The sequence below is a fragment of the Sulfurihydrogenibium subterraneum DSM 15120 genome (genome assembly GCF_000619805.1).
GTDB lineage: Bacteria > Aquificota > Aquificia > Aquificales > Hydrogenothermaceae > Sulfurihydrogenibium > Sulfurihydrogenibium subterraneum.
Genome location: NZ_JHUV01000008.1, coordinates 288,358 through 345,076, shown reverse-complemented (window position 1 = coordinate 345,076; position 56,719 = coordinate 288,358). Strand labels below are relative to the sequence as shown.

At 32.3% G+C, this 56,719-nt stretch carries 65 protein-coding genes and 6 tRNA genes (2 of these 71 running past the window's edge); 13 read left to right on the top strand and 58 right to left on the bottom strand.

What is annotated here, in order from left to right; all coding sequences use genetic code 11:
- Positions 1-697, bottom strand: the 5' portion of a protein-coding gene (locus Q385_RS0102575; protein ID WP_028950164.1) for a GspE/PulE family protein. Its footprint begins 1,040 nt before the window's first position; only the first 697 of its 1,737 coding nucleotides appear in the window; it begins with the start codon at positions 695-697; the stop codon falls past the left edge of the window.
- Positions 698-760: 63 nt separating this feature from the next.
- Here Q385_RS0102575 and accC point away from each other — a divergent pair, with 63 nt between their 5' ends.
- The 4 genes from accC (at position 761) to Q385_RS0102555 (ending at position 3,642) form a co-directional block, all read left to right on the top strand.
- Positions 761-2,107 carry an acetyl-CoA carboxylase biotin carboxylase subunit gene (gene accC / locus Q385_RS0102570; protein WP_028950163.1) on the top strand — a complete coding sequence of 449 codons (1,347 nt, stop codon included), beginning with the start codon at positions 761-763 and terminating at the stop codon, positions 2,105-2,107.
- Positions 2,108-2,109: 2 nt separating this feature from the next.
- A complete protein-coding gene (locus Q385_RS0102565; protein ID WP_342666070.1) occupies positions 2,110-2,742 on the top strand; it encodes an MBL fold metallo-hydrolase in 633 nt (210 codons plus the stop codon).
- A complete protein-coding gene (locus tag Q385_RS09215) occupies positions 2,736-3,578 on the top strand; it encodes a deoxyribonuclease IV (RefSeq protein ID WP_028950161.1) in 843 nt (280 codons plus the stop codon). Before Q385_RS0102565 ends, Q385_RS09215 begins: the two co-directional genes overlap by 7 nt.
- Positions 3,569-3,642: transfer RNA gene (locus tag Q385_RS0102555), tRNA-Arg, on the top strand. The genes Q385_RS09215 and Q385_RS0102555 overlap by 10 nt, the downstream gene beginning before the upstream one ends.
- On the opposite strand, the gene Q385_RS09210 is transcribed toward Q385_RS0102555, so the two are convergent.
- From Q385_RS09210 to Q385_RS09205, 11 genes are read right to left on the bottom strand one after another with little or no spacing between them, the layout of a single operon-like run.
- Complete coding sequence (locus tag Q385_RS09210) at positions 3,624-4,073, bottom strand: TlpA family protein disulfide reductase (protein WP_084609399.1); 450 nt, start codon at positions 4,071-4,073, stop codon at positions 3,624-3,626. The two genes, Q385_RS0102555 and Q385_RS09210, sit on opposite strands and share 19 nt — an antisense overlap.
- A 2-nt stretch (positions 4,074-4,075) precedes the next feature.
- Positions 4,076-4,477 (bottom strand): hypothetical protein, encoded by a 402-nt coding sequence (locus tag Q385_RS0102545; RefSeq protein ID WP_037919435.1) that lies wholly within the window; start codon positions 4,475-4,477, stop codon positions 4,076-4,078.
- Positions 4,446-4,694 (bottom strand): hypothetical protein, encoded by a 249-nt coding sequence (locus Q385_RS0102540; RefSeq protein ID WP_028950158.1) that lies wholly within the window; start codon positions 4,692-4,694, stop codon positions 4,446-4,448. The genes Q385_RS0102545 and Q385_RS0102540 overlap by 32 nt, the downstream gene beginning before the upstream one ends.
- Positions 4,695-4,704: 10 nt before the next feature.
- Positions 4,705-5,385, bottom strand: a complete 681-nt coding sequence (purQ, locus tag Q385_RS0102535; RefSeq protein WP_028950157.1) for a phosphoribosylformylglycinamidine synthase I — start codon at positions 5,383-5,385, stop codon at positions 4,705-4,707.
- 4 nt (positions 5,386-5,389) lie between these two features.
- Positions 5,390-5,632, bottom strand: coding sequence for a phosphoribosylformylglycinamidine synthase subunit PurS (gene purS, locus Q385_RS0102530; protein ID WP_028950156.1), 243 nt, complete (start codon positions 5,630-5,632; stop codon positions 5,390-5,392).
- A 36-nt stretch (positions 5,633-5,668) separates the two neighbouring features.
- Positions 5,669-6,487 (bottom strand): TlyA family RNA methyltransferase, encoded by an 819-nt coding sequence (locus tag Q385_RS0102525; protein WP_028950155.1) that lies wholly within the window; start codon positions 6,485-6,487, stop codon positions 5,669-5,671.
- Positions 6,462-6,620, bottom strand: a complete 159-nt coding sequence (locus tag Q385_RS09370) for a hypothetical protein (RefSeq protein ID WP_169733160.1) — start codon at positions 6,618-6,620, stop codon at positions 6,462-6,464. Before Q385_RS09370 ends, Q385_RS0102525 begins: the two co-directional genes overlap by 26 nt.
- Positions 6,621-6,630: 10 nt before the next feature.
- A complete protein-coding gene (gene def / locus Q385_RS0102515) occupies positions 6,631-7,137 on the bottom strand; it encodes a peptide deformylase (RefSeq protein ID WP_028950154.1) in 507 nt (168 codons plus the stop codon).
- Positions 7,137-7,655, bottom strand: coding sequence for a glycine cleavage system transcriptional repressor (locus Q385_RS0102510; protein WP_028950153.1), 519 nt, complete (start codon positions 7,653-7,655; stop codon positions 7,137-7,139). The genes def and Q385_RS0102510 overlap by 1 nt, the downstream gene beginning before the upstream one ends.
- Complete coding sequence (gene gcvH / locus Q385_RS0102505; protein ID WP_028950152.1) at positions 7,652-8,062, bottom strand: glycine cleavage system protein GcvH; 411 nt, start codon at positions 8,060-8,062, stop codon at positions 7,652-7,654. Before gcvH ends, Q385_RS0102510 begins: the two co-directional genes overlap by 4 nt.
- A gap of 18 nt (positions 8,063-8,080) precedes the next feature.
- A complete protein-coding gene (locus Q385_RS09205) occupies positions 8,081-8,572 on the bottom strand; it encodes a CPBP family glutamic-type intramembrane protease (protein WP_028950151.1) in 492 nt (163 codons plus the stop codon).
- 56 nt (positions 8,573-8,628) lie between these two features.
- Between Q385_RS09205 and Q385_RS0102495 the strand changes: the two genes are divergently transcribed.
- Positions 8,629-9,777 carry an MFS transporter gene (locus tag Q385_RS0102495; RefSeq protein WP_028950150.1) on the top strand — a complete coding sequence of 383 codons (1,149 nt, stop codon included), beginning with the start codon at positions 8,629-8,631 and terminating at the stop codon, positions 9,775-9,777.
- A gap of 11 nt (positions 9,778-9,788) precedes the next feature.
- Here the strand turns inward: Q385_RS0102495 and Q385_RS0102490 are convergent, their stop codons facing one another.
- Entirely contained in the window at positions 9,789-10,082 is a 294-nt protein-coding gene (locus tag Q385_RS0102490; RefSeq protein ID WP_028950149.1) for a DUF4911 domain-containing protein, read from the bottom strand.
- A 223-nt stretch (positions 10,083-10,305) separates the two neighbouring features.
- On the opposite strand from Q385_RS0102490, the gene Q385_RS0102485 reads away from it, so the two are divergent.
- The 3 genes from Q385_RS0102485 (at position 10,306) to Q385_RS0102475 (ending at position 15,901) form a co-directional block, all read left to right on the top strand.
- Entirely contained in the window at positions 10,306-12,546 is a 2,241-nt protein-coding gene (locus Q385_RS0102485; protein ID WP_028950148.1) for an NADP-dependent isocitrate dehydrogenase, read from the top strand.
- Between the two features lie 178 nt (positions 12,547-12,724).
- Positions 12,725-14,032, top strand: a complete 1,308-nt coding sequence (locus tag Q385_RS0102480; protein ID WP_028950147.1) for an ATP citrate lyase citrate-binding domain-containing protein — start codon at positions 12,725-12,727, stop codon at positions 14,030-14,032.
- An 18-nt stretch (positions 14,033-14,050) separates the two neighbouring features.
- Positions 14,051-15,901, top strand: a complete 1,851-nt coding sequence (locus tag Q385_RS0102475) for a citrate/2-methylcitrate synthase (protein ID WP_028950146.1) — start codon at positions 14,051-14,053, stop codon at positions 15,899-15,901.
- 203 nt (positions 15,902-16,104) lie between these two features.
- Here Q385_RS0102475 and Q385_RS0102470 read toward each other — a convergent pair.
- The 12 genes from Q385_RS0102470 to atpB form a co-directional block, all read right to left on the bottom strand.
- Positions 16,105-16,178: transfer RNA gene (locus Q385_RS0102470), tRNA-Arg, on the bottom strand.
- A 16-nt stretch (positions 16,179-16,194) separates the two neighbouring features.
- A complete protein-coding gene (gene prfA / locus Q385_RS0102465; RefSeq protein WP_028950145.1) occupies positions 16,195-17,277 on the bottom strand; it encodes a peptide chain release factor 1 in 1,083 nt (360 codons plus the stop codon).
- A gap of 3 nt (positions 17,278-17,280) precedes the next feature.
- Positions 17,281-17,475 carry a 50S ribosomal protein L31 gene (gene rpmE, locus Q385_RS0102460; protein WP_012673679.1) on the bottom strand — a complete coding sequence of 65 codons (195 nt, stop codon included), beginning with the start codon at positions 17,473-17,475 and terminating at the stop codon, positions 17,281-17,283.
- Positions 17,476-17,524: 49 nt separating this feature from the next.
- Positions 17,525-18,793 carry a transcription termination factor Rho gene (rho, locus tag Q385_RS0102455; RefSeq protein WP_037919430.1) on the bottom strand — a complete coding sequence of 423 codons (1,269 nt, stop codon included), beginning with the start codon at positions 18,791-18,793 and terminating at the stop codon, positions 17,525-17,527.
- A 20-nt stretch (positions 18,794-18,813) separates the two neighbouring features.
- Positions 18,814-20,157: a tRNA uridine-5-carboxymethylaminomethyl(34) synthesis GTPase MnmE gene (gene mnmE / locus Q385_RS0102450; protein ID WP_028950143.1), complete on the bottom strand. Its 1,344-nt coding sequence runs from the start codon at positions 20,155-20,157 to the stop codon at positions 18,814-18,816.
- Positions 20,154-21,698, bottom strand: a complete 1,545-nt coding sequence (yidC, locus tag Q385_RS0102445) for a membrane protein insertase YidC (protein ID WP_028950142.1) — start codon at positions 21,696-21,698, stop codon at positions 20,154-20,156. The genes mnmE and yidC overlap by 4 nt, the downstream gene beginning before the upstream one ends.
- A 14-nt stretch (positions 21,699-21,712) precedes the next feature.
- Positions 21,713-21,922 carry a membrane protein insertion efficiency factor YidD gene (gene yidD / locus Q385_RS0102440; protein ID WP_028950141.1) on the bottom strand — a complete coding sequence of 70 codons (210 nt, stop codon included), beginning with the start codon at positions 21,920-21,922 and terminating at the stop codon, positions 21,713-21,715.
- Positions 21,904-22,251 (bottom strand): ribonuclease P protein component, encoded by a 348-nt coding sequence (gene rnpA / locus Q385_RS0102435; RefSeq protein ID WP_028950140.1) that lies wholly within the window; start codon positions 22,249-22,251, stop codon positions 21,904-21,906. Before rnpA ends, yidD begins: the two co-directional genes overlap by 19 nt.
- Positions 22,244-22,387 (bottom strand): 50S ribosomal protein L34, encoded by a 144-nt coding sequence (gene rpmH, locus Q385_RS0102430; protein ID WP_012673723.1) that lies wholly within the window; start codon positions 22,385-22,387, stop codon positions 22,244-22,246. The genes rnpA and rpmH overlap by 8 nt, the downstream gene beginning before the upstream one ends.
- 68 nt (positions 22,388-22,455) lie before the next feature.
- Entirely contained in the window at positions 22,456-22,800 is a 345-nt protein-coding gene (gene atpE, locus Q385_RS0102425; RefSeq protein ID WP_012674451.1) for an ATP synthase F0 subunit C, read from the bottom strand.
- Between the two features lie 26 nt (positions 22,801-22,826).
- Positions 22,827-23,225 (bottom strand): universal stress protein, encoded by a 399-nt coding sequence (locus Q385_RS0102420; protein WP_028950138.1) that lies wholly within the window; start codon positions 23,223-23,225, stop codon positions 22,827-22,829.
- Positions 23,226-23,235: 10 nt separating this feature from the next.
- Entirely contained in the window at positions 23,236-23,865 is a 630-nt protein-coding gene (atpB, locus tag Q385_RS0102415; protein WP_028950137.1) for a F0F1 ATP synthase subunit A, read from the bottom strand.
- A gap of 127 nt (positions 23,866-23,992) precedes the next feature.
- Here atpB and bioB point away from each other — a divergent pair, with 127 nt between their 5' ends.
- A complete protein-coding gene (gene bioB, locus Q385_RS0102410) occupies positions 23,993-25,006 on the top strand; it encodes a biotin synthase BioB (RefSeq protein WP_037919426.1) in 1,014 nt (337 codons plus the stop codon).
- Here bioB and Q385_RS0102405 read toward each other — a convergent pair.
- Positions 25,003-25,767 carry a carbonic anhydrase gene (locus tag Q385_RS0102405; RefSeq protein ID WP_028950135.1) on the bottom strand — a complete coding sequence of 255 codons (765 nt, stop codon included), beginning with the start codon at positions 25,765-25,767 and terminating at the stop codon, positions 25,003-25,005. The genes bioB and Q385_RS0102405 overlap by 4 nt on opposite strands.
- Positions 25,768-25,862: 95 nt before the next feature.
- Between Q385_RS0102405 and Q385_RS0102400 the strand changes: the two genes are divergently transcribed.
- Complete coding sequence (locus Q385_RS0102400; RefSeq protein ID WP_028950134.1) at positions 25,863-27,092, top strand: epoxyqueuosine reductase QueH; 1,230 nt, start codon at positions 25,863-25,865, stop codon at positions 27,090-27,092.
- Here Q385_RS0102400 and Q385_RS0102395 read toward each other — a convergent pair.
- The 7 genes from Q385_RS0102395 to Q385_RS0102365 are packed head-to-tail and all read right to left on the bottom strand — an operon-like array spanning position 27,058 to position 34,223.
- Entirely contained in the window at positions 27,058-29,001 is a 1,944-nt protein-coding gene (locus Q385_RS0102395; protein WP_028950133.1) for a glycoside hydrolase family 15 protein, read from the bottom strand. The two genes, Q385_RS0102400 and Q385_RS0102395, sit on opposite strands and share 35 nt — an antisense overlap.
- A complete protein-coding gene (locus Q385_RS0102390; RefSeq protein ID WP_028950132.1) occupies positions 28,970-29,710 on the bottom strand; it encodes a pseudouridine synthase in 741 nt (246 codons plus the stop codon). The genes Q385_RS0102395 and Q385_RS0102390 overlap by 32 nt, the downstream gene beginning before the upstream one ends.
- Positions 29,694-30,311, bottom strand: coding sequence for a 16S rRNA (guanine(527)-N(7))-methyltransferase RsmG (rsmG, locus tag Q385_RS0102385; protein WP_028950131.1), 618 nt, complete (start codon positions 30,309-30,311; stop codon positions 29,694-29,696). Before rsmG ends, Q385_RS0102390 begins: the two co-directional genes overlap by 17 nt.
- Positions 30,308-30,976: an N-glycosylase/DNA lyase gene (locus Q385_RS0102380; RefSeq protein ID WP_028950130.1), complete on the bottom strand. Its 669-nt coding sequence runs from the start codon at positions 30,974-30,976 to the stop codon at positions 30,308-30,310. Before Q385_RS0102380 ends, rsmG begins: the two co-directional genes overlap by 4 nt.
- A complete protein-coding gene (locus tag Q385_RS0102375) occupies positions 30,973-31,668 on the bottom strand; it encodes a helix-turn-helix domain-containing protein (RefSeq protein WP_028950129.1) in 696 nt (231 codons plus the stop codon). The genes Q385_RS0102380 and Q385_RS0102375 overlap by 4 nt, the downstream gene beginning before the upstream one ends.
- A gap of 40 nt (positions 31,669-31,708) precedes the next feature.
- Positions 31,709-32,635: a hydroxymethylbilane synthase gene (gene hemC, locus Q385_RS0102370; protein ID WP_028950128.1), complete on the bottom strand. Its 927-nt coding sequence runs from the start codon at positions 32,633-32,635 to the stop codon at positions 31,709-31,711.
- 49 nt (positions 32,636-32,684) lie between these two features.
- On the bottom strand, positions 32,685-34,223 hold the full coding sequence (locus tag Q385_RS0102365; protein WP_028950127.1) for an ArnT family glycosyltransferase: 1,539 nt from the start codon (positions 34,221-34,223) through the stop codon (positions 32,685-32,687).
- A gap of 18 nt (positions 34,224-34,241) precedes the next feature.
- On the opposite strand from Q385_RS0102365, the gene uvrC reads away from it, so the two are divergent.
- Complete coding sequence (gene uvrC, locus Q385_RS0102360; RefSeq protein WP_028950126.1) at positions 34,242-35,960, top strand: excinuclease ABC subunit UvrC; 1,719 nt, start codon at positions 34,242-34,244, stop codon at positions 35,958-35,960.
- Here the strand turns inward: uvrC and Q385_RS0102355 are convergent.
- From Q385_RS0102355 to Q385_RS0102330, 6 genes are read right to left on the bottom strand one after another with little or no spacing between them, the layout of a single operon-like run.
- Entirely contained in the window at positions 35,917-37,641 is a 1,725-nt protein-coding gene (locus Q385_RS0102355; RefSeq protein WP_028950125.1) for a peptidoglycan D,D-transpeptidase FtsI family protein, read from the bottom strand. The genes uvrC and Q385_RS0102355 overlap by 44 nt on opposite strands.
- Complete coding sequence (gene ftsL, locus Q385_RS0102350) at positions 37,634-37,954, bottom strand: cell division protein FtsL (protein WP_028950124.1); 321 nt, start codon at positions 37,952-37,954, stop codon at positions 37,634-37,636. The genes Q385_RS0102355 and ftsL overlap by 8 nt, the downstream gene beginning before the upstream one ends.
- Positions 37,954-38,835 (bottom strand): 16S rRNA (cytosine(1402)-N(4))-methyltransferase RsmH, encoded by an 882-nt coding sequence (gene rsmH / locus Q385_RS0102345; RefSeq protein ID WP_028950123.1) that lies wholly within the window; start codon positions 38,833-38,835, stop codon positions 37,954-37,956. The genes ftsL and rsmH overlap by 1 nt, the downstream gene beginning before the upstream one ends.
- Complete coding sequence (locus Q385_RS0102340; RefSeq protein WP_037919423.1) at positions 38,836-39,600, bottom strand: oxygen-binding di-iron domain-containing protein; 765 nt, start codon at positions 39,598-39,600, stop codon at positions 38,836-38,838. It lies immediately after the preceding gene.
- The gene (locus Q385_RS0102335) at positions 39,584-40,057 is read right to left on the bottom strand and encodes a hypothetical protein (RefSeq protein WP_028950121.1); all 474 of its coding nucleotides are present in this window, start codon (positions 40,055-40,057) and stop codon (positions 39,584-39,586) included. Before Q385_RS0102335 ends, Q385_RS0102340 begins: the two co-directional genes overlap by 17 nt.
- Positions 40,050-41,420, bottom strand: a complete 1,371-nt coding sequence (locus Q385_RS0102330) for a peptidylprolyl isomerase (protein ID WP_028950120.1) — start codon at positions 41,418-41,420, stop codon at positions 40,050-40,052. The genes Q385_RS0102335 and Q385_RS0102330 overlap by 8 nt, the downstream gene beginning before the upstream one ends.
- Before the next feature lie 44 nt (positions 41,421-41,464).
- Here Q385_RS0102330 and Q385_RS0102325 point away from each other — a divergent pair, with 44 nt between their 5' ends.
- Complete coding sequence (locus Q385_RS0102325) at positions 41,465-42,331, top strand: polyprenyl synthetase family protein (protein ID WP_028950119.1); 867 nt, start codon at positions 41,465-41,467, stop codon at positions 42,329-42,331.
- 12 nt (positions 42,332-42,343) lie between these two features.
- The gene (queF, locus tag Q385_RS0102320) at positions 42,344-42,715 is read left to right on the top strand and encodes a preQ(1) synthase (RefSeq protein WP_028950118.1); all 372 of its coding nucleotides are present in this window, start codon (positions 42,344-42,346) and stop codon (positions 42,713-42,715) included.
- Here the strand turns inward: queF and Q385_RS0102315 are convergent.
- The 19 genes from Q385_RS0102315 to Q385_RS0102220 form a co-directional block, all read right to left on the bottom strand.
- Positions 42,712-43,152: a tetratricopeptide repeat protein gene (locus tag Q385_RS0102315; protein WP_037919420.1), complete on the bottom strand. Its 441-nt coding sequence runs from the start codon at positions 43,150-43,152 to the stop codon at positions 42,712-42,714. The genes queF and Q385_RS0102315 overlap by 4 nt on opposite strands.
- On the bottom strand, positions 43,149-43,637 hold the full coding sequence (locus Q385_RS0102310; protein ID WP_028950117.1) for a C39 family peptidase: 489 nt from the start codon (positions 43,635-43,637) through the stop codon (positions 43,149-43,151). The genes Q385_RS0102315 and Q385_RS0102310 overlap by 4 nt, the downstream gene beginning before the upstream one ends.
- Positions 43,638-43,669: 32 nt before the next feature.
- Positions 43,670-44,068 (bottom strand): PA2779 family protein, encoded by a 399-nt coding sequence (locus tag Q385_RS0102305; protein ID WP_028950116.1) that lies wholly within the window; start codon positions 44,066-44,068, stop codon positions 43,670-43,672.
- Between the two features lie 18 nt (positions 44,069-44,086).
- The gene (locus Q385_RS0102300; protein ID WP_028950115.1) at positions 44,087-46,210 is read right to left on the bottom strand and encodes a polyribonucleotide nucleotidyltransferase; all 2,124 of its coding nucleotides are present in this window, start codon (positions 46,208-46,210) and stop codon (positions 44,087-44,089) included.
- A gap of 19 nt (positions 46,211-46,229) precedes the next feature.
- Entirely contained in the window at positions 46,230-46,517 is a 288-nt protein-coding gene (gene rpsO, locus Q385_RS0102295) for a 30S ribosomal protein S15 (protein WP_028950114.1), read from the bottom strand.
- Positions 46,518-46,584: 67 nt separating this feature from the next.
- Entirely contained in the window at positions 46,585-48,324 is a 1,740-nt protein-coding gene (locus tag Q385_RS0102290) for an ABC transporter substrate-binding protein (protein WP_028950113.1), read from the bottom strand.
- A complete protein-coding gene (locus Q385_RS0102285) occupies positions 48,308-48,496 on the bottom strand; it encodes a Trm112 family protein (RefSeq protein WP_028950112.1) in 189 nt (62 codons plus the stop codon). Before Q385_RS0102285 ends, Q385_RS0102290 begins: the two co-directional genes overlap by 17 nt.
- Complete coding sequence (locus Q385_RS0102280) at positions 48,493-49,176, bottom strand: YggS family pyridoxal phosphate-dependent enzyme (RefSeq protein WP_028950111.1); 684 nt, start codon at positions 49,174-49,176, stop codon at positions 48,493-48,495. Before Q385_RS0102280 ends, Q385_RS0102285 begins: the two co-directional genes overlap by 4 nt.
- A gap of 1 nt (position 49,177) precedes the next feature.
- Positions 49,178-49,657 (bottom strand): DsrE/DsrF/DrsH-like family protein, encoded by a 480-nt coding sequence (locus Q385_RS0102275; RefSeq protein ID WP_028950110.1) that lies wholly within the window; start codon positions 49,655-49,657, stop codon positions 49,178-49,180.
- A gap of 35 nt (positions 49,658-49,692) precedes the next feature.
- Complete coding sequence (gene rseP, locus Q385_RS0102270) at positions 49,693-51,012, bottom strand: RIP metalloprotease RseP (protein ID WP_028950109.1); 1,320 nt, start codon at positions 51,010-51,012, stop codon at positions 49,693-49,695.
- A gap of 33 nt (positions 51,013-51,045) precedes the next feature.
- Positions 51,046-52,416, bottom strand: a complete 1,371-nt coding sequence (gene dacB / locus Q385_RS0102265) for a D-alanyl-D-alanine carboxypeptidase/D-alanyl-D-alanine endopeptidase (protein ID WP_028950108.1) — start codon at positions 52,414-52,416, stop codon at positions 51,046-51,048.
- The gene (locus Q385_RS0102260; protein WP_028950107.1) at positions 52,413-53,162 is read right to left on the bottom strand and encodes an aminotransferase class IV; all 750 of its coding nucleotides are present in this window, start codon (positions 53,160-53,162) and stop codon (positions 52,413-52,415) included. The genes dacB and Q385_RS0102260 overlap by 4 nt, the downstream gene beginning before the upstream one ends.
- Before the next feature lie 146 nt (positions 53,163-53,308).
- Entirely contained in the window at positions 53,309-53,539 is a 231-nt protein-coding gene (locus Q385_RS0102250) for a ribbon-helix-helix domain-containing protein (RefSeq protein WP_028950106.1), read from the bottom strand.
- Positions 53,540-53,722: 183 nt separating this feature from the next.
- A tRNA-Met gene (locus Q385_RS0102245) sits at positions 53,723-53,799 on the bottom strand.
- Between the two features lie 6 nt (positions 53,800-53,805).
- A tRNA-Arg gene (locus Q385_RS0102240) sits at positions 53,806-53,879 on the bottom strand.
- A 20-nt stretch (positions 53,880-53,899) separates the two neighbouring features.
- Positions 53,900-53,972: transfer RNA gene (locus Q385_RS0102235), tRNA-Pro, on the bottom strand.
- A 43-nt stretch (positions 53,973-54,015) separates the two neighbouring features.
- Positions 54,016-54,543, bottom strand: a complete 528-nt coding sequence (gene ppa, locus Q385_RS0102230; RefSeq protein WP_028950105.1) for an inorganic diphosphatase — start codon at positions 54,541-54,543, stop codon at positions 54,016-54,018.
- 39 nt (positions 54,544-54,582) lie between these two features.
- Positions 54,583-54,655, bottom strand: a tRNA-Asn gene (locus Q385_RS0102225).
- 66 nt (positions 54,656-54,721) lie between these two features.
- On the bottom strand, positions 54,722-56,719 hold the 3' portion of the coding sequence (locus Q385_RS0102220) for a valine--tRNA ligase (RefSeq protein WP_028950104.1). 924 nt of this gene lie beyond the right edge of the window; 1,998 of the gene's 2,922 nt are visible here — the last part of the coding sequence; its start codon lies beyond the right edge, outside the window; it ends in the stop codon at positions 54,722-54,724.

Here is a 56,719-nt window from a genome sequence, read left to right as displayed (position 1 = left end):
CAGTTCTTAAAATACCGTCAACTCTATATCTGACCCTAAGTAGCTTTTCCATCGGTTCTATGTGAATATCAGAAGCTCCAGAATTAATTGCATCAACTATAATAGCTCTTGAAAGTTTAACTATAGGACTTTCTTCTGCTTCAGAAAGGATATTTTCTAAATTTTGCTCATTTTTCTCTTGTTCTTCACTAACTTCAACATCAAGAGATATATCTTCTATCATTTTTTTAGCAGGAAGTAATGGGATTATACTTTTATATAGATTTTCAATTTCGCTTAGAGTTGCTACGTATGCGTCTATGAATTTGGCACCCGTAAAAAATTTTATTTGGTTTATAGCTTCTTTATCTGTTGGATTTAAAACAGCTACTTTTAAGATGTTATTTTCCATACTAAACGGTACAACTTTATTTTTTTCCATAAAAGAAGGAGATACCTTTTCTAAAACATCCCTGCTTATATTAATTTGGTGAACTTTAAGATCAAAAGGTTTATAGCCAAGAAATTTTATAAAAAATTCTTTTATTTTGTTCTCATCTGCTATATTATTTTTAATTATATATTCAAGAACCTCAGTAAATGTTTTCTTGGGATTAATGTTTGGATTCCCTCGGACTTTTTCTAAAGGGATAATTCCTTCATCAACCATTTTTCTAAGAACGAGAAAAACTCTTTTTTGCTGTGGATTATCCTGCATTTTTGTACCTTTTGCTTAAAGTTTATAATATAATATACAACAAAAATTTTCCGGAGAGAAAGCTTGCTGAAAAACATAAAAAGAATCCTTATTGCAAACAGAGGTGAGATAGCTGTTAGGGCAATTAGGTCTATAAGGGAACTTGGTGGTGAGAGTATTGCGGTTTACTCAGAAGGAGATAAAAACTCTATACATAAAGACCTTGCTGATATTTCTATATGTATAGGAGGCCCTCAACCTTCACAAAGTTACCTTAATATTCCTGCTATTTTATCTGCTGTTGATTTGGTTCATGCAGATGCAATTTATCCCGGATACGGCTTTTTAGCTGAAAATCCAAATTTTGCTGCTATTTGTGAAAAAAGTAATATAAAATTTATTGGACCTTCTTCAAAAACCTTAAAACTTACAGGAGATAAAGCAGCTGCAAGGGAAGCTGCAAAAAAAGCAAACGTTCCAATTATTCCCGGAAGCCCCCCTGTAGATGATCTTAAAGATGCATTAGAGATAGCATCAAAGATAGGCTATCCAGTTTTAATAAAAGCTGCTGCTGGTGGTGGTGGTAGAGGTATGAGGATAGCCCATAACGAGCAGGATCTAACAAGATTACTACCTTTAGCCCAGAGAGAAGCTGAAAGTGCTTTTGGAGATAAAACAGTCTATATAGAAAAATTTATAGAAAATCCTAAACATATAGAGATTCAAATACTTGCAGATGAGTATGGAAACATTATACACCTTGGAGAAAGGGAGTGTTCTATTCAAAGAAGACATCAAAAACTTATTGAGGAATCTCCTTCATCTTTTATTGATGAAAAAATAAGAAAAGAGATGGGAGAGGCAGCTGTAAGATTTGCAAAAGCTGTTGAGTTTACAGGTGCAGGTACAGTTGAATTTATAGTTGATAAGAACAAAAACTTCTACTTTATTGAGATGAACGGAAGGATTCAAGTAGAACATCCTGTTACTGAAATGGTTACAGGTATAGACATTGTCTCTTGGCAGCTGAAAATTGCAGATGGACAAAAACTAACATTATTACAAGATGATATAAAGATAAATGGTCATGCAATAGAGTTTAGAATAAATGCAGAAGACCCTGAAACCTTTATACCATCTCCAGGAAAAATAGAAAAACTATATATTCCGGGTGGCTATGGAGTTAGAGTCGATACTCACATATATCAAGGATATCAAATACCACCTTACTACGATTCATTAATGGCAAAACTTATAGTTTGGGGTAAAACAAGAGAAGAAGCTATAAGAAGGGCTAAAAGAGCATTAAACGAGTTTAAGATAGAAGGCTTAAAAACCACTATCCCTTTCCACCTAAAAATGCTGGAACATAAAGAGTTTTTAAAAGGAACTTATACAACTTCTTTAGTTGATAGAGAATTTTTAAAGTGATTGTGAAAGTCCTTACGGTTGGTCATCTGGCGGAGAATTGTATTGTAGTATACGATGAGAAAACAAAGGACTGTGTAATTGTAGACCCGGGAGCTGACGGTGAAGATATATTAGAAGAAGTGAAAGATTTTAATGTAAAATCTATTTTAGCTACCCACGGACACTTAGACCACGTAGGACAGGTTGGTTTTTTAAAGCAGGTTTTAGACATTCCTTTTTATATGAATGTAAAAGATAATTTTTTGATAAATAACGATATATTTCCAGGATTTTCTATGATAGTTAAAGCTACAAAATGTCCTGAACCTGATTTTGATTTAAAAGAAGGAGATATTTTAACCTTCGGTAGTATTAGCTTGTCTGTTATAGAAACACCTGGACATACGCCCGGTAGTGTCTGTTTTTATGGCGAAGAAAATAAAATCCTTATAAGTGGAGATACTCTTTTTGCTGGAAGTGTAGGAAGGGTAGACCTTCCCGGTGGAAATGGAGCTGAGCTGGAAAAATCTTTAAAAAAACTTATGAATCTTCCAGAAGATACTGTTGTTTATCCAGGACACGGAAATAGGACAACGATAGGTAGAGAAAAAATAGTAAATCCTTTTATAACAGGAGTTTTTAAACTAAAATGGTAAACATAGGAACTCATGTATCATCTTCAAAATCGTTAGACCTTGTTTTTGACAGAGGAAAAGAAATGAGTGCTAAAAGTATTCAGTTCTTCTTAAGGTCTCCAAGGGCTTGGAGCTGGATTGAAAGAAAAGACTCAGAAAAACAACTTTTTTTAGAAAAGAAAAATACTTATGGAATAAATCCAGTTGTAGTCCATGCTTCTTACTTGTTTAATTTAGCATCTTCTGATGATGAACTTTTTAAAAAGTCTATCAATTCTGTAATTGAAGAGTTAAAGCTTTGTGAGGAGTTAAATGTAGATTACTACGTTATTCACGCTGGAAAAACTAAAGGTAAATCAAAAGAGTATGGGATAAACAGAATTTTAAAAGGTTTTGAAAGTATATTTAGTCAGGTAAAGCTGAAAAATACAACCTTTTTAGTAGAAACTCTAGCCGGTCAATCTGGAGAGGTAGGTTCTACTTTGGAAGAAGTAAAACAGCTTATAGAGCCTTTTTTTACTGAAAAGATTGGAGTATGTTTAGATACTTGCCACATTTTTGCAGCTGGATACCCTGTCCACACAGAAGGAGGTTTTATAGATTATAAATCTAAATTAAAAGATTTAATCGGGTTAGAAAGAGTAAAAGTTATTCACTGTAATGACTCAAAAGCACCTTATAACTCCCATAAAGACAGACACCAGCATATAGGAAAAGGTTTTTTAGGACTTAAAGCATTTGAATACTTTCTTAACGATAATTATTTTAAAACACTTCCTTTTATACTTGAGACACCAAAAGAAGGAGATATGGATATAATAAATATGAGAGTTTTATACTCTCTTGTGCGTCCGTAGCTCAGCTGGATAGAGCATCGGTTTCCGGGGCCGAAGGTCGCAGGTTCAAATCCTGCCGGACGCACTTTTTGATAGAGCCTCTCTTAAGTACTTTCTAATATTTTCTTCTGTTAAAGCGCCGTATATTACTGCTAATTTTTTTCCTGAAGGAGTAATTATGTAGGTGGTAGGAGTCCCAAATATTGGGAATATAACCTGATTTTTAGGATTATTTGCATAAATGGGAAAATCTCTGTCTTTAAAATTATTTTCTTTACCATCTAAAGCAAAAGCAATTACTACAAATCTGCCTTCAAACTCTTTTTCTTTTAAAACTTTTTTTATAGTGGGTATCTCTGCCATACAGTGTCCACAAGAGTATGCCATAAAGTTTAAAATTATCAGCTTATCAGAAGGCAAAGGAACAGGATTTGAGAATTTGTCTAAAAGAAGAGTTTTTTCCTTTCCAGAAGCTGTAAGAAAAAGTATTAAAACTAAAAAAATTACTTTTCTCATTATTAAACTCTGTCCTGTATTCTTAAAACTTTTCCTAATATGTTTATAGATGTAAAATTTTCTTCTTTAACCTTTGTCTTTTTTTCTCCTTTAACGTCAGAAAGGATAACTGCATCTGTCTTTTTTTCAATAAATCTAAACATTCCCCATTTACCTTTTTCTTTAAACAGGATAATATCACTGGCTTGTATAGATAAAGGGGGAATTTTACCTACTAAAATCCATAGGTTTTTAATCTTTAACCAGAATGTGTTTTCTTTAAAGTTATCTACACTCTCTATAAGAGTTAGGTTTGTAGGGGTTTCTTCTACAGGTTTTAACTGTCCGTTTTCTAAAACTTCGTAAGTTTTAAGGTAAACTTTTAGGTCTTCATTATGCAAGTTTTTTTGTTGGGATTGTTGCATTTCTTGTTTGCTCTTTTAAGATGTTTATAGACTGGGCTACCATAAAAAATGCATGCTCTAAATTTATGAGAGCTGCTTCTAAATCTCTGTCTTTTGTTTCAAATCTTAACTTTCTTACTTCTTTAAAAAGTTCATCTACGTTTGTTCCAAGCTCATAAGCTAAAGTGAACACTCTTGCCACTAAACCATCTAACTTTTTTCTTTCTAAATCTGTCATTTTTCTCTCCTTAATTAATGATTGACAAGAGTATCTTTAATCCATCTGAAGAGCCAAGTATTGGCTCACAGGCTCTCTCTGGGTGAGGCATAAGTCCAAATACGTTAAACTTTTCGTTGCAAACACCGGCTATGTTAGATATAGACCCGTTAGGATTTGAATCTGGACTTACGTTGCCATCTTTATCACAGTATCTTAATATTATCTGACCTTTTTCTTCCATCTTTTTAAGAGTTTCCTCATCAATAAAGTAATTTCCGTCGTGGTGTGCTATAGGAAGCTTTATAACTTCTCCTTTGTTTAATTTATTTGTAAAAGGTGTGCTGTTGTTTTCAACTCTTAAGTATTGATGTTTACAGATAAATTTACCATGGTTATTAGAAAGTAGAGCTCCCGGAAGAAGGTGAGCTTCTGTTAGTATCTGAAAACCGTTGCAGATACCAATGATAAATTTTCCTTTTTCTGCAAAATCTTTTAAAGCGTTTGTCAGTGGTGTATGAGATGCTATAACACCCGGTCTTAAGTAATCTCCAAAAGAAAACCCTCCAGGAACTATTATACAGTCATACTTATTAATGTTTGTCTCTCTGTAATCTATAAAATCTACATCTTTCTTTATTACGTCTCTTATTACGTAGTAAGTGTCATAATCACAGTTCGAACCAGGATAGACAGCTACACCAAATTTCATCTTACTACTCCACTATCTCAAATTCATAATCTTCTATAAGGTCGTTTACCAAGGCTTTTTTTGCCATTTCTTTTGCTTCTTCTACTGCTTTTCCTTTGTCTTTGTTTTCAATGTATACTTCTATGTACTTTCCTACTCTTACATCTTTGACATCAGAAAAACCAAGAGATTTTAAACTCTCTGAAACAGCTCTACCCTGTGGGTCTAAAACACCTTTTCTTGGTTTAATGTAAAATTTTATAAGCATTAGCAACCTCTTAAATTACGGTTTTAAAAAATTATATCATAGAGTGTTGTGAGCTTGTGAAACTACCTGTTTTATTTTTTCATCGTTTACAGGTTTACAGTCTTGATTTTTTCTTTCAATGTAAATTAAAAACTCAATGTTTCCTTCGGGTCCTTTAATAGGTGAGAAGTCTAAATCTTTAACACAATAACAACTTTCATACAAGGAGTCTATTACAGACTTTATAGCTTTTTCGTGTAGGACAGGGTCTTTAACAACCCCATCTTTTACCTCTTTTTTAGATAGCTCAAATTGAGGTTTTAAAAGAACAACTCCTTTAAAATCTTCTTTCAAGATATTACAAATATTTGGAAGTATTTTTGCCAGAGAGATAAAAGATACGTCTGCAACAAGTATGTCTACTTCTTCTGGAATTTCTTTTTTTGTTAAATATCTTGCGTTAAACCCTTCTATTGATACAACCCTTGGGTCTGACTTTAACTTTTCGTGGAGCTGATTTTTACCTACATCTACTGCATAAACTTTTTTTGCACCATTTTGAAGGAGACAGTCTGTAAATCCTCCAGTAGAAGATCCTATATCAAGACATACTTTATCTTTTACATCAAGGTTAAATACTTTTATTCCTTTCTCAAGTTTAAAGCCTCCCCTTGATACGTAAGGCATCTTTTCTTTTATGTATATGTTTGCATCAGTTGGTATCTTTGTTCCGGGTTTGTCTACTTTTTGATTGTTTACAAAAACTACACCAGCCATAATGAGAGCTTGTGCCTTTTCCCTACTCTCTACAAGGCCTTTATCTACAAGTAGTTTATCTATTCGTTCTTTTTTAGGCGTAGATTGAGATTTTTCCATCTAAATTTGGTGGTGGTTGTTTTTGCTGGTTGTTTGGTACTGTTTGAAGCATCTGTTGGTTTAACTGTTTTGACAGCTCTAACATCTGTTTAAAAAGTTCTACTGCTAAAACGTCTACTAGATTTACTTGCATATCACTTACCTCATTTATAAACTTTTCTTTTAAATATATCTTTTGGTGAAACTACCTTTTCTATGAAAACTTTTCCGTCTAAGTGGTCAATCTCGTGCTGTATAACTACAGCTTCAAACCCTTCTGTATCAAATGTAATTAATTTTCCGTTTTCGTCAAGAGCCTCTACTTTTATGTAATAAAATCTTTTTACGTTTCCCGTGTAGTCTGGAACAGACATACATCCTTCTCTAAATATTATTTCTCCTTCACCGTAAACAATTTTTGGGTTAGACAGTACCATTAAACCGTGGGATACTTTATTTGTTTTATGTGTAGATTTAGACGTATCTACTATTATCGTTCTTATGTGGTTGTTTACTTGAGGAGCTGCTATACCTACTCCTCCAGGTGAGTTATACATGGTGTATTTTAGCTTTTCTACAAACTCTTTAAACTCTTTTCCAAAATCTACAACTTCTATAGATTTTTTCTTTAATCTTTCATCAGGATACTGCAAGATAGGAAGTTTTTCCATTATAGATTTGCCGTGTCTATATTTTCTACTACTATATCAACATTTAAAACATTTTTTAGATTTTCTATCTCATTTTCAAACTCTTTTATATCTAATTCTTGTGGAATTTCAGCTTGAATAAACATAACGTAAAGGTCGTTTGTTTTTTCTGTCCTTAAATCTGCTATGTTTATAGATTTTTCTGCAAGTAATTTTGAAACATTATAAACAATACCCGGTTTGTCTGAGCCATAGACTATTATGTTGTAAGTCTGTGTACTACCTGTATTTTTTTTAGCTAACTCTGAAATTTCTTTGAGTGTAACGTTAAGATTATCTTTTTCCAGTGTATATAAATCTTGTTTGAGAGTGTTGTAGTTTATATTACCTTTTACGATGAGCATTATAACAAACTCGTTATTTAGTCTTGTCATTGCAGAGTCTTCTATGTTTAATCCATTTTTGTAAAGCAGTTGACTTACCTTAGCAACTATTCCCGGTCTATCTTCTCCAAAAGCCGTTATTAAAAAGGTTTTCAAAGCTCTTCCTCTTTTTCAAGTTCCTCTAAGTATGCTTTGTAATCTTCTGCTGTCATTAAGTCTTCTATCTCTGTTGGGTCTTTCATCTGAATATCTGCTATCCAACCATCTCCGTAAGGGTCTGAGTTTATAACAGACGGGTCGTTTGCAAGGTCTTCGTTTACAGCTATTATTTTTCCTGTAATTGGTGAGTATATTTCAGAAACAGCTTTTACAGACTCAACAGAAGCTATAACTTCTCCTGCTTCCACTTCTCTTTCTAACTCTGGTAAGTCAACAAACACAACATCACCAAGCTGATGCTGACCATAATCCGTTATACCTACTGTTGCAACGTCATTATCTATTTTTACCCATATGTGCTCTTTTGTATAATAAAGACCTTCTGGAATTCTATACTCTTCCATAACTCCTCCTGTCATTTTTTATAATCCACGATTTATTATATCAGAGTTTGATATAAATATACTGTAAATTATGTTAGATAAAAAATGTAAGACAGCTACTAAAATAAACGATTTACTCTTTTGATACACAAGCCCATAAATTAAAGAAGGAAAAAATACAAGAAATGAATGTAAATCGCCGTATAACAATATATGGGGAATTGTAAATAAAATTGAAGTGATAAAGTTAGAGAAGAAGCTCATTAAGTAAACTCTAAAAAAAAGCTCTTCTGAAAGTGCAATAGAGAGCTGATTTAAAGTGGAATGTAAATCTTGAAAAAATAGAACAGGAATTATAAGGATTAAACTAAAACTCCATTTAGATGTTAGATTTAAACTTTTTAAATCAATGAAAATTAAAGGTGATAAAAGAACTAAAGGTGTTAAAAAAGAAAAGTTATAGTATTTGTTTATCAAAATAGAAAAAATAAGAACTAAATATAAAAATGTCGGCGCAATATATCTTTTCAAACGACACCTTTCAAAATTGAAAGTATATTTATTATAAACATAGGAGAAGATTTTCTATGGAACAGAAAAAAATTTATACATTTATACTCTTAATGGGAGTAGTTAGTTTACTTGGCGATATTATATACGAAGGGACAAGGGGAATAACAGGATCTTATCTACACAGTCTGGGATCATCTTTGGTTATTGTTAGTATTACTTCAGGCTTAGGAGAATTTTTGGGATATTCTTTAAGATTATTTTCTGGATTTTTTATTGATAGGTTAAAAGCATACTGGTTGTTTACCTTTTTAGGGTATGGACTTTTAATCTCTATTCCACTTCTTTTTTTTGTTAATAGGTTAGATTTAGCTATTTTTTTTCTTCTTTTGGAAAGGATTGGAAAAGGTTTAAGGTCTCCTGCAAGAGATTCAATAGTATCTTTTGTATCTCAAAAAATAGGAAGAGGAGTTGGTTTCGGTATTACAGAAGCTTTAGACCAAGTCGGTGCAATACTTGGACCTTTGATATTTTTAGTATCTTATAGCATTTACCATAATTATAAAGCAGGATTTGCAGTTATGTTTATTCCTTACTTTTTATTAATGTTAACTTTATTTATAGCTAGAAGTTTTATTCCAAATCCTGATAAGACAGAGAAAGAGTACGATGTAAACCATCCTAAAAAAGTATTCTATATCTATGTCTTATTTTCTTTCTTCTCTATTATCTCTGTCCCAAGTTATCAAGTTATTTCTTATTTTTTTAAAGCTTCTGGAGTTTTGAATGATACGCAAGTCATGTTTTTTTATATTATTGCCATGTTTGTTGATTTAGTTTTTGCATTGATTATAGGCAAGCTTTACGATATCTATAAATTCAAAGTTTTAACTGTTTTACCTATCTTTTCTTTTTTATTAATTGTTTTTTCTTTTAAAGAGTATTTTTATTTTTCTGTTATGTCTGTCATACTTTACGGTTCTGTTTTAGCAATTCATGAAAGTGTAATGAGATCATCAATTGCAGATATTACTCATATATCTAAAAGAGGTTTTTCTTATGGTGTTTTTAATTTTGTTTTTGGATTTGGCTATTTTTTAGGTAATGTTATTATTGGATTTTTAACTAAGTTTGGATACCTTTATTTGTTATTTTTTGCTGGATTGTCTCAGTTAATTGCAATAACCTTTTTAATTTATCTATTTGTATTGCTTAAGAAGGATTAACTAAATCTCTATTACATAACAGCTACTAACCAATCGTCTCCTAAATCTCCTATGATTTCTAACGTAGGGTCGTGGTTTTTCTTTAAATCATCTAAGATAAGGTATAAATCTTTTATAAAATCAGGTGATGTTATTAAATCCAGAATTCCTTCTTTTCCGTATCTTGTTCTGGGTAGTGCTATTCTATCGTAGCCGTTTATTACCATTGAAATAAAGTTCATTTTTTCAGGATTACATTTAATCACTAAATTAACACTTTTTTTTGGAACCTGAGATAGTTTATCTAAAAGCTCATTAGAAATCATTTAACTTAAACCTACATAATTTGTTTATTAAACTATTATATCATAATGTTTTTATCCAATTTTGAACGGATAGAAATATTAAGTTTGCAATAACTTCAAAAAGTTGTTTTATTTCATAAGTATTTGAGAAAAAATAATTTTTTGTTAGAAGTTATTATGTACTTGACTTTTAAAATCAAACAGTGTTATATTTTTATTCAAATTTTTTGCAGGAGGTTTAAGTATGTCAAAAGCAACAATAGTTTGGACAAAAATCGATGAAGCTCCGGCTTTAGCAACTTATTCATTGCTCCCTATTATGAGAGCATTTACAAAAGGGGCTGACATTGAGATTGAGTTAAGAGATATTTCATTAGCTGGTAGAGTATTAGCACTATTCCCTGAATATTTAAAAGAAGATCAAAGAGTACCTGATGAACTTTCTTACTTAGGAGAACTTGTATGGAAACCTGAAGCAAATATAATGAAATTACCAAACATCTCAGCTTCTATACCTCAGCTTATCGCAACAATAAAAGAGTTGCAATCTCAAGGCTACAACTTACCTGATTTTCCTGAAGAGCCAAAAAACGAAGAAGAAAAAGTTATAAGAGAAAGATATATGAAAGCTGTCGGTTCTGTTGTTAACCCGGTTTTAAGACAAGGAAACTCTGATAGAAGACTTTCTAAATCCGTTAAAGAGTTTGCTAAAAAGTATCCTCATAAAATGAAAGCTGTAAATCCTGATTCTAAATCTCATGTTGCTCATATGGTTAGCGGAGATTTCTATGAAAATGAAAAGTCTGTAACTATTAAAAAAGATACAACCATAAGATATGAGTTTGTGAATAAAAACGGAGAAGTAAAGGTTTTAAAAGAAGGTGTAAAAGTTGGAATAGGTGATGTTGTTGATGGAACTTATATGAGTAGAAAAAAACTCAGAGACTTCTATGAAAAAGTTCTTCAAGTTACAAAAGAAGATGATATTTTGTTCTCACTACACTTAAAAGCAACTATGATGAAAGTTTCTGACCCAGTGATGTTCGGAGATGCTATAAGAGTTTACTTTAAAGAGTTATTTGAAAAGTTTGGAAAAGAACTTGAAGAAATTGGATTTAATCCAAATAACGGTTTATCTGACTTAGAAGCAAAACTATCAAAATTACCAGAAGATAAACAAGAAGCTATCAAGATAGAGATTCAAGAAATATATAAAAAAAGACCAAGAATGTATATGGTTGACTCTGATAAAGGAATAACAAACCTTCACAGACCTAACGATGTAATTGTAGATGCATCTATACCAGCTATTATCAAAAATGGTTTACAAGGATGGGGTCCAAGTGGTGAAGAAGATGACTGTGTAATAACTGTTCCAGATAGAAACTATGCAACTATGTATAAAGAAATAGTTGAGGATATAAAAACAAATGGTCAGTTTAACCCTGCTACAGTTGGTAGTGTTGCAAACGTTGGTTTAATGGCTATGGGAGCAGAAGAGTACGGTTCACACGATAAAACATTCTTCCCTCCGGAAGATGGAAAAATTAGAATCGTTGACGAGGAAGGAAATGTATTAATTGAGCACGAGTTAGAAGCAGGAGATATATACAGAAGTTGTATTGCAAAAGATATTGCTATAAGAGATTGGATAAAGTTAGCTGTAAACAGAGCAAAAGAAAGTGGAGAACCAATAGTATTCTGGCTTGACAAATACAGAGCTCACGATAGAGAACTTATAGAAAAAGTAAAAGAAGAATTACCTAAATATGACCTTTCTGATGTTGAATGGTATATTAAAGCACCTGCTGATGCAATGAAATTTACTTTAAAAAGATTTAGAGCTGGATTAAACACAATTTCAGTTACTGGAAACGTTTTAAGAGACTACTTAACAGACTTATTCCCTATAATTGAAGTTGGTACATCTGCAAGATCTCTATCTATTGTTCCATTAATAAATGGCGGTGGTGTATTTGAAACAGGAGCAGGTGGATCAGCTCCTAAACACGTAGAGCAGTTTCTAAAGGAAGGACACTTAAGATGGGATAGCCTTGGAGAATTTCTTGCATTTGTTGAATCTTTAAAACTTGCTTATAAGCAACTAAAAACTTTACACGGAAAAGACAATCCAAGGATACTTGTTCTTGCTGAAACATTAGATAAAGCAATTCAAAAGTATCTCGAAAATAACAAAACTCCCGGTAGAAAAGTAGGTCAGTTAGATAATAGAGGTTCACATTTCTACCTTGCTCTTTACTGGGCTGAAGAGCTTGCTGCACAAACAGAAGACAAAGAACTTGCATCTAAGTTTGAAAAAGTAGCTGCGGAATTAAAGGCTAATGAAGAAAAAATATTGAAAGAAATAGCTGATTCTGAAGGAAAACCTCAAGATATAGGTGGATACTATCACCCAGATGATGCTAAAGCAGAAAAAGCTATGAGACCAAGTCAAACATTTAACAGAATTATAGATTCAATATAATCAACAAAGCCCCCTTATGGGGCTTTTCGTTTTTTTAAATTTAAAATAAAACAGTGTTTGATTTTATTTTTTTTATTTGTTATAATATTTTTATACAATACCGCCTGCCGGAATTATTGGCGGAATAAAAATATTCCGGCCTGCAAACTTTTTAGGTTTGCAAGAAGGGAAGGGTAGTATGGCTCAAAGAGGAATAAGAGAGTATGATGGAAAGAGAATTATCTATCAAAATTGGAAAGATTACTTTGGCGATGCCTTTGAGTATGATTTTAAATCTGTGTTAGTGACTCCTGAAACAGATTTTGACAAGCTCCCTGAGGAACATCCTTGGTTAAAAACTACTCCTTTAGTTGCAAAACCAGATATGCTTTTTGGAAAAAGAGGGAAATTAGGTTTAGTTTTATTTAAAGTTAACAAACCGGGAGACGTTACTTACGAAGATGCGGTTAAGTGGATAAAACAAAAGATGCAGGAAGAAGTTGAGATTAACGGCGTAAAAGGACATTTAACTCACTTTTTAATAGAACCTTTTGTTCCTCATAAACCAGAAGAAGAGTACTACGTAGCATTCTCTATGGGTGATGATTACGATACCGTTTACATGTCCGCTTTTGGTGGAATAGACGTTGAGGAAAACTGGGATAAAGTTTCAGAAGTAAAAATACCTCCTACAGCGTCGGATGAAGAGATAGAAAAACTTATAAAACAAAATGTTCCAAAAGAGATAAAAGATAAAGAAAAATATGCAGATTTTGTAATAAGAGCTTATAAAATGTTTAGAGACTTGCATTTTGTTTACTTTGAAATTAACCCGCTGGTTTTAGTAGGTAATAAAGCTTACTTGTTAGACTTTGTCGGTAAAGTTGACGATACTGCAGGATTTGTAGCTGGTAAAAAATGGGGAGACTTTGAGTTCCCATCTGGATTTGGAAGAGATTTAACACCGGAAGAAAAATACATAAAAGAGTTAGATGAAAAATCTGGTTCTTCTTTAAAGTTAACAATACTTAACCCTGAAGGAAGAATCTGGACTTTGGTTGCAGGTGGTGGAGCTTCGGTTGTTTATGCTGACACAGTAGCAGATATGGGATACGTTAATGAGCTTGCAAACTACGGTGAATATTCAGGAAACCCAACAAGAACTGAAACAAGAGAGTATGTAAAAACAGTTTTAGACCTTATGACAAGAAATAAACACCCATCTGGAAAACCTAAAATACTTTTAATAGGTGGAGCAATAGCTAACTTTACAGATGTTGCTAAAACTTTTGATGGAATAATAGATGCATTTAAAGAATATGCTGAAAAAATGAGACAAGTAGGAGTAAGAATATACGTAAGAAGAGGCGGACCTAACTACGAATTGGGTTTAAAAAGAATAAAACAGGCAGCTGAAGAACTTGGATTACCAATAGAGGTTTATGGTCCTGAACTTCATATGACAGATATAGTAAGAAAAGCTTTAGAAGAAGAAAAAGCAGCATAAATTAAGGAGGATTAGAATATGAGCAAACCAGATTACTTACTATTTGACAGAAACACAAAAGCTATTTTTTGGAACCTTAACACAAACGCTATTCAAAGAATGTTAGACTATGACTACGTAGTTGGAAGAAGCCCAAGTATAGTAGCAATAGTAGCTCCAACTTCAGAAAGGTCGTTTGAGAAGTTTTTTTATGGAACAAAAGAGATAATAATACCTATCTATAAATCTACAACAGAAGCTGCGAAATTACATCCTGAAGCGGATGTTTTATTAAACTTTGCATCTTTTAGAACAGCATATCCAGTTACACTAGAAGCTTTTGAGATTCCTACAATAAGAACAATCATAATAACTGCAGAAGGTATCCCAGAAAGATATGCAAGAGATATGAGAATAAAAGCTAAACAACTTGGTAAGTGGATTATTGGTCCTGCTACTGTTGGTGGTATTGCACCTGGAGCTTTCAGAATAGCAAACACAGGTGGAACAATAGAAAACATAATAGCATCTAAACTCCACAGACCGGGTTCTGTTGGATTAGTAACAAGGTCTGGAGGTTTATTTAATGAACTTTCTAACATAATTGCAAGAAATGCTGACGGTGTATCGGAAGGTATTGCAATAGGTGGAGACAGATTCCCAGGTTCAGACTTTTTAGACCACATGCTAAGATTTGAGAAAAACCCTCAAATTAAGTTTATGATACTTCTTGGAGAAGTTGGTGGAGAAGCTGAGTACAAAGTAGTAGAAGCAGTTAAAAACGGACTTATTACAAAGCCTGTAATAGGTTGGTGTATTGGAACAATATCTAAATTCTTTGGAGGAGAAGTTCAGTTTGGACACGCTGGAGCTAAAGCAGGAGCTGACAGGGAAACAGCCGATGCTAAAAATAAAGCAATGAAAGAAGCTGGAATCCACGTTCCGAATAACTTTAACGAGCTTCCTCACGTAATAAAAGGAATCTATGAAATGTTAAGGGGAGAAGGAAAAATCCAGCCTATCGTAGAGTCAGAAGTTCCACCTATACCGGAAGACCTTTCAAAAGCTATAAGAGAAGGAAAAGTAAGAAAACCTACAAACTTTATATGTACAATATCTGATGATAGAGGAGAAGAAGCTACCTACTGTGGAGTTCCTATAAGTGAAGTTATAGAGAAAGGTTTAACAATAGCAGATGTCATAGGATTACTATGGTTTAAACGTAAATTCCCCAATTGGGCGTCTGGTTTTATAGATATGGTTATTAGGGTAGTTGCAGACCACGGACCAGCTGTTGCAGGAGCTCATAACGTAAAAGTAACAGCAAGAGCAGGAAAAGACCTTATGTCTTCATTGGCAACAGGTATACTTGCAATAGGTCCAAGATTTGGAGGGGCTATTGACGGAGCTGCAAAATACTTTAAAATGGCTTACGAGAAAAATATGTCTCCAAACGAGTTTGTAGAGTATATGAAGAATGTTGAAAAAATACCTATACCGGGAATAGGACACAGGGTAAAATCTACTAAAAACCCTGATAAAAGGGTAGAGTTATTAAAAGATTATGCAAGAAGAAACTTCCCTAAAATAGAACTTTTAGATTATGCGTTAGAAGTTGAAAAAGTAACAACTTCTAAAAAAGAAAACCTTATATTAAACGTTGACGGAACTATCGGTGTTTTATTAGTTGACTTGTTTAAGGCTATAGGCTACTCTAACGAAGAGATTGATAAAATGATAGACGCAGGTGCGTTTAACGCTTTCTTTGTTCTTGGAAGGTCTATAGGATTTATAGGTCACTACTTAGACGAAAAACGTTTAGATATGCCACTTTACAGACATCCAACTGACGACATTCTCTACGACGTAAAAAGACCAGAAGGAATATAAAATAAATCCCTCCCCAGAAAGGGGAGGGACATTTTCTAATAACCAAAAGTTTATGATATTTAATTTGTCTTTCTTCAATTATTCAACAAGGATTGTTAATTCTTCAAATTTTTCTTCTTTAAAAAAGCATTTTTTTTATTTCTCAGTGAATTTTTAAAAATGAATTTTTATTAAAGTTTTTGGTGTATTAATGTAAAATCCAGCGCGCCCAGAGGGACTCGAACCCCCAACCTTGTGATCCGTAGTCACATGCTCTATCCAATTGAGCTATGGGCGCTTAATTATATTTTATTTTATATTTCTAATTTTGCCAGCTTCTCTTCGTTTTCTTTTGCTATTAGGACTTCTATTATTTCGTCTAAATCCCCATCAAGAATATCATTTATTCTATAAGATGTGTAGTTTACTCTATGGTCTGTTACCCTGTTTTGAGGGAAGTTGTAAGTTCTTATTTTTTCACTTCTCTCTCCAGTTCCAACCTGCTCTTTTCTTTCCTTAGCTATTTTTTCTCTTTCTAATCTGTCGTAGTAATCTTTTAATTTTGCTCTTAAAATCTGCATCGCTTTTAGTTTATTTTGAAGTTGAGATCTTTCATCTTGACATTGAACAACCATTCCCGTTGGTAAATGGGTTATTCTTACGGCTGAATCTGTGGTGTTAACGTGCTGTCCTCCAGCTCCTCCGGCTCTCATAGTTTCTATTTTTAAATCTTCGGGTTTTATCTCTATGTCAACTTCTTCTGCTTCAGGTAAAACCGCTACCGTTGCCGTTGATGTATGTATTCTTCCAGAAGATTCTGTCTCTGGAACTCTTTGAACTCTGTGAACACCGCTTTCATACTTTAACCTTGAATAAGCTCCTTTACCTTTTATTAGAGCTATAACTTCTTTAATACCACCTCTATCAGTAGGGTGAATACTTAGTATTTCAGTTTTCCAGCCGTGTCTTTCTGCATATCTTTGATACATTCTAAAAAGTTCAGCTGCAAAAAGTGCAGCCTCTTCCCCACCGGTTCCTTGTCTTATTTCTAAGATAACGTTTTTTTCATCGTTAGGATCTTTTGGTAAGAAAGATAGTTCTATTTTCTTTTCTAATTCTATTAATTCTTGTTTTAATTGTTCTAACTCTAACTCTGCAAGTTCTCTCAGGTCATCTTCTGTAGTGGAGTTTATAAGTTGTTTTAATTCTTCTATTTGAAAATTTACCTTTTCATACTGATTATAAAGAGATAGTATCTCGGATAAGTCTTTATGTTCTTTTGCTATAGATTGTATTTTGGACGGATCCTTTAAAACTTCAGGATCCGTTAATAACTGTTCTAACTTTTTAACTTTTTCTTCAATATTTTTTATCTGGTCTAATATCTTCTTTTTCATTAATTACTTTTCTGCTACTTGTCCTTGTAATTCTAAAAATTTAGGCTTAATTCTTAATTTTCCAGTGTAAAATGGGTGACAGTTGTTACATACTTCAAGGTGAACCACTCCACCTTTAACGGTATAGATTTCAAACTCATTCCCACAACCACAAGAAAACTTTGTTAATTTTAACTCTGGATGTATTCCTTTCTTCAATTTAAATCCTCCTATTCTAAAAAATTTGAAATTAATATTATACCAAAATTTATGCGTTCATAGATTTTAAAAACTCTTCATTAGTTTTAAACTTAGATAGTTTGCTGAGTAAAAATTCCATAGCTTCTACTTCGTCCATAGTAGATAAGAATTTTCTAAGTATCCAAAGTCTCTGTAATTCCCAATCTTTAACCAATAGTTCTTCTTTTCTTGTCCCAGATTTTGCAATATTTATAGCAGGGAAGATTCTTTTCTCCATAAGTCTTCTGTCAAGGTAAAGTTCCATATTACCTGTACCTTTAAACTCTTCAAATATAACATCGTCCATTCTTGAACCTGTTTCAACTAAAGCTGTTGCCAGTATTGTAAGACTTCCTCCATCTTCTATGTTTCTTGCTGCTCCAAAAAACTTTTTAGGTCTTTGTAATGCGGTTGCTTCAATACCTCCAGATAAAACCCTTCCAGATGGTGGTGTAACCGAGTTAGAAGCTCTTGCAAGTCTTGTCATAGAATCAAGAAGTATTACAACGTCTCTACCTTCTTCAACTAACCTTTTAGCTTTTTCAATTACAAGTTCAGATATTTGAATGTGTCTTTCTGGTGGTTCATCAAAAGTAGACGCAACTACCTCAGCTCCGGATCCAACAATCCTTCTCATCTCTGTAACTTCTTCCGGTCTTTCGTCTATAAGAAGTATTATTAATACTACTTCTGGATGATTCCTTATTATAGCTTTTGCAAGTCTTTGAATTAAAACTGTTTTACCTGCCTTCGGTGGTGCAACTATTAAACCTCTTTGACCTTTACCTATCGGTGCAACTAAACTTACGACCCTTGTTGAAAGGTCAGAAGGATCATACTCAAGGTTAAATCTTTCAGTAGGATGATAAGGTATTAGTTTATCAAAAGATACTCTTTTCTTTAAATCATCCGGATGAAGACCTCCGACTTTATCTATCCTAACTAACGCTCTGTATTTTTCCCCTTCTTTTGGATTCCTTGCTACACCTATTATTGTGTCTCCTGTTTTTAAACCTGTTTTCTTTATCTGGTATGGAGATACATAAACGTCAGAAGGACTTGGAGCGTAATTATTTTCTAAAAATCTTATAAATCCAAAACCTTCCGGAAGAACCTCTAAAACACCGTTTATTTTCATTAAACCTTCTTTTTCTTCCTTCTTCTCTAAAATTTTTTGTATAAGTTCTTCTTTTTTTAGTCCTGTTACTCTTTCTAATTCTAATTCTTCTCCGATTTTCCTAAGTTCTGCTAAAGTCATTTCCTTTAATTTTTCTGGTGTTAATGTAGCTAAATCCATGATGCCTCCTTGGGTTAGTTTTATTTACCTATGCAGAATTTACTGAAAATATTACCTAAAACATCTTCTGTAGTTATCTGTCCTACTATCTCTTCTAAATAGTTAAGTACTTCTTGTAAATCTAACATAAGTATTTCTTTGTTTTCTATTAAGAATTGTATATTTACCAATATTTTTTCTATTTTTTCTATTGCTTGTTTTAAAAGTGTATAATGTCTGAGATTAATAAAAATTTCGTCTTCAGTTTCTGTAATTCCTAGAATTTCTACGATTTTTTCTTCTAAATCTTTTATTCCTTGAAGTGTGATAGTGCTAGTATATATTATAATATCAGATTTTTCAAAAATATCAAGTGGTTTTGTTATCAAATCTGCTTTGTTTATTACAACGATATGAGTTTTATTTTTAATTTCATCGTATATTTTTTTATCTTCATCTGTAAAACCCTCAGACCCATCTATAACAAAAAGAATAATATCTGCCTCTTCTATTTTTTGTTTGGACCTTTCTATTCCTAATTTTTCTATATACTCTGCCGTTTCTCTTATACCAGCTGTATCAAGTAAAATTACAGGAATATCTTTTATCTTTAAGGTTTCTTCTATAAAATCTCTGGTTGTCCCTTGATATTCTGATACTATTGACCTTTCATATCCGACTAATGCGTTAAAAAGTGAAGACTTTCCAACGTTTGGTCTTCCAACTATTGCTAGTTTTATTCCTTCTTTTATTAAATTACCTTTTTTGTAAGATCCAAGTAATTTATCTATCGATTTTTCTAAATTTAATAAACTTTCTACAATCAACTGAGAATCTATTTCTTCGACATCTTCTGGAAAGTTTATCTCTGCCTCTATTAATGATATTAAATTTAATAAAGTCTCTTTTAAAGCATTAATCTGTTTTGAAAGTTTACCTTCAAGTATCTTTACAGCTGCTTTTGATGCTTTTTCTGTTTTTGCAGATATAAGGTCTGCTATTGCTTCTGCTTGGGTTAAGTCTATTTTACCATTCAAAAAGGCACGGTAAGTAAACTCTCCGGGATTGGCTAACCTTCCTCCCAAAGCTATAACATTTTCTATAATTTTTTTAATAACAGGAACGCTTCCGTGGGGATAAATTTCTACAACATCTTCCCCTGTAAAACTTTTAGGAGCTTTAAAGTATATAAATAATCCTTCATCTAAAACAGATCCATCTAAGTCTATTATTTTTCCAAAGTAAGCTTTTCTTTCTTGTATTTCTTTGGGTAGTGTAAAAATTTGATTTCCTATTTTTAGAGCGTTTTCCCCACTTATCCGAACTATTCCTACAGCTGATGGGATAAGTGGGGTTGCGTTTGCTACGATAGTATCTTTTTTCATTTCTTCATATTTTTATTAATGATGAAGCTCTGTATTAATCCTAATATATTATTCGTAAACCAATATAAAACAAGTCCTGCAGGAAAGTTCATAAACATAAACGTAAACACACCTGCCATTATATACATAATCATCTTTTGATTTTTATCTGAGGAAGGTGTTATCCACTGTTGAGCTACCATAGATAGACCCATTAAAATAGGTAGTATGTAGTAAGGGTCTTTATCGGATAAGTCTTTTATCCAGAGAATAAATGGTGCATTTTTTAGCTCTACCGTAACCATAAGCACATTGTATAAAGCTATAAATACAGGAATTTGAACAAGAATAGGTAAGCAACCACTCATTGGATTTGCTCCAGCTTCTGCATAAAGTTTCATTATCTCTTCTTGGAGTTTTTGAGGGTCTTTTGCGTACTTTTTCTTTAATTTTTCTATTTCTGGAGCTAAATCCGCCATCTTTTTCATAGCTTTTAGAGATTTGTGGTTCAGTGGGAAGAATAGTATCCTTATTAAAATAGTAAGAATGATTATAGCCACGCCCCAGTTAGGGATGTAAGTGTAGAAAAAGTGTAGAAGTAAAAATAAAGGTTTTCCAAGTATTCCAAAAAATCCAAAATCTATACTGCTTCTTAAGTCTAAATCTACTTTCCAAAGGTTCTTGTAGTAATCCGTTATCTGTCCTAAGGTTGAGTAAAGTTTAGCACCGCTGTAAATAAAACCTTCAAAATCTGGGCTTATGTTAACTAATACAGCTGTAGTATCTTTAGCTACAGGAATTATATTAACTGTATTAGTTCCATTTTTAGAAGCAAATATTTGTAAAAAGTATTTATTTTCTTCCCCTGCCCACAAGATGTTGTCTCTTATAACTTTAGATTGTTGTAAATCCTTATCTACTTTAATTAATTCTTTATCAGTTTTTATGATTGCACCTTCGTGTCCAAAAGAACCCTCAGAATTTAAAGAGATTCCTGATAGTAATGCTACAGCAGTGTTCTCTATACCTTTAGTTTTTACAGATAAATTTATAACACCATCATCTGTAATAGTATAAATCTTTTCTATACTTACATTTTCTTTTTCTAATTTAAATGTAATTGTTTTATCGCTTTGTGATACTGTATACTCTGAAAAGTTTAGTATTTTTGTTAAATCTGGATTAGAGGTTATCAGCTCTCCTATAAATACTTTATTTTTCTTTGAAAAATCACTAATCATATCGTGATTATACTTCTCAACGTAAACAGAAGTTATCCTTCCTCCAAATGGAGTAAATTCAACATAACCAAACTTTGTATTTACCTTAATATTTTTGGAATTGCCTAAATTAAACCTTTCATTAGTTAGGATTAAATCAAAATTACCCGATGTATGTATTGGAGTATTTTGATTGGTAGCTTCTTGTTTTTGTACTGACTGTACGTTTTCTTTTTTCTTTTCTGGAAAAAGATATTGACTTACTAAAGAAAAACTTATAAATAAAAATGATATAACTGCAAAGAATATTAACATTCGTTTTTGCATATCTTCCTGCTGCATTTTCTCACCTCACTTTAAGGATAATCAACTCCACCTTTTGAAAAAGGATTACACCGTAAAACTCTCCATATAGCCTTTAAACTACCTTTAAAAAAACCATACTTTTCTATCGCAAGGATAGCGTAGTTAGAACAAGAAGGGTAAAATCTACACGATGGCTTTTTTAACGGAGATATATACTTTTGATAAAGTTTTATTAAATTTATTAAGAGTTTGCTAAACATTCTTTTTCCAGTTTTTCTAAAATACCTTTCAAATTCTCTTTTAGTTGATAAGATTTTAAATTAAGTATTTCAACTTTTCCAACGAATATAATATCACAACTTAAAAGATTTAGTTTAGGTAAGAGAAGCCTTACAGCTTCCCTTAAAAGTCTTTTTACCCTATTTCTTTGAGTAGATTTCTTAAAAACTTTTTTAGATGCAACAAAAGCAAACCTTGAATAACCGATTTGATTTTTTTTAAACACTACATAAAAGTATTGATTGCTGATTTTACTTCCAGCTTTAAACACATCTTGGATATCTTTTTTTTTAACGTTTCCATCAAGCAGCTAAACGCTTTCTTCCTTTTGCCCTTCTTCTTGCTATTATTTTTCTTCCAGATTTAGTTCTCATTCTTGCTAAAAATCCAGATACTCTCTTTCTTTTTTTGTTAGAAAGATGAGATTTTGCTTTCATATTTGCCATATTGACAACCTCCTTAAAATAAAATAAGGCAGCTATAAGCTGCCTTGTTAGATGAATAAGATATTATATTAGAACCCTGCTTTAGAGTCAAATATTCCTGTAAAGATGAAGATAATAGCAATTAATAATGCGTAAAGAACGAATGTTTCAATTAATGCCATACCAATAAACATAGTTGTTAAGAGCTTTGGACCCATGTTTGGGTTTCTTGCCATTCCTTCTAGAACACCTCTTATCGCATTACCTAAACCTGCAGCACCTCCACCAGCAGCTGCACCGATAGCTACACCTGCACCGATAGCCAACGCACCGTAGAATACAGCTCTTGCCATTGGGTCTCCTTCAGCTGCAAAAGCTGCTGAGACTGTTCCTGCAAGTACCATCAGCATTAACACTCTTGAAAACTTAACCATTATTTATACAACCTCCTATAAGTGATTTATTTTACAATTAATGTATTTACGTTGACTTTTTTATTTATGTATTCGTAATCATCTGTTATGATGAGTAAATCTGGCTTTTCTTCGCTTACAAACTTAGGTAAAGCATCTTTCACTCTTCCTGATATATCAACTATGACCTTTTTATCTCCATTAAAATCTGCTAATAAATCTTCTATTTTTTCTAAAGCACTTTTTTTACTTTTTTCGTCTGTATCTGGAGGAACTGGCATTCCGAAACTCGTAGCTACTTTTTTCATCATATAAACGTCAACTATTTCGTGGAATACTACAAGCTGACTATTATACTTCTTAGCTAAATCTTTTGCCAATTCTAAAGCTTTTAGAGACGCACCATCAAACTGTATATTAACCAATATCTTTTTAATTTCTACCATAGTCCCTCCATTAATGTTCAACGTGAGTAATAGCTCCAGCTATATAAACAGTTGTTAAAACAACGAAAACGTAAGTTTGTAAAAATACAGCAATAAGGTGTATTAACATTACAGGCATTGGAACTAAGAATGGAACAAGCATTATTAAAACAACGCTAACAAGCTCTCCACCTGTCATGTTTGCAAAAAGACGCAAAGCAAGGGTAACAGGTCTGCTTAAATGGCTTAACAGCTCTATTATAACAAATACAGGAGCCATAGCAGGAACAGGACCTAAAAAGTGTTTGAAGTAGTTTAAACCTTGTTCTCTTATACCTTCAAAGTTGTATATGAAAAACACCATTAAAGCCAAAGCCATAGTTGTATTTAAGTTAGCAGTCGGAGATTCAAAGCCAGGAATCATACCAAGAAGGTTTCCGAAAAATACAAACAAACCAATTGCAGCTATAAGCGTAAAGTACTTTCTACCTTTTTCTCCCATATTTTCTTTTATTAAATTATCTATAAACTGAATATAGATTTCAAATATGTTTTGAATTGGTGTTGGAATTAAAGAAGGTTTTTTAGCTAAAATTGAAAAAAGTATCGGTACTGCTATTACAACAATAACCGCCATAATTACATGGGTTTGAAGTTCCAACTTTTTCCTCCATCTGATAATTTACTCACTATCTTTGAAATATTATACAGGAATTTTTTAATGTTGTAAATCTTCTTTTTAGGTGGTAAACTATTTTAAAATAAATGGTTAACACAAAGAGGAGAAGATGGAATTGAATTTTATAAAAGGTCTTGCGGAAAGGGTTTTAAATGGTGAAAAGTTAACAAAGGAAGATGGTTTAAAGATATTATCCATAGATGACCAGTATGTGATGGACTTGGTTGAAGAAGCGGCTAAAGTTAGAGAGGCTGTTTTTAAGAATCAGATGGAGTTTTGTAGTCTTATAAATGCAAAAAATGGAGCTTGTAGTGAAGACTGTTCTTTCTGTGCCCAGTCTTCTCACTTTAAAACTCCTATAAATGCTTACTCTCTTGTAAGTAAAGACCAGATGCTTGAAGGTGCAGAAAAGGCAGTTATGATAAATGCAAATAGATACTGTATAGTGGTAAGTGGTAGAAGGGCAACAAAAGAAGAAGTAGCAAAAATAGCAGAAGCTGTTAAAGAGATAAACAAAACTTATCCTGTTAAAGTATGTTGTTCTTTAGGTACTGTTGATGAGGAAGATTTAAAACTTTTAAAAGAAGCTGGTGTTGACAGAATAAACCACAACCTTGAAACGTCGGAAAAATTCTTTAAAAATATTGTAACAACTCACACTTGGAAAGAAAGGTACGAAACAATAAAAAAAGTGCAAAAGGTTGGACTTTCAACCTGTAGCGGTGGAATATTTGGAATGGGAGAATCTGATGAGGATATTGTAGACTTGGCAATGACTTACAGAGATTTAAACGTTGATTCTATACCTCTAAACTTTTTAATGCCTATCCCAGGGACACCACTTGGATATACTCATAATCTAACTCCTTTAAGGTGTTTGAAAATAGTTGCCCTGTTTAGGCTATTTAATCCAAATGCAGAAATAAGATTGTGTGGAGGAAGGGAAGCAAACCTTAAAGAGTATCACGATATGGCTTTTGAAGTGGCAAACTGTTTAATGGCAGGTGGATACCTAACCAGAGCAGGAAGAGAACCAGGAAAAGACGAAGAAATGGCAAGAAGACTCGGCAGGCATCTTGTAAAGAATAGAGGGAACTTTAACAAAAATACTTTAAATACTTAATTATTCTCTAAAATATACCTGCTGTTTATAGGTTGAGTAGGTCTATTATTATGATGTTTCATAATAGATTTAAATAAATCTATCTGTTGGTTAGAGGCGGTAATAGTTTGTTTTAAAACAATCCATAAAACTCCTTCTGTACAAGGAGGAGTTGTTAAAGACCCTGAGTATGTATAGTAATTTTTAACAACTGGTAGTAAGGCATTTAGATTTATACTTCCATCAAAAACTTTACTACCTTCCTCTTTTGAAGCATTTTTGAACACTTTATCTAACTCTGGATTTGGTTTTCCTTCTTTAAAGAAAACCCCAATAACTGCTATATTTCCATCTTTATCTTTATGAACTAAATGCATTTCTAATGGATAATACTTACCATTTACAGTATGTTCACTTGGAGTATGAAAGTGAAACTGTTTTAAATGATACTCTTTACCTCTAATGTTTAGTTTAAAATCCTCTAAAACATTTACTTGAATGGTATGACCGTTATTTACTATTTCTGGATTAACTGCCTTATCGTATTTTATATTTAGTTTTTCTATTTTTGCGTGAACTTTATATTTATCCGAAATATCCACAGGGGATTGATTTTTTAAACTACACCAAAAGTATTCTGGATTTAATTTTGCCCAGTTTTCTGGTCCATTTTCTCCTTCATAACTCCAGTGATGTACTTCTGTATTTTTTTGTAAAGTCGCTTGTTCACCAGCAATAGAAACTATACTAAAAGATAAGATAGAAAGTATAAACCTTTTCATCTAAGACCTCCATATTTTTTAAAAAATTCTATCATAAAAATTTGGGGTAATTTATCCTAAAATATAATTAATAAAAATTTTAAAAGGTGATAAATATGGAAAAAATTCTTGTACATATATGTTGTGGTGTTGATAGTGTTTATGCTTTAAGAAAGCTAAAAGAAGATTATCCAAATAGCCAGCTTATAGGCTACTTTTATGACCCTAACATTCATCCTCAGGAAGAGTTTGAACTTAGATGGATTGAAACTAAAAGAGTCTGCGACCAACTAGGTATAGAATGTATAAAAGGTGATTATGAGTTAGATAAATGGATGGAAGCTGTAAAAGGTTATGAAAATGAGCCAGAAAGAGGAGAAAGATGTACAATATGCCACGATTTGAGACTTGAAAAATCTGCACAGATAGCAAAAGACCTTGGTTGTAGTAAAATTACAACTGTCCTAATGATGAGCCCAAAAAAAGATTTTGATGTTTTAAAAGAAGTTGGAGAAAAGGTTGCTAATAAGTATGGTTTAGAGTTTTTAGCTGTTGATTTTAGGAAAAATGGCGGAACCCAAATAATGAACAAACTTTCTAAAGAGGCTCAGCTGTATCATCAAAATTACTGTGGATGTATCTACGGTTTGTTTAGCCAAAGGAAAGATTTAGATTTTTATCCTGAGCTTGTGTCTTTTGGTAAAGGAAGGCTTGCAGGAAGCAGAGAGGAGCTTTTATTTGTAAAACAGATAAGACTTTTTGCAGAAAGTTTAGGTTTAAACTGTTTTGAAGAAGAGTTTAATTTTATAGGATGGAGATTGTTATCTTCCTCTGTAAAACTAAATAACGATTATATCCCACATAGAGTTTTACCATACTCTACAAGTATAAATGGAATTTTAAGAGCTTCTGTTTTAGATGTTAAAGAAAATAGTTTGATTTTAAATAAGAACAACGCAGAAATTTACCTTACAACAGATTTAAACGAACCTGTTTTAAAAGAACCAAGGTATATAACAAAACCTGTATTCTTAATAAAAGAGGAAGTAAAGGTAGGAGATAAGCTTGAATTACAGCTTAAAACTGAGTTTAACCCATCTATGAAATCTCAAAACCTTTATGTAGGAAATAGAAATACATTTGTAGATATTGCTGTGTTTTACAGTGATACAGACAGTGAAGGAAATCAGGGATATACTTTACAAGACATCTGCTACTTTATAAAGAACAATAAAGAAAAAATCGAAAAAGGAGAGCTATTAGTAGTAGTTTACGGATCTCATCTTATAGGTGAGATAGGAAAGAGATTTTCTACTCTACATACTCAGGTGTTTTCTGAAGCATGAGTTTTTTATTTAATTTTTGAACACTGTAGCAGAAAGAAGAGTGAGACCAAGTCAGTGGGCATACCGATAAAGGCTCTTCTGTAAAAGGATTATACTGTTCTGCTAAAAGCCCAGCCTGAGTTTTTCTCTTTAAAACCCAGTTTAAAAGTGAAAATGTTTTATCAAATAGACCAACTTCCGTGTACCAGTTTGCAAGCCACAGGGTTGTAATTATCCAAGGGTTTCCAGGGACGTTGTCGCTAACTCTATGGTAGTAATCATTTTCGTACCTTGCAAGTCCTCCTATCCCATCTTTTATCCAAAGTCCTTCTTCTATAGCTTTTACAGTGTTTATCATTCTATAATCTTCTGGCTCAACAATTCCAAACTCGTGTACTAAAAGTAGACTACTTTCTAACGTTTTATCCTTTATAAGATTGCCGTTTTTATCTCTGTATATACCTCTTAAAAATCTACCTGTTTCTTCGTCATAAAGATACTTTAAAATACCTTCTCTTATTTTTTCTGCTTCTTCTTTGTATATTAGACTCTCCTCTTTATTTCCAACTAAAGACGCTATTTTAGATGCAGCTACTAAACCAGCGTAAACTGTAGAAGCTGTATAGGTAAAAATTCCTCTTCTTTCTTCCCATAAATCATAACTTTCAAGTGGTAGATTAGTATCTGGGTCTGTGTAATTTGCCATAAAGTTTGCAGCTTTTCTGACAAAGCCGTTGTACATCATATCAATAAACTCAATATCTTTGCTGTTTAGATAATGGTTATATAAAGCCAATACAACTAAAGCTGTTTCATCTTCTTGAATAGGAAGCTGATAGTTTTCATCTTCATCACACCACGGATGCCAAGAAGACCCTGCTGTTCCATCAGGTGAGTATTTATGAAGTAGAAAACCTTCTTCTGTTATATGCTTTTTACAAAACTTATAAAACTTTTGAGTTAGACTTGTATAACCTGCATTGTCCAAAGTCATACATATAAAAGCTCCATCTCTAGGCCAGAGATAACTGTAATGGTCTTTATTAAATTTGTATATTGAGGTATCGTTTGCTGCAACAACAGCTCCTTCGTTATCAAAATGTGCCCTTATTATTAAAAGGCTTCTGTAGTACTGATTTTTTAAATCTTTAGATAGAGATGGAAGAAGCCTATCTTTTGTTTTTATCCATCCTTTCCAGTATTCATCAGTTTCTTCAAGAAGATGTTTTAATCCTTCCCTCTCTACTTTCTTTTTTATGTTTACTATATCTTCGTATTTTTTCCCTACTAAAATGTAGTAGAAAAATTCTTTAGACTCTAAAGGCTGAATCTGTCCTTTTACTCCCCAAGCACTGTCTATCTCTCCCTGCATTATTTTTGTTTTTGACAGATTTCCAGATTCTATTTCTTTCCATGCACCTATTTCGTGGTTCTTTTTTGATACTGTATATTCGTAATCTAAACCTTCTGAAGAGATGTATATGTATGTAGCTCCTTTATAATGGATTAATCCTTTTAACCTTGGGTCATAGTAAGCGGTATTACCAATTTCTGATTCGTTTAACCTAAAACAGTGATAAAAGAAAACTTTAAAATCTTGTTTTTCTGTAGATAAATTAGTAATTTTTACTTGGTGAATCAGAATATCACTGTATTTATGAATAGCAGTCGTAAAGTCTAACCTAACTTGTAATTCTTCTGATACTGCTTGCAGTTTAGCAACTAATGAATTCTCGTTATAATCAAACTTTTTTTGCCAAGATTTGTCAATCCATTTAAACTTTCCATTTACCCACACACCTATACTGTTTGCCTGAGAGTTTAAATGGTTGTACATTCCAACATAAGGAAAGTAAAAATCTCTTATAGCTAAATCTTTGTCTATATTTATGAAAAATTTACCGTTGCTTAACACTATCTCCTTTTTCATCTATGCTCCTTATCTCCTTTTCAGACAGGTATCTATACTCAAAAGGTTTGAGATTTTCAATGTCTATATTTCCTATTTTAACTCTAATTAACCTTTTTACTCTATGACCAAAACTATCCATAAACCTTCTTATTATTCTCTTTTTTCCACTATGTATCTCTACTAAAAGCCAAGTTCCATCTTTTTCTTTTTTTATCACTTTTATTTTATCAGGTTTGAAAAATCCATCTTCTAAAACAGTTCCTTCTTCCATCTTTTTTAAAGTCTCTAAAGAAACTTCTCCTTCTACTTTTACTTTATAGACTTTTTTAATCTCATTTTTAGGGTGGGCTACTTTGTTTGCAAATTCTCCATCGTTTGTAAGGATAAGTAATCCTTCACTGTTGTAATCAAGTCTTCCAACAGGAAATAGTTTGTAAGGTATTTTAAGCTCATTTAAAAGGTCTGTTAATGTTTTTCTTCCAAATTTATCTTTACCTACAGCTGACAGATACCCAACTGGTTTGTAAATTGCCAAGTATACTTTTTTTTCGGCAGGTTTTATTACTTTTCCTTCAACTTCTACAACATCTTTTTCAGGGTCTATTTTAATGCCTAAATCTTTTACGACTTTGCCGTTTACCTTTACTTTTCCTTCAAGGATAAGCTGGTCTGCCTTTCTTCTTGAACATATTCCAGACTTTGCTATGTATTTATTGAGCCTTTCCATCTTTTTGAATTACGATAAATTTTCTTTCTGGAAGTCCTTTGAAAAACATAGAGGTTGTGAAAGGTTTTAGCTCTTCTTCTACCTCTTTACCTTTCATTATAACAATAATCCCACCATCGACAAGCAAATTTTTACCAATTTTTAAAACTTCAAATGTTCCACCTGTTGCTCTACTTACAACTATGTCAAATTTTTCTTGGATTTCTTCAGCTCTTTTACACAAAACAGTGTATTTTAACTTTAATTCTTTTGATAACATTTCTAAGAATATACATTTTTTAGTGATAGATTCTATCAGGTAAAGGTCTATTAAATCTTGATAGTATATTTTAAGTGGTACTCCAGGAAATCCAGCTCCACTTCCAAAATCTGCCACTTTTTTTCCTGATACATCTATACCTTTTGCCTCAAAAAGTTTGACTAAGGTAAGACTGTCTAAAAAGTGTTTGATAACTATATCTTCTTTTTTTCGTATTGAAGTTAGGTTGTAAGCTTTATTCCACTTTAAAAGCATGTTTAAATAAATCTCAAATTTTTCAAGTTGCTGTTTAGATAACTCTATTGAGTTTTCTTTTGCCAGTTTTTCAAGTAAATCTATCATTTTAACACTTTACCTGTTTTAATGTAGAAAATGTATAAGTCTAATTCTGACTGAGTTAAATTTAAATCTTGACAGATTTTTTCAAGAGCTTCTTCACATTCTAAATATACTTTTTTTGTTATGGTTTTTCTTGGCTGGACTAATCCAGACTCAAATAAAAATCTTGATATGTGCCTGTCTATGATAGCTACATCGTCAAAGCCTACATTCCTTAAAAAGTGGGAAGCTTCTTTGTAGCCATAGCCATTGACTTTTTCTACAAGCTTTTCCCTTGCCTTTTTTCCACTGTTTTCTTTTACAATATCTTCTAAAAATTCTTTTAAATCTCTTAACGCTACTATTCTTTCTGATCTTTGCATTGCAAACCTATGTCCGTTAGACTGTATTATCTGATAAAGTTTCTCAATTGGATAGTTTTTAAATCCCTCTATTCCTACTTGTGCTTGAATTTTTATTCCTGCAGATGCTTTAAAGTTTGCTGTTAGTATACAAAAGCAAGCCTCTGAGAATACATCAGCTTGGTAGGGTTGTACATCTAAAAAAGGTTTAAAATCAAAAGTTGTAATACATTTATGTTTTAGGTTTTTAAACTGCTGGATTCTCTCTTTTACTTTGTCTGATACTTCTGATATCGCCTTTTCTATAGCTTCTTTAGGTGGAATCAAATCTTAGGAACACCTCTTAAAACATTATATCCATTGTAAAAAATACCTTCTGAGTCAACAAAAACATTGTGAACAATCTCTCTTCCTGATATTTTAACTTCTTTTCCATCGTATATTATCTTTAACTTATCTGCACTTCCTATAGTTTCAAATACTATTTTGTTGTTAAAGTGAATTGTTTTACTTTCTCCTTCTTTTAGATTGATTATACTTTTTTCTCCGTCAACAGAGATAGTAATCCACACGTCTCCTTCTGATACAAGGGTAATACTGTCTATAATTTTTTGGTCTTGGTCGACAGGATTAGATGAACTTTCGAGCTTTTCTGACTTTTGATTTACTGTAATATCTGCACTTTTTGAAAAGAAGTTTGCGTTTGCATAGATAAAGAGGGTTAATATTATTAATGTAAAAGTATGAGGCAAAATTTTAACTATTGGGTTTAATATTTTTAAGTTTATTTTAGGACTCTCTTCTAAAACTATCTGTTTTTCTTCTTGAGGAATGTCTATATTAAAGAATTTTAGTACCTTTTTTGCGTATAATTTTCCGTAAGGGTCTTTTGTTGCGTAGTTTTCATCATTTTCTAACTTTTCTAATATATATACTGGAATCTCAACTTCTTCTGATAACTGGTCTATACTTAGTTTTCTTTTTTCCCTCTCTGACTTTAGAATTTTATAAATTTCCACTTTTCGACATCCGTAATTTTTTTCTTAAATATTTATTCTATCACAAGTTATAAATTTTAGTTAATATTTCTTTACCACCTTTTTCAAGTAGTATGTTTGCAAGTTTTTGACCTAAATCTTTTGCTTGATTTGTATCTATTATCTTTTCAGATAAGCTTTCTTTTACAAAAGTTTTTCCTTCTAAATCTGCAATAAAGCCTGTTATGTAGATGTAGCCTTCTTTAATCTCACAGTAAGCTCCAAGTGGAACTTGACATCCTCCTTCTAATGTTTTTAAGAAACTTCTTTCTGCAGTTGCTCTTACAAAGCTTTCTTGATTGTTTATTGGCTCTAATATTTTCTTTATCCTTTCGTCGTCAACTCTTGCCTCAATACCTAAAAATCCTTGACAGACTGCAGGAACCATCTCTTGAGGGGAAAAGATGTAGGAAACTTTACTGTCAAGTCCTAACCTTTTTAATCCAGCGTAAGCAAGGATTATGGCATCATACCTACCTTCTTCAAGTTTTCTTATTCTTGTGTCAACGTTTCCTCTTAAATCTTTTATTGTCAAATCATTTCTCATTTTCATAATTTGAGATTTTCTTCTTAAACTGCTTGTACCTACCACTGCACCTGTAGGCAGGTCTTGTAAAGATTTATATTTAACAGATAAAAAGGCATCCCTTGGGTCTTCCCTTTCTGTAATTGCAACTATATCAAGTCCATCTGGAAGCTGTGTAGGAACATCTTTTAGAGAGTGGACTGCTATATCTATCTCTCCTTTTAACAATGCATCTTCTATCTCTTTTACAAATAGACCTTTTCCTCCTATTTTTGCAAGTGGAACGTCTAATATCTTATCTCCAGAGGTTGTAATTTTTACAAGCTCTACTTCTACGCCTTGAATTTGATTAATCAAGTTTGCTATGTAGTTTGCCTGCCAAAGTGCAAGTTGGCTTTTCCTTGTACCAATTCTTACTTTCAATATACTCTCCTTTTAAATTTTTTTAAATTATTATAACAACCAAGTTAGCTTAAAAGTTTTTTAGCAATACAGAAGTAGGATTTTCAAAAAGGTCTTTCTTTTTAACTATAACTTTTAAATTTTTTATATCTTTTAGCTCTTCTAAAAACTCTTCCCTTGTAAGTATGTTAACTTTACCTTGCTTTATAAACTCTTCTACATCTTTTGGACTCTCTAACTTAACTATTTTCTTTTTAAGATAAAAAGAAAAGGCAGGATTGTATCTTTTGTAGTAGCCGATTGGCAGGTTTTTGTCTATGTATGGTAGTATTATTTTTACAGAAGATTCTTTATCTACTCTTGGCATTAAAACAAAGAAGAAAACCAAAGTCATCAAAATAGAGGACAATGATAGAGAGATGATAACCTTTTTGACGTCTTTATAAAAGATTAATGATAATACAGCTCCAATTGTTAAAATAAAGAAGAAAAATGAGTATCGAGCTACTAAGTAAAGATTACTATCATTTTTTAAGGAAAAGTAAAGAGCAATAGGAAGAATCAACGTCAAGATAAAATAAAAAATTAAACTGTAAAAATATCTGTAATTTCTTAGCTTAACTAAAGTAAAACCTATCAAAACTGCCAACGAAGGATAGACAACAACTGTGTAGTTAGGGAGCTTCGTTTTAGATATACTGAAAAATAGCGTGTATATGAATACAAATAAAGACAGAAATAAAACCGTAGAGTTTGTTCTATTTTTTATAATTTCTTTTACAGTTTGTGGTAAAAATACACTAAAAGGAAGCATTCCAACAAAAACAAACAGAAAAGTTATTAAGAATATACCTCCATGTCCTTCCATAGAGTCAGAAAATCTTGATATGTTATGTTTTAGTAAAAATTCCTTAACCCAAACCCAGTCTGTCTTTAAACCTACAGCTATGTACCACGGAAGAGATATTAAAGTTATGATAAATAATCCTTTTAAAACATTCATACTTTTTAAAAATACTAAATCTTTTCTTAGAACCAAGAAAACTAAAATTGTAAAAGAAGGTAGAACAAGAGCAACTAAACCTTTTGAAAGTATTCCAAAACCTATACAAATATAAAAAAGCCATAAAAACAAATTTTTACCTTCGTTGTAAAAAGTATAAAAACTAAAAATAGCTGCAGTTAAAAAGAAAATTAAAAAAGGATCTGGGACAGCCATGTGAAACTGAAACACAAAGTGTAGAGAAGATAGAAGAATTAGATAACCTAAAAATGCTACTTTCTCATCAAAAACTCTTTTAGCAAAAAAGAAAGTGATTAAAACGGTAAAACTTCCAAACAACGAAGAAAAAAATCTTGCAGAAAATTCATTTATTCCAAAGATTTTATAGGCTATCATCATAAAGTAGTAATGCAGGGGAGGTTTGTCCGTCCGAAGCTCGTAGTTAAAGGTTGGAACTATTAAATCCCCTCTTTCTAACATCTCCCTTGCACAAGAGGCATTTTTTGCTTCGTCAAGGCTGAATATTGAAATACCCCAGATGTTAGAAACTATCAAAATAAAAGCAAAAAACCATAAAGTAAAATAAATTGAAAATCTCTTTTCCATGCTATAATTTATTCTATCATGAGTTATGAGTGGGCTTTAGATTTTATAGAAAACGCTCCCCAAGAGTCAGGGGTCTATCTTTTTAAAAATAAAAAGAAACAGTATATTTATATAGGTAAAGCTGTTAATATAAAAAACCGTTTAAAAAACCATTATCAACAGATAAAAACAGACCCAAAAGAGAGAAAGATATTTGCAGAAAGCAGTCAGATAGAGTGGATAATAACAAAATCTGACTATGAAGCTTTCGTCCTTGAAAATGAACTTATAAAACAGTACAAACCAAAGTATAACGTAAGGCTAAAATCAGGAAGTAGCTATCCTATGATAGTTATTACTGATGAACAATACCCAACAGTTAAAATAAGTAGAAAATATGGAGAGATTAAAGGAAGCTACTTTGGACCTTTTTTACCTGCAAAAACAGCAAGATACATGAAAGACCTTATCCATAAACTTTTCAAACTCAGAACCTGTGACCCCATGCCCGTTAGAAACATGGTGTGTTTTGACTATCATTTAGGTTTATGCTCAGGACCTTGTGCAAATAAAATATCAAAAAAAGAATATAACGAAGATGCAAAGGTAGCAAAAACATTTTTATCAGGAAACGTTAAAGATGTGCTTTACGACCTTTACGATAAAATAAACATTTACACTCAAAAACTTATGTTTGAAAAAGCTGGTATAGTAAGAGACCAGATAAAAGCCATAGAAGCTGTTGTTAAAAAACAAGAAGTATTAGGCATACCTATTCAAGAAGCTGACGTTTTTTACTTTATTGATAGAAGAGTTTTTCTTATAGTTGTAAGAGGTCATACTATAATAGGTAAAGAAGAACTGAAGATATCCAATCAAGATTTTGAAGAAGGTAGTGAAGTTTTTGTTTTAACTTCTTACTATGAAAACAACTACATTCCAGAGAAGATAATTCTAAACAAAGAGATTAAAGAAATTGAAAACTTTAAACAGTGGCTTTATCAAAGTAAAAATAAAAAAGTCCAAATAGATTACACAATTCCACAACAGATTAAAAACTTTATAGATAGAAATATAAACGTAGCAGACTTAGAGACTCTAAAAACTGCTTTTAAAGAAACATTTAACTTTCCACTTCCAAAAAGGATAGAATGCTTTGATATATCCCACTTACAAGGAGAGTTTACTGTTGGGTCTTGTGTAGTATGGGAAGAAGGTTATATGAATAAGAGAGAATATAGAAGGTTTAGAGTGAAAACAGTTGACAAAGTTGATGATTATGCTTCATTACGAGAAGTCCTTACAAGAAGATTTAAAAGATATTTAGAGATGGAAAATCCTCCCCAGTTAGTTTTAATAGACGGTGGAAAAGGTCAGCTCTCTCAAGGAATAGAAGTAAGAGAAAAGTTAGGCTTAAATATAAGAGTGTTTTCTATAGCAAAAAAGGAAGAGATACTTTACACTGATGACGGAAGGGAGATAAAGCTTTTTGACAATTTACCGCTTTTAAAACTTTTTACTCAACTTCGGGACGAAGCTCACAGGTTTTCCATCAGCTACAACAGGAAATTAAGAGAGAAAGAAGGACTAAAAAGCGTTTTAGACAACATAGAAGGAATAGGAGAAAAAAGAAAAGAAATGCTTTACAGAACTTATAAAACCCTTGATAACATCTTAAAAGCTCCTGATGAAGAGTTGAAAAAATTAGGTATCCCTACCTCTGTTGCTCAGAAGATAAAGCAGTATTTGAATTCTTGACCTTATCAGGTTTTTGTTTGTAGTAAAACATAATTCTGTCAACTAAATTTTTTAAAACTGTTGCAGAAACTCCACCTCCACCTATGTGCTCTCCGGCAAACTTAGGTTTTGGTTCGTTTGCAAATACCACAACAGTAAACATTGGTTTTTCTACAGGGAAAAACCCTGCAAACCAGGTGTACCACTTTGTGTTAGATAAAGCTTTTATTGCAGGGTCGTACTTTTGAGCTGTACCAGTTTTCCCTGCAATTGTGAAGAAATCTGATTTTCCAGATTTTGCTGTTCCATCCTCTACTACAAGTTTTAGTATTGGTTTTAATTTTTCAATACTTTCATCACTTAAAACTTTTTTTACAACCTGTGGTTGAAAGACTTTTACGTAATTGCCAGAATCTTCAGTTAAACCTTTTAGAAGCATAGGTTTTACTAAATATCCACCATTTGCAAAAGCTGAGTAGGCAACCCCAACCTGTAAGACAGTTGTAGTCCAGTTTTGACCTATAGATGCGTAAGCTATATTAACTGGTCTGTAGTCTTCTTTTAAAGAACCGCTTGCCTCTCCCGAGAATATTCCTGTTTTCTGACCAAACCCTAAATCCCTTAGTCTTTTATAGACAGCTTTTGAGTCTAACCTTAATGCAATCTTTATTGCTCCTACGTTAGAAGAGTGCTGAATTATCTGAACAGGAGTAAAAAATCCAAATTTTTTATGGTCTCTAATCCTTACCCCATCTACATATATTGCACCATTTTGACAGTCTATTATCTCATTTAGATTAACCTTTTTTTCATCTATAGCTTCTGCTAAAAATATTGGTTTTGCAACAGAACCAACTTCATAAGCGTGTTGAAAGACGATGTTTTTCCTGTATTTATAAGCTTGATAGTTATTAGGGTCGTAGTTAGGGTAAGACGCAGCTGCCAGTATTTCACCAGTGTAGGGATTCATTATTAAAACAGCAGCTTCTAAAGGATTCCTTTCTTGAACTAGCTCCATTAAAGACTCTTCCGCTATGTGTTGAACGTTCATATCTATAGTTAATACTGCGTTGTAGGTTTTTTTCTGGATATCAGCTTTTTCAATTGCTATAAGATTTCCTCTTGCATCTTTTAAAAATCTAAGTTTAGCTTTTCCTCCACCTAAGTAATCGTTAAGTTGATATTCCATTCCTTCAAGTCCAAGTCCAGTCTTTTTACTAACAAAACCTATAACGTTTCCTGCTGTAAATCCAAAAGGATAAAATCTCATACTGTTATCTAAAATTCCAATGTTCCATTCTTTTAGGTCAAACCTAACTTTTTCCAGTTGTGGTCTTAAAGACTTATCTACGTTAGTTGCGATTATAGTGTAGTTTTTTCTTTCATAAAGAGTTTTTCTTAATTCTTCATATGGTATTTTTAAAAGTAATGAGAGCTGTTTTGCTGTATTTTCTTTGTCTTTAATGTATTTTGGAATAACGTAAACAGACAATGTAGGAATACTTATAGCAATAAATTTTCCATTTCTATCAAATATAGTACCTCTTGGTAAAATTATCTCTTCTTCTTGATAGTACTGTCTTTCTATTCTTTTTTGAAACTCTTCTCTCTCAAAAACCTGTATCTGTAAAATCTTACCTAATACAATTAAAAATGAAAAAGAAAGTACCGCGAGAATAAAGTAAGTTTTTTTTTCACTCATTTACATCTATAAACTTAACCTGATTATAATCTACCTTTTTCATTCCACCTTCTTCTTTTGCAATTTTACTTATTCTTTCAGGGGAAGAAAGGACTGTTATCTGATTTTTTAGTTTAAAGTTTTCTGCGATAAGATAATTTTTTTCAGCATTTAGTTTGACTATTTCCCTATCTATTTTATAATTTAGCTGGCTGTATAATACTAATGCCAAAAGAGTAATCATTATAACTATAAGGCTAAGTTTATGTCTTGAAAGTCCTAATTTTACATCATTTAAAACTTCATTTTTATTTAAAATTAACTCTCTTATCATTATATCCTCCTTGCCACTCTCATTTTTGCACTTCTTGAAGCCGGATTTTCTTTAATCTCGTCTTCTTTTGGTGTTATTGGTTTTTTCGTCAAAATTTCCAAAAACTTTAACTCTTTGTATTTTTTAAATGTATTTTTTACTATTCTGTCTTCTAAAGAGTGGAAGGAGATTGCAATTATGATTCCTCCTTTTGATATTATGTGAATAGCCTTTTCTAAAGCTTCCTCTATCTCTACTAATTCATTGTTTACCTCTATTCTTATAGCTTGGAATGTTTTTGTTGCAGGGTGTATTCTTGAATGTCTTAAATTAGGAGGGTAGGATTTGTATACAATGTCTGCAAGCTCTTTTGTCGTCTCTATTTTCTTTTTTTTTCTATACTCTACTATATTTTTAGCTATTCTTTTTGCAAACTTTTCTTCACCGTATTTGGATATTATGTTAAAAAGCTGAGATTCTGAGTAGTAATTAACAACATAGTACGCTGTTAACTCAGAAGATGTATCCATCCTCATATCTAATGGTTCTTCTCTTTGAAATGAAAAACCTCTTGGAAGTTTAAGCTGAAAGTGAGATACTCCAAAGTCAAACAAAACACCTACAATAGGATTTACATTTAAATCATTTACAACTTTATCTATATCTTTAAAAGAAGACTTTATTAAAGTAAATCTTCCTTCAAAATCTTTGAGCTTTTCTTTTGCAACTTTTAGAGCATACTCATCTTTATCTATACCTATCAGCTTCAGATTTGGATTTTGCTGCAAGATAAGGTAGGAGTGTCCACCTCCTCCAACCGTTGCATCTATAAAATAACCTCCTTTTAAATCCTTCGTAAATTCTAATACTTCCCTATGTAATACAGAATAATGCTCTATCAACTATACCGTTAGCCTTTTTGTAGGTATTTTGTAAACTTCGTCCATTATATCAATACCAGTCTCTAAGTTTTCAACCCAGTTTATAAATTTGTTAACCATATCTTTACCTTTAAAAATTGCTCCGTGTTGAGGAGCTATTGTCTCTATGTCTAACTGTCTAACCATTTTAGCCCAGTTTTTCAATGCCCTTCCGCTGTTTATGTACCTTCTGTGGAAACCTTCCATATATTTTATATGTTCTTCAAAGTTTTGAACATACATATAATCCTGCCCTAAAGAAGCTCCCAAGTCTCCAGAGTATAGTATTTTTGAGACTGGGTCGTAAACCTGAAAATTTCCAGGTGAGTGAAGCCAATGAGCAGGAAGTATGTAAATGTCAGTATTACCAAGTTTTATTATTGCCCCTTCATCGTCAAGTCCTATTATTCTATCTGCAACTAACCTGTCTACTCCAAAATGAGGTATAAATCTAAGCCAAAGTTTAGATGCAAGAGCGTTAGCCTTTGTTGTCATAAGCCATCCGTTTGCAGCTGCAACTATATCTGGGTCTTGATGTGAAAAAAATATCCATTGAAGGTTATCAACACCTATTATAACTCCTATCTCTTGAAGAAGATGTTTAAATACTTTATGTCCTCCTGGGTCAAGTATCATACCTTTTCCACTATCAACTATAAGATGGACGTTAGCCTGAACCATCTCACCGTGTCCAAAGTCTTCTAATAAAAAGTTTTTATGTGTACCGTTGTCAAATAAAGTTTCCATCCACATCCTCCTTTTTTTTCATAAAGTTAATAACTTTTTCGTCAATTTTAAAAAGTTCATCAAATAAAAAATGCTCTAATTTTGGTTTTTTTCTATTTTTTTTGTATAGTAATTCTGCTATTTCTGGATATTCTTTTACATATTTATAAAAAAAAGGTCTTCCTAAACTGTCTCTAAATCCTGATAGTATTATTCCTATAAGTAAAAGGTCTATATCTATCGTTGGGTAGTTATCGTACATACATAAAGCTAAAGACCCAACAGATGCTGTCCTTTCTAATATACCGTGTTGGTAATTTCTTGTTTTTTTATCTTTTGCTTTTTCGAAAAGTTCTACCATATCTTTATTTTCAAATATTTGATTTAAAAGTTCTCTATATTTTGGTTTTTTGATATTGCTTTTTATTACTTCTATCTGATGCCGTAAAAAGTCTAAAGCGTACGGGCTTTTATTCACCTTCTAACAACCTCTTATTTATCTTAATTTTTGCTTTCTTTTTAAGATTGTCTAAATACATTTTGTATATATCGTTGAATTTTTGTGCCTTAATCATAGGCTCTATAGTTTTTTTCATCTCTTCCATTTTATCTTTATCTGGCTCTGTAATTTGAGAGAGTTTAAATATTAAAATGCCATTTTCTGTGTTTATAGGTTTAGAGCTTTCTCCTACTTTTAGTCTGGTGATGTTATTTAAACTGTCTGGTTTTATTCCATATTTTACAACAAACTCTTGTATGGTTGTATCAGAAATTTGATTTTTTTCTGCTGGATTGTTTGAAAGTAAAGCTGTGATGTCTGTTGTTTTATGTAGTTGTTCTACTGCTTTTTGATATTCTTGTCTTTTTAACTTTTCTGTAATCTCTGATTTTATCTCTTCAAATGGTTTAGATTGTGAAACGTCTCCTTTATATATACCGATGTAGTATGCATCGTTTGTTTTAGAGAAAGAGACTTTTTTATCTTTTGAAAGGTCTAAAACGTCTTGAGGTATGTTTTCTGGTTTTTTATCTTCGTATACTTCACCATCAAAGACTTTTTCTACTTCTGTAGGAATGTTTGATAAATTTCCATTTTTGGCTTTCATAAATAAATCTTTTGCTATACTTTCTGCCTTTTCCTGTCCTGCCTTGTTTATATCTATTTTATAAACTTCTACTTTTTTCCCTTCTTTTAATGTGTAATCACTTTTATGCTTTTCATAGTAATCTTTTATCATCTGGTCTGTAATTACAGGTTCCTTTGGTTTTATTAATGTTACTTCCCCTGATATTTTTGTAAGTTGTTTTTTTGTAAATGTTTCTACTTCTTCATTAGATACGTATAACGTTGATAGTAGTATAGACCTTAAGTTATTTACTGTAATTTGTTTTTGAAGTATCGCTTCAAAACCTTCTGGTGTTAGACCCAGAGAGTTTATAATTTGGATGTAAGTGTTTTTATCAAACTTTCCATTTACTTGAAAAGCTGGGATGTTAAGAAGCTCCTCCTTAACTTGCTCTTTAGTTGCCACTATACCTTCTTTTTCAGCTTCTTGATAAATCAGCTCGTTTTCTATAAGGGTTTCTATAGCTTGTTTTGCTATCTCTTTTTTAAAAGGAGTGATATCTATATTTTGATTTTGTAGGTTTCTTCCAATCATTTCATAGGTATAATTAAACTCGTAAATAGGTATCTCTCTACCGTTTACCTCTGCAGCTCCATTTATCTCTCCGCTTAGTTTGTATATTATAACTGCAACTACAGAAGTAGCGACAAACGCAAATGCTGTTATGTATAAAACAATATTTTTCCACTTTGAGCCTGCGATTTTGGTAAACAAGCTTTACTCCTTTAAATTTTTGAAGAATATTATATAATATTTCCATGGTTGATATTAAACTCTACTTAAAAAAACAAGCTGAGCTTATAAACAAGCATTTAACAAACTTTATTCCAAAAGGAATACCCAAAGAGCTTTTTGATGCTATGGAGTATTCTCTAACAGTTGGTGGTAAAAGGATTAGGCCTATTTTGATTATAGAGTCGGCAAAATCTGTAAATCCTGATGTTTATATTGAAGATTTTATAGATGTGGCTCTAAGTGTTGAGTTTATTCATACTTATTCTCTTATTCACGATGACCTACCTGCTATGGACGATGATGACCTAAGAAGAGGAAAACCTACCTGCCATAAAGTTTTTGGAGAAGCTATAGCAATTTTAGCTGGTGATGGGCTTCTTACTTATGCTTTTGAGTTGATAAGTAGTAATAGAAAGATTAGTCCTGATAAATTATTAAAAGCTATAAACGTAATATCTAACAGTGTTGGTGTTTACGGAATGGTAGGTGGTCAAGCAGGAGATATTTTAGAAAATTTTAAAGATATAGACTTTATCCACACTCATAAAACAGCAAAGTTTATATCTGGATGCTGTCAGGTAGGTGGCATTTTGGCTGGAGCTTCACAGAAAGAAGTGGAAAATCTCAAAAATTATGGGCTTTACGTAGGAATTGCTTTTCAGATATGGGATGACATACTTGACGAAATAGGTGATGAAGAAAAAGTAGGAAAAAAACTTCATAAAGACAAAGAAAAGAATAAAATAACCTATCCTTCTGTTTACGGACTTGATGAATCGATAAAAATAGCCAAAGATTATGTTGAAAAGGCAAAACAAGAAGTTAAATACTTAAAAAATCCTGATATACTAATATCTATAGCTGATTACATTGTAAGTAGAGAACTTTAAAGAGGTGGTCTTATGAAGTATGGAGAAAAGGAGATATTAGAATCTCAGTTAGAACCTTGGCCTAATCCATACCCTGAGAGAAACTATACGATAGATATAACTTTTCCTGAATTCTCCTGCCTCTGTCCAAGATCTGGATATCCAGATTATGCTACTATAAGAATAACCTATATACCAGACAAGTATATAGTGGAGCTAAAATCATTAAAGCTTTATTTAAACAAGTATAGAAATCAATACATATCTCACGAAGAAGCTACAAATAAAATATACGAAGACTTATATAACCTATTAAAACCAAGAAAGTTAGAAGTAATAGGAGACTGGAATCCAAGAGGCAACGTCAAAACCATTATAAAAGTAAGTAGTGAAGATAACCCTTAATGATTAAGCTTTTCTAATATTTTTTTGTAGGTATCTTCATAATTAGGGTCTTTTTTTAGGGAAAGTGCTTCTTCTATATATTTTTTAGCTTCTTCATACCTTCCAAATTCATATAAAACATATGCTAAATTGTTTAATGTGTCTGGATTTCTCTCTTTTTCTAAGGATTTTAAGTAATATTCAATCGCTTTTTCTTTTTTCCCCATCTTGTAATATAAATTTCCAAGATTAAAGTAAGGCAAGTACCAGTTTTTATCTTTGTTTATAGCTTTTTTGTACTCTTTTTCTGCTAAATCAAACTCTCCTTTCTTTTCGTAGATAACTCCTAAATCATTATGCTGGGAAGCTGATAGTGGGTCGTCATAAACAATAATTTTAGGAAAAGAGCAAGATGATATAAAAAATCCAAGTAAAATTAGAACAATACTTTTTCTCATCTGTAAACCACTAATATTGTTTTTCCCATCTTTCCCCATTTTTCTTCAAACTCTTGGTAAGGGATAAAAACTTTTTCTTCGTATCCAGAATGTACAAAAAATCCTTTTTCGTTGTATCCAATGATTACAACATAATGAGGTTTAGAAACAACCCAAAAACCTAAGTCTATCAATGCAATGACAGGCTTTTTCTCATCTATAAATGTTTTAATTTCATTAATATCTGATTTTTTCAAAATGGTTTTAAAACCGTTTGACTTAGCAAAATTTTCTAAATCTGTTATTAAAGCACCTTTTAATTTAGGATTGTAAACTTCTTTTCCAATTTCTTCTTGAGATATTTCTAATCCGTAGAAATTGAATACCGAAGATAAAGAGGCAGGTCCACAAAACTCATCTTTTTGTTTTACAAAAGGAACGTTTAAAAGGACTTGACTAAAAGATACATTAAATAAAAATAAAATAACAAAAAAAATTTTTTTCATAATAGTAAAGGGAGGCAAACCTCCCTACTATATTATCTGATTATTATTTCTTTATTTAAAAGTTTAAGAATAACTATGATAAGTAAAACAATTATAAGAACGCCTATAACTGCACCTATTGCATCACCACCTGCTAAAACTTTATCGGAAGCCTGCGCTAACATATGTATCTGTTGGTCGCTCATTTTATCTAACTTTTGTTTAACTTCTTCATCTGTTAAACCATAAGCTTTTAACTTCTCTCTAACAAGCTGGTTTTCTAATGCTCTTTGAATTTTATTAATTTCAGCTTCTCTTTGGTTTTCAATTACAGATTGATTTTGAGACATAACTGAATCTACCATTGCGGCAGGAGCAGGAGCTGTTGATAATAAAGTCATATAACCCGCCATAGCAAAAGCAATACTTGCTTTTTTAAATTTGTTAATCATTTTACCTACCCCCTTAAATTATTCTTCCTTGAAAAGGAATTTATTTTTAGGTTCGACATTTTCAGGGACATCCTTTAATGAAACTTTTACTCTTCCTTGATCATCAATCTCAGACACTTTAACCTTTAGAATATCACCAACTTTTATTTTTTCTTTTGCAGATTTTAATCTTTCTCCTGTTATTTGAGATACGTGTAGTAAAGATAATCTTCCGGGTAATAGCTCAACAAATGCTCCGTAATCTTCTACCCTTGTAACTTTCCCCATGTAAACTTCGCCTAACTCTATATCTAAAATAAGCTCATTTATCATACTTACAGCTTTTTCTGCTGCCTCTCTAGAAGTTGCATATATTTTGACTAATCCTTCCGGGTCTAAATCTATCTTAACTTTTGTTTCCTCTATAATCTTTTTAATATTTTTACCAGCTGGACCTATTATGATAGGTATTTTATCAGGTAAAACTCTTAGAGTTGTAACTGTTGGAGCGTAAGGGGATACTTCTTTTCTTGGTTCTGGTATAGCTTGATACATAAGGTCTAGAATGTAATTTTTGCCTTCCCTTGCTTGCTGTAAAGCTTTTTCAAGGATTTCTTTTGTTAGACCTTTAACTTTTATGTCCATCTGAATAGATGTAACACCGTCTCTCGTTCCTGCAACCTTAAAGTCCATATCTCCAAGGTGGTCCTCATCTCCTAATATGTCAGAAAGTATTACAAACTTATCTTCTGCTTTAATTAATCCCATTGCTATACCGGCAACGTGTTTCTTCATCGGCACTCCAGCATCAAATAAAGCCAAAGAACCTCCACATACAGTTGCCATAGAGGTAGAACCGTTAGACTCTAATATATCTGATACAACTCTTATAACATATGGAAATTCTTCTTCCGGTGGGATGAGTGGCTCTAATGCTCTTTCTGCTAAGTTTCCGTGTCCTATCTCCCTTCTTGAAGTTGCTCTTGGAGGTTTAGCTTCACCTGTAGAGAAAGGAGGGAAGTTGTAGTGAAGCATAAACCTTTTCATTACCTCGCCAGCCTCTATACTCTCTTCTATCTGACCTTCTGAAAGGGAACCTAAAGTTACAGTAACAAAAGCTTGAGTTTGTCCTCTTGTAAATATTGCAGACCCGTGGTTCCTTGGGAATACTCCAACTTTAATCCATATAGGTCTTATCTCTTCTGGTTTCCTGCCGTCTATTCTTATGCCTTCGTTTAATATATTATCTCTCATTACGTTGCTCACTATATCTTTGTAAATAAAAGAAGCTTTTTTTATTTTTTCTTCTGGTATCTCAAGGGTAGCTACAGCTTCCTCAAATATAGAGTTAATTGTTTTGTTTCTCTGTTTTTTATCTGTAATTTTAAATGCTTCTTTTATTTTTTCGTAAGCAAATTCTGTCAGTTTGTCTTTTAAAATTATCTCTTCTTCATCTATAGGAACTTGTAGTTTTTCTTTACCACATTTTGCCCTTAACTCTTCTTGAAGCTCTATCAGTTTTTTTATCTCTTGATGACCAAACATCATAGCTTCAAGAATATCTTCTTCTGGAACTTCTTTTGAACCACCTTCTACCATAACAATCGCATCTTTTGAACCAGCAACAACTATTTCAATATCCGCTTGAGCTTTTTGCTGGTAAGTTGGATTTGCTATAAATTCTCCGTTAACTCTACAGACTCTAACACCTGCAATGGGACCTTCAAAAGGTATATCTGATATATGTAGAGCTGCAGAAGCTCCTACTATTCCTAAAACATCTGGGTCATATTTATCATCTGCTGATAATGTGTAAGCAGTAATAACTATATCATTATAAAAACCCTTTGGAAATAATGGTCTAATAGGTCTGTCAATGTTTCTTGCTACCAATACTTCTCTATCTGTAGGTTTTCCTTCTCTTTTTACAAAACCACCAGGAATTTTACCATAAGCGTAATACTTTTCTCTATATTCAACGGTTAAAGGAAGAAAATCTATATCAGTTTGTGGTTCTTCAGACATTACTGCCGTTACTAAGACAGCAGTATCTCCTTGTCTTACTATTACCGCACCGTTTGCCTGTTTTGCAAAATATCCTGTTTCAATTATAAAAGGAGCTCCATTAACTTCTGTCTCAACCTTAATTTCTTCTATCTCCATTACAGCTCCCTACATTACATTATTGATTTGTTCCAGCTGATTCTCTTATACCTAATTCCTCTATAACTTTTCTGTATCTTTGTTCATCTACTCTTTTTAAATAGCTTAAAAGTTTTTTTCTTTTATTAACCATTCCAATAAGACCTCTTCTTGAGTGAAGGTCTTTTTTGTTTGCTTTAATGTGCTCTGTAAGGTTTCTTATTCTTTCTGTAAGAATTGCAATTTGAACTTCTGGTGAACCTGTATCGTTTTCATGTAAAGCAAACTTTTTAATAAGTTCTTGCTTCTTCTCAGCTGTGATTGACATCTATACCTCCTAATAAAAAGTGTTTAAAATTATTCAAAAAAATATTATACCATAGACTAATTATACCTTACCTGTCAATAAACACGTAATCTCCTTTATACCATCCCCATACTGTAGGAAAAACGTTTTTTAGTTTGTTTTTTACTGCTACCATCTCTTCGGGAGCTGCTATGAATATCATAGGCTGTTTTTCTCCGATTATTTTAAATGCTTGTTTATAAAGGTTATCCCTTTTTATAGGGTCAAGTTCTGTTGATGCTTTTTTAAATAGCTCATCTATTTTAGCTTCCCATTCCGTTGCAGGAGTTTTTTGTTTTGGGTTCCACATATGCATATGTCCTGAAGATAGCCAGACGCTTTGCCCAAAGTATGGGTCTATACTTCCTGTTAGACCTATTATTACAGCTTCAAAATCGTAGTTTGCCATTAATTTTGATACCAAGTTATTAAAGTCAAGTCCTTGAAAGTTTACTTCTACTCCTATCTTTTTTAAATCTTCTTTTACAATGTTCCCTATAGATTCTCTCTCTTTGTTTCCTGCGTTTGTTATAAGTGTAAAGCTAAGTTTGTGTCCTTCTTTATCGTATAAAAATCCATCTTTCCCTTTTGTAAATCCTATTGATAAAAGAATCTCTTTTGCTTTTTTTAAATCATAAGGATACTTTGGATAGTAATTTTCATCAAACAATCTTTTTTGGGCTGGTGTTACAGCTGTATATATAGGGTGTGCCAGTCCGTTGTAAACCATATTTACAATACCTACCCTGTCTACAGCATAAGAAATAGCTTGACGGAATTTTTCGTTTTGAAACCATTTAAGTTTATACTTAGGTATAGGTGCCTTTGGATTTTGGTTAAAAACTATAAATGTTATAGCTGGTGTTGAACCTAAGTTATAAATGGTAAAATCTCCTTTTTTGTAATTTTCAGCCAACTTTGGTAAATCAGAAGGTCTAACACTGTATATATCACTTTCTCCTGATAAAAATTTAACTAAAGAAACGTCAGGGTCTTTTATTATCTGAGACTGTATTGAGACTATATAAGGTAATTGCTGTCCTATTTTATCTTTTTCCCAGTAGTAAGGATTTCTTTCATAGATTACGTACTGACCTTGAACGTACTTTACAAGTTTATAAGGACCAGTTCCTATTATCTCTTTAGGGTCTGTGTTTACAGTCCAAGTTGAAGGAAATTTTCCTTCTTTTACTGATTTTTCAAGGATGTGTTTTGGAAGTATAGGTTGACCAACTGCGTTTAAAAAGACTGCAAAAAGTTTAGGTAAAGTAAACTCTACTGTTTTATCATCTATTTTTCTTACCTTAAAAGGTTTTCCTTCTACCGTTAAAACATCTCTTGAAGATGTAGGGATTGAGTCGTTGTAGTATATCTCGTTATAGGTAAATACAACATCATCAGCTGTAACTGGTTTTCCATCAAACCATTTTGCATCTCTTAGATAAAATCTCCAAACAGTTCCAGTGCTGTCAACTTCCCATTTTTCTGCTAAATCTCCCTCAGGAAGTAATGTTTTTTCATTTATTTTTGTAAGTCCATTAAATAAAGAACCAATAACTGCTGTAGAGCTTGTCTCCTGAGCCATTACAGGATTTAAGGTTTTAGGGTCAGATGATAATGTTCTCTTTAAAATGCCTCCTTCTTTTCCGATAACAGGCTCTAAATTTGTTATGTCTAACTTTTTTATCTCAATTTGGTTTGAAGGTTTTGAGGATATTAAGTAAAACGGTAAAAATCCTAAGATGATGATAAACAAAGCTAAAAGAACGTACTTAATCTCTTTTAACATCTTCTTCCTTTAATGCTTCATCTTCAAGTAAAATTGGAATATCTTCTTTTATCGGATAGTAGAGATTACATTTTAAACATTTAAGAAATTCATTTTCTTTAATTTTTATGTACTCTAAGTCTGATTTACAAACAGGACAGGCAAGTATTGTTAAAAGGTCTTTATTTATCATTTTCTTTCTCCAAAAAGTGCAGTTCCTATCCTTACTATAGTAGATCCTTCTTCTATTGCAACTTCAAAGTCGTGGGACATTCCCATAGAAAGATGTGGAAGCTGTAAGTTAAACTCTTTTTCTAACTCTTCTTTTAACTGTCTTAACTTTCTAAAAAATGGTCTTACATCTTCTAAGTTTTCAAAGTAAGGTGGTATTGCCATAAGTCCTAAAATTTTTATATGTTTCTTTGTCAGAATATACTCAAATAGTTTTTTTAGGTCTTCTTCCTTTACTCCAAATTTAGACTCTTCTCCAAAGTTAACTTCTATAAGTCCTTCTTGGACTTTATTTATTTTTGAAGCTCTTTTTTCAAGCTCATCAACAAGGTCTTCTCTGTCTACGGAGTGAATCATTTCAAAGTATTTAACTGCATACTTTACTTTGTTTGTTTGAAGTCCTCCAATAAGATGCCAGTGGATGTCTTTGTATTCTTTTAAAACTCCTATTTTTTCTATTCCTTCTTGGACTCTGTTTTCTCCGAAGTATCTTATACCACATTGGTAAGCCTGTAGTATCTTTTCTACAGGCTGGGTTTTAGATGCTGCAAGCAGTATAACTTCCTCTCTTTTTCTACCGCTTCTTTGACAAGCTTTCTGAATCCTTTCCTCTATTTTTTCGTAATTTTCCTTTATGATCATATTAAAAGTTTAACACAATTGATTTATCTCCTGCATTAACAAAACTTAAAAATGTGGCAGCTCCAGCTGGTTTTTCTACGCCTTCTATTAAATCATCCGTTGTGTATCCAAAAAGTGTCATTGCAGTTTGGCAAGGGTATAGTTTTATCTCTAACTCTTTTGCTTGCCGAATAAGGTCAGGTAGTGATGGGACTTTGTGTTTTTCCATCATTGATTTCATCATAGAGGTTGCAAAGTCCATCATTCCAGGCATTACGGTAAGTATTTGAGGCACTGGTATTGGCATTGGCATAGCAGGGTTTCCGATAGGTGATACTTTTAGATTTTTATGTTTTTCTTTATGAATGGCGTTTAAACCGTAGAAACTGAAAAACATTCCAACTTCCATTCCCATTGCTGCTGCAGTAGTTCCTATGATGAATGCAGGCATTACCTTATCTAAGGTTCCACTTAAAACAATTATCCCCACTCTTGTAGCCATTTTCTACTCCATATATAAAAATATATTTGATATATTTATTGTATAACTCTTAATATATCATTAAAAATGACGTATATCATTAAGGTTCCAAGTAGTGCGAATCCAAAGTAAGCTAAATATTCTTTTGCTTTATCTGGCAGAGGTCTTCTTATTATCGTTTCAATAAGTAAAATAAGTATCAATCCTCCGTCTAAAACGGGTATAGGTAGAAGGTTTAAATATCCAAGTTGCAGAGATATAAAAGCCATAGCAAACAAGAAAGTACTTATCCCTGTTTCTAACGCCTCTCCTGAAAACTTGGCTATTGATATAGGACCTCCAAGGGTTTTAAATGATACCTCTCCAGTTATAAGTCCAGCAATTACATTGTATATTGCAACTGTTAGGTCTTTAGTTTTTTCAAAAGCTTTTCCTACAGCTTCTATAGGAGAATATTGTATAGTTTTTGCTTCAAACTTTGGTGCTATTCCTATTGTAAACTTCTTTAACTCTTCATTATATTGAGGTTCAATCATAATACTAAAGATTTTATTATCCCTTTTAACAAGTAAGTTAATACTCTGTTTTTCTTTTAATGAAGCCATAAAATCAGCAAATTCAAACCAAGTGTTGATAGGTCTTCCATTTACTCCAACTATAACATCTCCTTCTTTTAATCCTGCTTTTGCAGCTGGAGAGTTTTCTAATACTTTACCTACCTTGGCAGGTAAAACAGGAGATATACCAAAAGACTGTTTTGTCATATCATCTGGAAGTAGAACTGATACTTTTTGAATATTTCCATTTCTAAATATTTCAAGCTCAACATTTTTTCCAGCTTTCATGCCTATCTCTATTGTAAATTCTTTCCAGTTTTTTACTTCTTTCCCGTTTACTTTGATTATTTTGTCAAAAGGTTGTATTCCTACTTTTTCAGCGATAGAGTTTTTCTCTACATAACCTACAACAACAGGTTCAGATAGATAAGCAGGCTCTTTTGTCCCAATTATGTAAACAGCTATAAACAGTATTATTGCAAGAATGATGTTAAATAAAGGTCCCGCAAAGGCTATTAACATTTTTTGCCAGTTTGGTTTAGAGTGGAAAGACCTTGGGTCAGAAAATGCAGATTTATCTACATTTCCTTGTATAGGCTCTGTCATTGAGTCTTCACCGTACATTTTTACATATCCACCAAGGGGGATAAGGGCTACTTGATACTCTGTCTCTTTTCCTCTCCATTTAAAGATAGGCGGTCCAAAACCTATGGAGAAAGACTCTACTTTAACACCAAACATTCTTGCAAATAAAAAGTGTCCAAGCTCATGAATAGTTATTAAAACGCCTAACATAATTAAAAATGCCAGTAAAGTCACTTTTTCAAACCTCCTAAAATATTAAAAGATAAATTATAACTGAGTTTTTCCATTGGCAAGGATTAAGCATATACTCTCTTGAATTTTATTTGCAATCTCGGTAGATTTAAGATTGTTTACTAATATAGAAAATACATAGACTTCTCCGTTATCTGAAAGAATGTATCCTGACAGATTTTTTACACCTTTAATGTATCCTGTTTTTGCATAAATCTTACCTTTTACATCTTTAAATCTATGTTTTAGAGTTCCATCTGTCCCTGCTACCGCTAAAGACTGATAAAAATCAAAAAAGTATGGAGTGTTATACATGTAAGATAAAATCTTTGATATACTTTCAGGTGTGATTTGGTTAAATCTTGAAAGCCCACTACCATCGTAAATTCTAATATTAGAAACATCTATTCCAGCTCTTTTTAGAGTGTTTATTACCACTGTAGCAGAAGTTTCTGTATCTCCTTTGCCTAAAATCTCTTTACCTAAGGTTCTAAATATCTGTTCTGCATAAAAGTTATTACTGTCCTTGTTTGCTTTTTTTATAATCTCTTTAAGTGGCTGGGATTTATGAGTAATTATTACAGTTGTATTTGATGGCGTTTTTCCTATGTAGTATTTTCCAGTTATCTTTATACCACTTTGCTTAATTACTTTGTATAAAACAGAAGTTGTAAATAGTGAAGGATTTTCAACAGGAATTGAAACCTCAACTTTGGATAAAGGCTTTATTTTTCCAAAGAGATATATCTTTCTTCCTTCTACTTTAACCTTGTAATCTGAATATTTTTTAGATAATTCAAGATTGTTAACAATTTCAAAGTAATCGTTGTCTGGATACATTTTTATAACTGTATTTTTCTTATCTGACAAAATTTCTAATCTTAGACAGTTTTCATTTACAGATAAAGCACTAAAAGGAGCTGTAAAACAGTAATCAAAATCTTTCTCTGGCCAGCCGTGTCCTCTCCCTTCTTCTGAAAAGAAAGAATCATCTCCTATAATATTTCCTTCTATTTTTGAAATACCCAACTGTTTTAAGTAATCAGCAAAACTTTTTAAATCTCCTTCAGATAAAGATGGGTCAGCTCCTCCTTTTAAGTAAAGATTGCCTTTTAAAACTCCGTCTTTTATAAAACCGTCTGTTAAAACAGTTGTTTTAAATCTGTAATCTGGAGTTAGATTAATTATAGCTGTAGCTGTTGTAAGAATCTTTTGATTTGAAGCTGGAATAAAAGGCATTTTTTCGTTCAAAATGTATTTAAAACTTTTTGTTGCCAAGGACTCTACGTAAATACCTACGGCAACATCTTGGTCTTTAATTAAACTTTCAATTTCTTCTTTTAAAGGGTTTGCGTAAGACAGAACAAAAGTGTATAAAATAGTTAGAATTAAAATCTTAAATCTCATTTAAATACCTCTGGGTCAATGTTTTCTACTTTCATTATTCCGTGTAGAGCATTAGACAGAAAGATTATATTTGCATCTTTTAAATCTTTTAAGTTAAACATTCCTTCCACAACAATAAATCCTTGATTTTTAGCTTCTTCTAATATTTTTCTCCTTGATATACCTTCTAATACTCCACAGTCTAAAGAAGGAGTGTAAAGGTATCTACCTTTTATCCAAAATATGTTAGCAGAAGAGGTTTCAGTTATACAATCATCTTCATTTAAAATAATTGCATCAAAAAATCCTTTTTCTTGGGCGTATCTTTTTACCAGAATGTTTCTAAGGTAGTTAGTTGATTTTATTTTAAGTAGTGGGTCTTTACTGTGGACTCTGTAAGGAGATACAGTTAAAGTAATAGGAGAATTTATTGTTTGATACGGTTTTACAACCACTAAAAGATTACTTTTATACGGCTGTAATGGGTAGTAAGAATTACCTTCTGACAGTAAAATCGTTTTTACATACAAGTCTTTCTCTTCTACAGAGTTTACAGCTTGATTAATGTAATATATGTAATCTTCCTTAGTTATGTGTGGTATTTTTAAGAAGGAAGCTCCTTTTATAAGTCTTTCGTAGTGATAGTCTATGTATTTAGGAAGTTTTTGATTGTATCTAAAGGTCTCAAAAACTCCTTCACCATACATTAAAGGTCTTAGAAGTGATAAATCGTTAAAATGCTGACCATTTAAAAAAAACTTTTCCATAACAAACCTCTCAAACTAAATAAATCTTATTTTACCAGATGTGTTAGATTTTGTTTGGAAGATTTGGTTAAAGTTCTAAACCTTTATATATATCTTTTCTTCTGCCAATTCTTAGTATCAGAATTATTAATCTATCTCCTTCAACTTCAAAAATTGAAAAATTTTTTAAATACTTTATCAGCTTCATTAACTTTTATCTTTCCTTCTTTTATTTCTTTACTTACCCTTTCTGCAATTATTCCATCTATATAGTCAAGGTAAAAGTCTAAAGCTTTTTCAATTATTTCACTTTGGGATGTACCTAAGATTTTGGATAAAGTCTCAAGTTCTATTGCTAAATTTTCTTCAATATTTATAGTTTTTTTCACTACAGCCATATTTTACACCTTTTTAAGAGTTATAACTATATAATATACTCCTATATTTTCTTATATTCAAATGTTTTAAAAAATGTCTTAAAAATTTTTGGTTATGTTAAAAGAAAGGTTTGCTTTATAGGGATTAGTACAATTGATGAAAAAAGAAATTACACTAGCTGAATCCAAAAATATAAATTATTTTGGTTGCGGGGGCAGGATTTGAACCTGCGACCTCCGGGTTATGAGCCCGGCGAGCTACCAAGCTGCTCCACCCCGCGGTGTTATGCGCCCGGCACGATTCGAACGTGCGACCTACGGATTAGAAGTCCGTTGCTCTATCCAGCTGAGCTACGGGCGCGCCTTCCTTTTAATCAGTAGTCGGAGTGGCAGGACTTGAACCTGCGACCCCGTGCTCCCAAGGCACGTGCTCTCCCACCTGAGCTACACTCCGTATTCAAAAGAGATAAATATTATATACCTTATTCAGATTTTAGTCAAGAGTTTTTAAAGTTTTCAATAGACTTTTGTATGTCTTTCTTAGCTTCTTCTGAACCTTTAAAAGACTTTACTTTAACCCATTTTCCAGATTCTAACTCTTTGTAGTGTTCAAAAAAGTGTTTAATTTTATTTAAGGTAGCTTCTGGTAGGTCATTTACTTCTTTTATGTTGTCAAAAGTATTATCCAATTTTGATACAGGAACAGCTATTATCTTTGTGTCTATTCCTTCTTCATCTTCCATTTCTAACATTCCTATAGGTCTGGCTCTTATTACGCTTCCGGGTACTACTGGCTCCCTTGATATTACTAAAACGTCTGTAGGGTCTCCATCATCAGCCAAAGTATTTGGTATAAATCCATAGTTAAAAGGGTAATACATTGCGGTAAATAAAAATCTGTCTACGAAAACAGCTCCACTTTCTTTATCAACTTCGTATTTTATACCACTTCCTTGAGGTATTTCTATCACAACGTATATGTCTTCTGGCGGATTTTTACCGGCTGGAATTTTCTTTAAATCCATTTACTGCCCCCTTGAATTTAAAAAAAGATTTTTAAGAAGCTCCCGAGGAGGGATTCGAACCCCCGACCAGTCGGTTAACAGCCGACCGCTCTGCCTGCTGAGCTACTCGGGAACAAATAAGTAATAAATATTATATCATATTCCTGTCAAAATGCAATAGATTTTCAGTAGTTATTCTCTAACGTTTTAACATCTTTAAAGTATTTAATATTTTATCTCTTTTGGCTTTAAGTTCTTCGTAGAGCTGTTTTTCTTTTTCCACTACATGCTCAGGGGCTTTGTTTACAAAGTTTTCATTACTTAGTTTGCTTTCTGAAATTTTTATAGATTTCTCAACTTCTTGAAGTAGTTTTTCTTGTCTTTGAATTTCTTTCTGAATATCTAAAACTCCTGCCAAATCTATAAAACACTCTCCTAATTTAGATACAGTGATTACTTCCGTATCTTGTTTTGATATATCAGTGTCTATAATAAGGTTTTCTGCTCTTATCAGCTGTTTTATCTGGTTGGTTAAAGTTTTGAGCTTTTCTTCTATCTCTTTTGTAGATGGTTTTATTCTGATGTTTAGTTTTCTTGTTGGTTCAATGCTAAAGTCGCTTCTTACAGTCCTTATCCCTGTAATCATTTCTTTTAAAGATTCTATAAAGTTATAATCTTCTTCAAATGTATTGCTTTCTTCGTACTCTGGGTATGGAGCTGTTGCTAAAAACTCTGTTTCTTTTATTGGTAGATGATTATATATCTCTTCTGTTATAAATGGCATTATTGGATGTAGGAGTTTTAAAGATTCTATTAAAACAAAGTTTAAAACGCTTACAGCTGTTTGTTTTTCTTCTTGAGAGCCTTTGTATATTCTTTCTTTTGTAAGTTCTATGTACCAGTCGCAGTAATCATGCCAGAAAAAGTCGTATATTGTGTTTGCATATTCGTTGTATCTATAACTTTCAAGTTCGTTAGACGATTTTTTAACTGTTTTCATAAGAGCTGTTAAAATCCATTTATCTTCCGTTGATAAGTTTAATTGTTTTAAGTCTTTAATTTCCATATTTTGACTGTTTGTTAAAACAAATTTTGACGCATTCCAAATTTTATTAGAAAAATGTTTATAACCTTCTATTCTTTTTTCTGAAAGTCTTATATCTCTTCCTTGGGCTGCTAATGCAGTTAAGGTAAATCTTAAGGCATCAGCTCCATACTTCTCTGCCATTTCGAGAGGGTCTATCACGTTTCCTTTGGTTTTGGACATTTTTTCGCCTTTTTCATCTCTTACAAGTGCGTGGATGTAAACGTCTTTAAATGGAATGTTATCTGTAAACTTTGCTCCCATCATTATCATTCTTGCAACCCAGAAGAAGATAATGTCAAAACCTGTTATCAGTAAAGAAGTTGGGTAGAAAGTTTTTAGGTCTTCGGTTTCGGTAGGCCAGCCTAAAGTTCCAAAAGGCCAAAGTCCAGAAGAAAACCAAGTATCTAAAACATCTTCATCTTGATGAAGGTTTTCACTTTTACATTTTTCACACTTTAATATAAGTTGATACCTTTCTTCGTATAGTTTTTTAAAGTGATTTGATGTTTCAAGTAGATTTATTAAACTTTCTTTTGATTTTAATCTTTCAGCTTCTTTTAAAAAGACTACTTTTTCGTAAAACTCTAAGTTTGTTTTGTCAGGATGGGTAAAGTTTTGTTTATTTAAAACTTCTAAAACATCGTCAACGCAGAAAATTTGATTTATTTTTCCATCTGCATAAAGGTTAAATATAATCTTTTCTTCTATGGTCGGTAAAAAGTCGTCGTTAAAGGCGTTTTGATAACCGCAGTCTCTACAGTACCATACAGGAATTCTGTGTCCCCACCATATTTGTCTTGATATACACCACTCTCTGATGTTATACATCCAGTTAAGGTAAGTTTTTGTCCATCCTTCTGGAATAAATTTTATCTTTCCTTCTTCTACAACTTTTATAGCTTTTTCTGCCAACTTTTTAGTATCAACAAACCACTGGGTAGAAAGATAAGGCTCTATAACTTCTTTTGACCTTTGGGAGTGTCCAACATTGTGAATGTGGTCTTCTTCTTTTTCAAGTAAACCTAATTCTTTTAGCTTCTCTACTATTTTCTCTCTGGCTTGGTACCTGTATAAACCTTTAAACTCTCCACCATTTTCATTTATGTAAGC

Coding starts and splice junctions, on each gene's coding strand:
- Q385_RS09215 (WP_028950161.1), top strand. CDS start 2,736: ATGGTAAACATAGGAACTCATGTATCATCTTCAAAATCGTTAGACCTT.
- Q385_RS09210 (WP_084609399.1), bottom strand. CDS start 4,073: ATGAGAAAAGTAATTTTTTTAGTTTTAATACTTTTTCTTACAGCTTCT.
- Q385_RS0102545 (WP_037919435.1), bottom strand. CDS start 4,477: ATGCAACAATCCCAACAAAAAAACTTGCATAATGAAGACCTAAAAGTT.
- Q385_RS0102540 (WP_028950158.1), bottom strand. CDS start 4,694: ATGACAGATTTAGAAAGAAAAAAGTTAGATGGTTTAGTGGCAAGAGTG.
- purQ (WP_028950157.1), bottom strand. CDS start 5,385: ATGAAATTTGGTGTAGCTGTCTATCCTGGTTCGAACTGTGATTATGAC.
- purS (WP_028950156.1), bottom strand. CDS start 5,632: ATGCTTATAAAATTTTACATTAAACCAAGAAAAGGTGTTTTAGACCCA.
- Q385_RS0102525 (WP_028950155.1), bottom strand. CDS start 6,487: ATGGAAAAATCTCAATCTACGCCTAAAAAAGAACGAATAGATAAACTA.
- Q385_RS09370 (WP_169733160.1), bottom strand. CDS start 6,620: ATGCAAGTAAATCTAGTAGACGTTTTAGCAGTAGAACTTTTTAAACAG.
- def (WP_028950154.1), bottom strand. CDS start 7,137: ATGGAAAAACTTCCTATCTTGCAGTATCCTGATGAAAGATTAAAGAAA.
- gcvH (WP_028950152.1), bottom strand. CDS start 8,062: ATGGAAGAGTATAGAATTCCAGAAGGTCTTTATTATACAAAAGAGCAC.
- Q385_RS0102495 (WP_028950150.1), top strand. CDS start 8,629: ATGGAACAGAAAAAAATTTATACATTTATACTCTTAATGGGAGTAGTT.
- Q385_RS0102490 (WP_028950149.1), bottom strand. CDS start 10,082: ATGATTTCTAATGAGCTTTTAGATAAACTATCTCAGGTTCCAAAAAAA.
- Q385_RS0102485 (WP_028950148.1), top strand. CDS start 10,306: ATGTCAAAAGCAACAATAGTTTGGACAAAAATCGATGAAGCTCCGGCT.
- Q385_RS0102480 (WP_028950147.1), top strand. CDS start 12,725: ATGGCTCAAAGAGGAATAAGAGAGTATGATGGAAAGAGAATTATCTAT.
- Q385_RS0102475 (WP_028950146.1), top strand. CDS start 14,051: ATGAGCAAACCAGATTACTTACTATTTGACAGAAACACAAAAGCTATT.
- prfA (WP_028950145.1), bottom strand. CDS start 17,277: ATGAAAAAGAAGATATTAGACCAGATAAAAAATATTGAAGAAAAAGTT.
- rho (WP_037919430.1), bottom strand. CDS start 18,793: ATGGATTTAGCTACATTAACACCAGAAAAATTAAAGGAAATGACTTTA.
- mnmE (WP_028950143.1), bottom strand. CDS start 20,157: ATGAAAAAAGATACTATCGTAGCAAACGCAACCCCACTTATCCCATCA.
- yidC (WP_028950142.1), bottom strand. CDS start 21,698: ATGCAGCAGGAAGATATGCAAAAACGAATGTTAATATTCTTTGCAGTT.
- yidD (WP_028950141.1), bottom strand. CDS start 21,922: ATGTTTAGCAAACTCTTAATAAATTTAATAAAACTTTATCAAAAGTAT.
- rpmH (WP_012673723.1), bottom strand. CDS start 22,387: ATGGCAAATATGAAAGCAAAATCTCATCTTTCTAACAAAAAAAGAAAG.
- atpE (WP_012674451.1), bottom strand. CDS start 22,800: ATGGTTAAGTTTTCAAGAGTGTTAATGCTGATGGTACTTGCAGGAACA.
- Q385_RS0102420 (WP_028950138.1), bottom strand. CDS start 23,225: ATGGTAGAAATTAAAAAGATATTGGTTAATATACAGTTTGATGGTGCG.
- bioB (WP_037919426.1), top strand. CDS start 23,993: ATGGAATTGAATTTTATAAAAGGTCTTGCGGAAAGGGTTTTAAATGGT.
- Q385_RS0102405 (WP_028950135.1), bottom strand. CDS start 25,767: ATGAAAAGGTTTATACTTTCTATCTTATCTTTTAGTATAGTTTCTATT.
- Q385_RS0102400 (WP_028950134.1), top strand. CDS start 25,863: ATGGAAAAAATTCTTGTACATATATGTTGTGGTGTTGATAGTGTTTAT.
- Q385_RS0102395 (WP_028950133.1), bottom strand. CDS start 29,001: ATGAAAAAGGAGATAGTGTTAAGCAACGGTAAATTTTTCATAAATATA.
- Q385_RS0102390 (WP_028950132.1), bottom strand. CDS start 29,710: ATGGAAAGGCTCAATAAATACATAGCAAAGTCTGGAATATGTTCAAGA.
- rsmG (WP_028950131.1), bottom strand. CDS start 30,311: ATGATAGATTTACTTGAAAAACTGGCAAAAGAAAACTCAATAGAGTTA.
- Q385_RS0102365 (WP_028950127.1), bottom strand. CDS start 34,223: ATGGAAAAGAGATTTTCAATTTATTTTACTTTATGGTTTTTTGCTTTT.
- uvrC (WP_028950126.1), top strand. CDS start 34,242: ATGAGTTATGAGTGGGCTTTAGATTTTATAGAAAACGCTCCCCAAGAG.
- Q385_RS0102355 (WP_028950125.1), bottom strand. CDS start 37,641: ATGAGTGAAAAAAAAACTTACTTTATTCTCGCGGTACTTTCTTTTTCA.
- ftsL (WP_028950124.1), bottom strand. CDS start 37,954: ATGATAAGAGAGTTAATTTTAAATAAAAATGAAGTTTTAAATGATGTA.
- Q385_RS0102340 (WP_037919423.1), bottom strand. CDS start 39,600: ATGGAAACTTTATTTGACAACGGTACACATAAAAACTTTTTATTAGAA.
- Q385_RS0102325 (WP_028950119.1), top strand. CDS start 41,465: ATGGTTGATATTAAACTCTACTTAAAAAAACAAGCTGAGCTTATAAAC.
- queF (WP_028950118.1), top strand. CDS start 42,344: ATGAAGTATGGAGAAAAGGAGATATTAGAATCTCAGTTAGAACCTTGG.
- Q385_RS0102315 (WP_037919420.1), bottom strand. CDS start 43,152: ATGAGAAAAAGTATTGTTCTAATTTTACTTGGATTTTTTATATCATCT.
- Q385_RS0102310 (WP_028950117.1), bottom strand. CDS start 43,637: ATGAAAAAAATTTTTTTTGTTATTTTATTTTTATTTAATGTATCTTTT.
- Q385_RS0102305 (WP_028950116.1), bottom strand. CDS start 44,068: ATGATTAACAAATTTAAAAAAGCAAGTATTGCTTTTGCTATGGCGGGT.
- Q385_RS0102300 (WP_028950115.1), bottom strand. CDS start 46,210: ATGGAGATAGAAGAAATTAAGGTTGAGACAGAAGTTAATGGAGCTCCT.
- rpsO (WP_028950114.1), bottom strand. CDS start 46,517: ATGTCAATCACAGCTGAGAAGAAGCAAGAACTTATTAAAAAGTTTGCT.
- Q385_RS0102290 (WP_028950113.1), bottom strand. CDS start 48,324: ATGTTAAAAGAGATTAAGTACGTTCTTTTAGCTTTGTTTATCATCATC.
- Q385_RS0102285 (WP_028950112.1), bottom strand. CDS start 48,496: ATGATAAATAAAGACCTTTTAACAATACTTGCCTGTCCTGTTTGTAAA.
- Q385_RS0102280 (WP_028950111.1), bottom strand. CDS start 49,176: ATGATCATAAAGGAAAATTACGAAAAAATAGAGGAAAGGATTCAGAAA.
- Q385_RS0102275 (WP_028950110.1), bottom strand. CDS start 49,657: ATGGCTACAAGAGTGGGGATAATTGTTTTAAGTGGAACCTTAGATAAG.
- dacB (WP_028950108.1), bottom strand. CDS start 52,416: ATGAGATTTAAGATTTTAATTCTAACTATTTTATACACTTTTGTTCTG.
- Q385_RS0102260 (WP_028950107.1), bottom strand. CDS start 53,162: ATGGAAAAGTTTTTTTTAAATGGTCAGCATTTTAACGATTTATCACTT.
- Q385_RS0102250 (WP_028950106.1), bottom strand. CDS start 53,539: ATGGCTGTAGTGAAAAAAACTATAAATATTGAAGAAAATTTAGCAATA.
- ppa (WP_028950105.1), bottom strand. CDS start 54,543: ATGGATTTAAAGAAAATTCCAGCCGGTAAAAATCCGCCAGAAGACATA.